Genomic DNA, 57,671 nt, shown 5'->3' with positions numbered 1-57,671 from the left:
ATAAAAAAGGCTATACCCGTGAGCAGCAGGATCAGTATGCCATTGGTTCTTTAAATAAAGCCGTTGCTGCGATTCAAGGTGGTTTCTTTAAAGATGAAATCGTGCCTGTGACGGTGAGTAGCCGTAAAGGCGATGTTGTGGTTGATCAAGATGAACAGCCGCTCAATGCCAAAGTGGATAAAATTCCAACTTTACGTCCGGCATTTAAAAAAGACGGCACGATTACCGCGGCAAATTCGAGTTCTATTTCGGATGGTGCTTCTGCATTGGTTGTAACTTCATCCGAAGTTGCTGACGCACGTGGTCTTAAGCCATTGGCAAAAGTTGTGGCTCATGCAAGTAATTCCCAGCATCCATCTGAGTTCACCATTGCTCCTGTAGGTGCTATTGAAAAAGTTTTAGTCAAAGCAGGTTGGTCTGCGAGTGATGTAGATCTGTGGGAAGTCAATGAAGCGTTTGCGATGGTCACAATGCTTGCAATTGATGGTTTTCATTTAGACCCTGCAAAAGTCAATGTGAATGGTGGCGCTTGTGCACTTGGTCATCCATTGGGTTCATCTGGTTCACGTATTATCGTGACTTTACTGCATGCTTTGAAACGTACTGGTGGGAAAAAGGGTGTAGCTGCTTTATGTATCGGTGGTGGTGAAGCGACTGCTATTGCTGTCGAGCTGCTGGACTAAAGCTATAATATCCTTAGCTGTACCTGTGAAGAAAATGATTTAAATAGCTATAATTCGGCATGGTTGATTTCATCAAAGGTTCGATTGATTCGGGCCTTTTTTGTTATGTAAAATACATCAAGATCATGCGACAGAATCTTTCAGGGAAAGCATCGATTGTCCAGTACAGCTAAAGGTATAATTAATGTGCTTTTATTGCTGAAATGTCTGATATTAGACCTAGATGCCTGTAAAAGTAAGTTTTGAGCATTGGATCATCGCTATAATGAGTAGATGATGGATCGTCTACCATCACATGCATATAAGGAACATTTTTTTCGTGTTTGAACTGGACTGTAAATTACTCAGTATCTTTTTTTACGTTTATAAGTTTAAAAGTGTGTCACTGGCGGCTGATCATTTAGAAATGAGTCAACCGACGGTGAGTAACATTCTGAATAAAATTCGCCAACATTATAATGATCCGCTGTTTTTGCGGATTGGCAATGAAATGGTGCCAACTGAGCTGTCGAAACAGCTGTTTCCGTTGGTCAGTGAGGCTTTAAACAAGGTTGAAATCATCAATAACTTTACGATTGATTTTGACCAAGCCACTTCGCAGCAACAGTTTAGTTTGGCCATGACCGATGTTTCGCACTTGGTGTTATTGCCGAAAATTTCACAATACTTAAAGAAACATGCGCCTCATATTCGTTTGAATATCCGTCCGATCACCTCTGAAACCAGTTATCAAATGGCAAATGGTGAGATTGATTTGGCGCTGGGGTTTTTACCTCAATTGGAAAATGGCTTTTATCAACAGCAATTGTTCGAGCAGTATTATGTGGTGATTGCCGCCAAAGATCATCCTCGCTTGACAGGTGACAGTATCAGCACAGCGCAGTACTTGGCTGAGTCACATATCGATATTGATGCAGGCATGGGACATTACCATATTGAAAACGAACTGCTCAATTTAGAACTAAAACGTGACATTTTAATGCGTTTACCGAGCTATTTAGGCGTAGGCTTGGTGGTACAAGAAACCGATGCGATTGCCACAGTGCCGTATTATTTGAGTGAAGTGCTGCTTTCACGTGGTAATTTAAAAATCTTTAATGCGCCAATTGCCTTCCCAAGTTATGGAGTGAAGCAGTATTGGCATATGTCTTGTCATCATAAAACCAGTCATCAGTGGCTGCGTCACATGTTCCATGAAATTTTAATGAAGTAATTCTTAAAATTTGATGCTTTTTAGTGCGCATAGCGAAAATATGCGTGCTTGAAATCTAAAGTGCCCATTTATTGCTCATAAATAGTATTACGAAGTTTAAAAATCGTAATACTAAATTGGCACAGCCTTTGCTTTATCTAATCTGAAAAAGTGATCTAGGGTTCCGATACATATCTATTTTATGTATGTCTGCGACCGAGAGTTCACGGTTCGAAAGAGCTACACGGAGGGATAAAAGCCCGGGAGGTAAACAGTTACGATTTAGGCAGAGGCGCATGAGCACAATAACTTATCACGACGATAACGCACTATGGACTGAACTTTTACCGGGTGGGCATCACTGGTCTGGGCGTATTCAACGCGGCACAGTGTTACAGTTCAAAGCATTGGGAACACAAGCCAACGTTTCACTTTTCTGTGTCAACAGCGAAGACAAGCTCGAACGCTTTAATATGCCCGATAGCTTAAAGGCACAGCATACGGCATTTCTAAGTACAGGACATGTGTTGTATTCGGACTTAGGTCGGGTTATGGCCTCAATTGTTCACGATGATCATGGTTGGAATGATGCCTTGTGTGGTCCAAGTCGCACAGAACAAATTCAAAAACAATTCGGCACTCAAACTTTTCAAGATTCACGAAATGAGATGTATCGGAGTGGACGCGACAGCCTGTTACTTGAAATGACCAAGTTCTCATTAGGTCAAGCCGACCTGTCAGCTACGGTCAACCTATTCTCTAAGGTTCGCCCTGATGATGCAGGCAACTTATCTTATATCGATACTGACAATACCCATCAAACTATTGAACTGCGTTTTGAGATGGACTGTCTGGTGTTCCTATCTGCCGCGCCACATGGTTTAAGTCAAGCAGCAAAGTATCAGCCAGCCGATATTCAAATGCGCTTATTCAAAGCCTCCGCTTTAGCAGTACACGATGTCTGTCGTGATTCATGCCCACAAAACCAACGCGGTTTTCAAAACAACGCACGTTATTACGCATTTGATGCTGCTTAACCCCGAGGAGAATACGCATGACCAGTTTACAAGCATTTGATAAAACCGTTTTAAATGAAGTCTGTCCAGCGGGTGAGGCATGGATGTGTGAAGTCCAGAAAGGGCAATATTTCCGTATTATTGACCTCGAAGGCAACCAAGCAGTCGATACTTTATTGATTTCTGCGAGCAATCCTGAAGAACGTTACAGCGCAACCGATACTCTAGCCATTAATCAGCAGATTTATCTAGAAAAAGGCACAGCTCTATATACCAACTATGGCAACAAAATCGCCACGATCCATGATGATAACTGTGGTCGCCATGACACCTTAGGCGGTGCTTGTTCATGTGAGAGTAACACCGTACGTTATGCACACGACACATTTCCGATGCACAGTTGCCGTAATAACTTTATGACAGCTTTAGCTTTGCACCCTATCGCAAAAAAGTATGGACTAAATGTTCGTCATATTGGGCCGAATATTAACTTCTTTATGAATGTACCCGTGAGTAGTGATGGGCATCTCAAGTTTGACGATGGAATATCGGCGCCGGGTAAATATGTTGAAATTCAAGCAGAGATGGATCTCATCGTGCTGATTTCAAACTGCCCACAGCTGAACAACCCATGTAATGCCTATAACCCGACCCAAATTCAACTGATTGTACGTGAAGGCAAGGAGTAAGCAGCATGTTTAAAAAAGTTCTCATCGCCAACCGTGGGGCAATTGCCTGCCGAGTAATTCGTACATTAAAGAATTTAGGCATTCAGTCTGTTGCGGTGTATTCAGAAGCAGACCGTGATTCCTTACATGTAACGTTAGCCGATGAAGCGGTATTTATTGGTGATAGTCCAGCCAGCCAAAGTTATCTAAATATTGAAAAAATTTTACAGGTCGCGAAAGAAACGGGTGCTGAAGCCATTCATCCAGGCTATGGTTTCTTGTCTGAAAATGTGGAGTTTTGTGATTTGTGTGAGTCACAGGGCATTGTGTTTCTAGGGCCGAATTCAGCGCAAATGCGGAGTTTTGGCTTAAAGCATACTGCGCGTGAACTAGCCATTCAGGCGAACGTGCCATTGTTACCGGGGAGCCAACTTTTAGCAGATGAAGCGGAAGCATTGGTAGAGGCGAATCGTATCGGTTATCCCATGATGCTGAAAAGTACCGCAGGTGGTGGCGGTATTGGTATGCGTTTGGTGTGGAATGAAGCGGAGCTGAAAGATGCTTATACAACTGTATCTTATTTGGCCCAAGCGAATTTTAAAGATGCAGGCTTGTATTTAGAAAAGTTTGTGGAAAATGCGCGTCATATTGAAGTCCAAATTTTTGGTGATGGCCGAGGTTTGGTTCTGGCTTTGGGAGAGCGGGACTGTTCAGTACAGCGCCGTAACCAGAAAGTAATTGAGGAGACTCCAGCACCACATTTAAATGCTGAACAACGTACTTATATTCAGGGTATTGCGGTTCAACTGATGCAGTCAGTGAATTACCGTTCGGCAGGTACGGTTGAATTTGTGATGGATACAGACACCCAGCAATTCTACTTCTTAGAGGTGAATACACGTCTACAAGTTGAACATGGCGTGACTGAACAAGTGTTTGGTGTAGACCTTGTGGAATGGATGGTCACTTTAGGTAGCGGTGACTGGACTGCACCAACAGAGGTGCTTGCACCTAAAGGCCATTCGATCCAAGTTCGTTTATATGCTGAAGATCCAATTAAAAACTTTCAACCCAGTGCTGGCTTATTGACTTATGTCGCGTTTGATCAGCAAGCGCGTAATGAAACATGGGTAGAAACAGGTTCAAACGTGTCTTCCTTTTATGATCCGATGATTGCCAAAATCATTGTGACTCACGAAAACCGAGAAAGTGCAATTCAAGCCATGAGCGATACTTTGGCAAAAACCTCAGTGGCAGGAATTGAAACCAATCTTGAGTATTTACAAAATATTATTGACTGTGAAGTGTTTAAAGCAGGGACACAGACTACGCGTTTCTTAAATACTTTTGAGTGGAAAACTCAAAAAATTGAGGTATTACAGTCTGGTATTCAAACGTCAATACAAGACGTCACAGGTCGTTTGGGTTATTGGGATGTTGGTGTTCCACCATCGGGTGCGATTGATCCACTATCGTTAAATGTTGCTAATCAACTATTGGGGAATCCATTTAATACCGCAGGGCTAGAATGTACATTACAAGGCCCAACTTTAAAATTCCATTGTGACAGCCAAATCGTGATTACGGGTGGCGACATGCTTGCGACATTAGATGGTGTCGACGTTGGCATGTGGCAGACCCTTAATGTTAAAAAAGGGCAAATTCTTAAAACAGGTAAAATCACCACAGGTTGTCGCAGTTATATTGGTATTAAAGGCGGATTCAATGTACCTGCCTACCTAGGCTCACAAGCGACTTTTACTTTAGGTCAGTTTGGTGGTCATGCAGGACGCAATTTACTCATTGGAGATATGTTGCCCATTACGGCTTACACCTCGGCAGAAACTGTTGCACTCAGTGCAGCACAGGTACCGAGCTTTAGCCAGACTTGGAACATTGCAGTGATGTATGGACCGCATGGTGCGCCAGACTTTTTCACCAAACGAGATATTGAGCGCTTCTTTGAGCAAGAATTTGAAATTCACTTTAACTCAAGTCGTACAGGCATTCGTTTGGTCGGTGAAAAACCTGAATGGGCGCGTACCGATGGTGGTGAAGCAGGACTACATCCTTCGAATATTCATGATAATGCTTATGCCATTGGCGCGATTGACTTCACTGGAGATATGCCAATTATTTTAGGACCCGATGGTCCAAGCTTGGGCGGTTTTGTTTGCCCAGCAGTGGTTGTTAGCTCGGAACTTTGGAAAATTGGTCAGCTTAAAGCGGGCGATAAAGTTAAATTTATCCCGATTTCTTATGATCAAGCTCAAGTATTGAATCAAAAATATAGCGCAGCGTTAACCGCAGATACGACTGAAAATGTAGATTTTGCCCCAAGTTTTCATGCTGAAATGGAGACCTTATCAGATGCCGTTTTAGCGACATTAAAAGGTGAGAACGCTAGACCTGATGTAAGCTATCGTCCCGCAGGTAATAGTTATCTGTTGGTTGAATATGGAGAGTTGGTTTTAGATCTCAATTTACGCTTCCGTATTCATGCTTTAATGCAATGGGTTAAAGACCAAAGTATCGAAGGGATTATAGACTTAACACCAGGTATTCGTTCGCTGCAAATTCATTTTGATTCATTGGTGCTAGATCAAAAACATTTATTATGCCTTTTACAGCAAGCAGAAAGTGAATTGCCTGATGTGACTGCAATGGAAGTTCCGTCGCGCACAGTCTATTTGCCTTTGGCTTGGGAGGACTCACAAACTCAGTTGGCGACTGAACGTTATATGCAAACAGTACGTCCAGATGCGCCGTGGTGTCCTGACAATGTTGAGTTTATTCGTCGTATCAATGGTCTAGACTCGAAGCAAGCAGTGAAGGATGTCGTATATAGTACCAATTATTTGGTGATGGGTTTGGGAGATGTGTACTTGGGTGCTCCTGTGGCAACGCCGCTGGACCCACGTCATCGTTTAGTAACTACCAAATATAATCCTGCACGCACTTGGACGCCTGAAAATGCAGTCGGCATCGGTGGTGCATATATGTGTGTCTATGGTATGGAAGGCCCGGGCGGTTATCAGTTTGTTGGACGTACAACACAAATGTGGAGTCGTTACCGCAGAAATCCAGATTTTGAACAAGGAAAACCATGGCTACTGCGCTTCTTTGATCAAATTAAATTTTATGAAGTGTCTGAAACAGAACTGATGCAAATGCGGGAAGACTTTAAAGCGGGGCGCTTAAAGCTTCGTGTAGAAGATGGGGTTTTAAATCTAAAAGAATACAATGACTTCCTCATTGAAAATGCAGCATCCATTTCAAGTTTTAAAGCGGTACAGCAAACGAACTTTGAAGAGGAACGCCGTCTCTGGCATGAGGCTGGTTTGGCTGAACATGTTTCTGAAAGTCTAGATGCGGTATTAGACGACAGTGAAATTCAAATTCCTGAAGGTGGTTGTGTAGTCGAGTCGCACATGCCGGGTTCTATTTGGAAAATCGAATGTACCTCTGGAGACATTGTGGAAGAAGGGGCAACTTTGGCCGTGATTGAAGCCATGAAAATTGAAATTCCTATTATTGCACCTGAGCGGATGAAGGTTGAAGCCATTACCATTGAAAAAGGGCAAACGGTAAAAACAGGTCAGGTGCTGTTTACACTGGCACCTGTAGCCTAAACTCAAATATCAAGAAATACAAAAAAGACTGCTTAAGCGGTCTTTTTTCGATTCTGAAAGGAGAATTTATCTAGTACTGACAATAAATCGTTTTGTTAAATTAAGATTGCAACCCATAACAAAAAATAGATTGTTATGAAATGGTTATAAAATGATGTTTTGAATCAAAATATGCTAATTTAGTGAGACGCTTAAAAACATTATGGCTTGTATGAAAAAAACATTACTCGGCATGTTATTCATGTTAACTTCATCAGTGCTTATGGCAAATACGCCAAGTCAGGCTGAGGATACTCAAGCATCAAATCAAAATAATATTCGTGTAACGACTCGCCCTGAAATTGTGGGCTTATGGGGAATGGAAATTCCAAATAATCGTAAATGCGTTGAATACTATAATTTTAAAAGTAATAGTGATGTTGTGATTAAAAGTGGGGAAGAATGGTCCACGGGAATTTATGATTACCAGCCATCTACCGATAAAAATGTACAACTGCCTGCTTTGATTTTACAGGTCAAATTTGACAATAACCAAGTGGATTGTTCTGGGTCACAAGAAGATCAGACTGGTGAAATGTCTCAGTATTTTGTGAAATGGCAAAGTCCATCGACCATTAATTTTTGTGCCAATGATAAAGCACAACAATGCTTTGCAACGCTACGTCGCGTATTGCCTTAATTAATTCTTTTACAAATAAAAAACCGCGATGAATCGCGGTTTTTTATTTGAGGAACAAAACAATTATTTATCTTGATGACCTTCAATTTGCTTTAACAAATGCTTTTCAAGGTAGTGAATATCCATTGCTTGTTCACAGAATTTTTCATCTTGAAGAATCAAATCTTTGTGTAATGGGATATTGGTTTTAATACCGGTCAAAATCATTTCATCAAGCGCTTGGCGCATGCGTGCAAGTGATGTTTTACGATCCTTACCGTGTGCAATCAGCTTTGCAATCATCGAGTCATAGTATGGTGGAATGCTATAGCCTTGATAGATATGTGAATCAAGACGAATACCTGCACCACCTGGCACATAAAAATTTTCAATTTTACCTGGTGAAGGCAAGAAGGTCGTTGGGTCTTCAGCATTGATACGACATTCAATCGCATGGCCTTTGACTTCAACTTGATTTTGTTCAATTTCAAGACCTAAGCCACCAGCAATGCGGAGCTGTTGTTCAATAATGTCGATACCTGTCACCATTTCAGTTACAGGGTGCTCAACTTGAACACGTGTATTCATCTCAATAAAGAAGAATTCACCATCTTCAAACAAGAACTCGAATGTACCTGCACCGCGGTATTGCATTAATTTACAAGCATTTACGCAAGCTTCTAAAATGTCAGCACGTGCTTGTTCAGGTAAATTTGGCGCTGGCGCTTCTTCTAACACTTTCTGATGGCGACGCTGTAAAGAGCAGTCACGGTCATAAAGGTGAATCGCATGGCCATTACCGTCAGCAAGAACTTGAACTTCAACGTGACGAGGTTTTTGTAGGAAACGCTCCATATACACTGTGTCATCGCCAAACCACATTTCAGCATCACGCTGTGCGGCTTGAACAGATTCAAGTAGGGTGTCGACACGTTCTACAATACGCATACCACGACCACCACCACCAGAAGCAGCTTTCACGATCAATGGAAAACCAATTTCTTTAGCTTCAGCCAGTGCATTTTGCGGTGTAACCGCATTTGCAGAACCCGGTACGGTTGGAACACCTGCTTTACGCATTGCAGTAATCGCAGAAACTTTGTTACCCATCAAACGAATATGTTCAGGGCGTGGTCCAATAAAAATAAAACCTGAGTTTTCTACAATTTCAGCAAATTCAGCATTTTCTGATAAGAAGCCATAACCTGGGTGAATGGCATCTGCACCTGAAATTTCAGCTGCTGTAATAATGGCAGGAATGTTCAAGTAGCTTTCACTGCTCGCACCCGGTCCAATACATACTGCTTCGTCTACAAAACGTAGGTGCATTAAGTCTTTGTCAGCATCTGAATAGATCCCTACAGTCTTAATCCCTAAAGTTTTGCAGGCACGGGTGATGCGCAGGGCAATTTCACCACGGTTTGCAATTAAAACTTTTTGCAACATTATAAGTCCCCGTCTATTACGCGCGGTAGCGGAATAATGGTTGACCGAATTGGATCACTTCGCCGTTTTTCACTAAAATTTCTTCAACTACACCGCTTTGCGTTGCTTCAATCGGGTTCATGATTTTCATTGCTTCGATAATACCAAGTGTTTCACCAGCAGTGATTGTTTGACCGACTTTAACAAATGGCGCTTCACCTGGGCTTGGAGCCGCGTAGAACACACCAACCATTGGAGAAGTTTCTACAGCACCACGTGGTGCTTTAGCCGCTGGAGCTTGAGCAACAGGAGCTGCCATAGCAACAGGAGCACCAGCTGCAACAACTGGACTACGACGAGTCAGTGCAATCGATTGATCGCCTTCTTTAACTTCAATCGCTTGTAAGTCAGATTCAATCATCAGGTCGATGAGTTTCTTGATTTTACGAATATCCATGTGACAGTATTCCTAATTATGATTGCGTAGAGGGTTGAATTTTAGTGAGAGCGTAATTGAGCGCAGCGCTATAACCTTGAGCACCTAAGCCACAAATAACGCCAACGGCTTTATCTGATAAATATGAATGATGTCTAAACGCTTCGCGCGCATGAACATTTGATAAATGAACTTCAATAAATGGGATGGCTACACCAAGCAGGGCATCACGTAGAGCAACAGAGGTATGCGTGAGTGCAGCAGGGTTAATAATAATAAATTGGACGCCATCCGCTTGGGCTTGATGAATACGGTCAACAATGGCACCTTCCCAATTACTTTGGAAAGTGTCGAGAGAAATTGAAGCATTTTCAGCTTGTGCAATGAGTTGCTGATTGATGTCGTTCAGCGTTAGAGAACCATATACTTCTGGTTCGCGCTTTCCTAGCAAATTTAGATTCGGTCCATGAATAACCAAAATGGTCGAACTCATTTAGCTTGCTCCATTTATAAATTGCAATATATCTTTGCAAGATGGCTGCAAAGTTTGCGTATTATGGCATAAAGTTCTACATTTTTTTTATAGTTTGTTTGAATTGACGTAGATGCTTAGTGCCAAACTTCGGCAATATAATGTAAATTTTGCAAGGAATTGGCAATGTTAAAAGATTACAAATTTTCGGATTATTACTCTTTTTTACATTGTAAGCCAAATTGACTAAAAGCAGCAGATTTGTTTTAGTTTTATGCCAGAGGTACAACTCAAGTCTTGAAAAGAGGGCAACTCAGACTTCTGAGTCGGTAGCTCACGCTACATCAGATCTAGATCGATTCTTGTATGGCTAAACTGTATATCAAAATAAAACTGAAGTCTGATATGGTTTGTATCTGTAGATGATCTGATCAATTTATTCTAGCTATTTTGACTGGCTGGACGACCATGATCAATACAGCTTCTCAGCTTTATTGGATCAATATTTAACTTGAGGAAATATCACTTTCATCAATTAAAACATCAACTTGTTACGTTGAAATGTATATAGACATTTTTGTCTGTTGTTAAGGTCTATTTAGCTGATGCCATGATCTTTTAGAAAAAAACTGAAAAACTTGAAACAGTAAAAGGAAAATTCAGGTTTCTAACGGTGTTTTTCAGCATCCTCTTCACTGAAAAATTTTGCCGTTAAATAAGCAAAAAACTGTAGAAAAATTGCTGAGTAGTGGAATGTACTGAAAAAATATCCTCTTGTTGAGTATTGGCTTTTGCTGTGCGAGAAAATTTATAAAACAAAACGATTGGCTATTTTGCTCATTTTAACTGGGTAGATGTGGCTATACATGATGGGATCTAGTGAGTTTAGGATTGGCAATAAGTGAAATTCCGAAGATATGATTTTGAAATCATAATAATTTCAGTTTGTTTTATATACAATTTTTTGAGTTTTGATGATTTTAAGAGGAGAAATAGAATGAGCGAAAGCCAACATCTTTATAATAACTATTTTTACGCACTCCTATCATTTTTTTTAATAGGAAAAAAACAGCCCATGTTGGGCTGTTTTGCGTTCAGATCTAGCGCATTAAGCAATAAAGTCTAAGATAGCCTGATTGAAGGCTTTGGGCTGTTCGATATTTGAAATATGAGAGGCATCGATTTCAAATAGGGCACTACTTCGGATGTGATTCACCATGTACTGTGCATCTGAGACTGTTGTTACGGGGTCTTTACGCCCTGCAATAACAAGTAAAGGCACGTAAATACTTTCGAGTTTTTCACGTAAATCCGCTTTAGCCAAAGCTTCACAACAACTCGCATAACCTTCTGGGCTGCCAGCACCTAAGTCGTTTGAAAGCGCTGCTACAGTTGCTGCGTTGCTTTGGATAAAGGGTTCGGTAAACCAACGGCTTGCAGCCGTCGATGCAATGGGTTCTAAACCTTGGGTGCGTACTAATGATGCGCGATCATTCCATGCTTGTTCATTGCCAATTTTGGCAGAGGTATTACATACAATGGCACGGTGAAAACGTTCAGGTTTATGAATGACTAACCACTGACCTGTAAGTCCGCCCATTGAGATACCGCAAAAAATGGCTTTCTCAATGTTTAAATGATCTAGTAAATGGATCAGGTCTAGACCAAGTTGTTCAATATCATAAGGCCCTTGAGGCGCAGAAGACCGGCCATGCCCGCGAGTGTCATAGCAAATCACAAAATAATTTTTCTGGAAAAAAGTAATTTGTGGTTTCCACATGTTGAAGTTCGTGCCTAGCGAGTTTGAAAAAACGATCGCGGGATTTTTTGGGTCACCAAAAGTTTGATAGTGAAGTTCGGCATTATTTGAAGTAAAACTTGGCATATGCTTTTCCTTAATTCATTAAAAATTTTGAGTGTTTCCACTGTTGTTATCAGCAAAAAGTGTTATGAGCAAAAACACCACGTCAGATCAGAAGAAGGGTTAAACCCGCTGAATAATCAGCGCAATGCCTTGACCGACACCAATACACATTGAACACAGGGCATAGGTGCCACCGGTTTGTTCCAATTGGTTTAAGGCCGTGGTCACCAAACGTGCACCTGATGCGCCGAGTGGATGACCAATCGCAATCGCACCACCATTCGGATTCACTTGTGTCGTATCGTCTGCTAGGCCAAGATCACGGGTCACTGCAAGCGCTTGTGCCGCAAAAGCTTCATTTAGCTCAATCACATCCATCTGCTCTAATGTCAGATTGGCTTGTTTGAGGAGCTTTTTGATGGCAGGTGCTGGTGCAAAGCCCATGATGCGCGGTTCTACACCCACTGCTGTTGAAGCAATGATTTTGGCACGCGGTTTAAGCTGGTACTCTTGAATCGCTTGTTCTGAAGCAATCAGTACAGCAGCCGCACCGTCATTGATGCCTGATGCATTCCCCGCAGTGACGGTGCCTTCTGCTGTCACAACTGGCTTCAGTTTTGCCAAACCTTCTAGTGTGGTCGATGCACGTGGATGTTCATCCGTGTCGATCACAATCGGATCACCCTTACGCTGTGCAATGCTCACCGGAATGATCTCGTGTTTAAAAAAGCCTTGAGCTTGCGCGGTTGCTGTGCGCTGTTGACTCGTCAAGGCAAACTGGTCTTGATCTGCACGATCAATATTAAATTGTTGTGCCACGTTCTCTGCGGTCTGTGGCATGGTTTCTACACCATACATGGCTTTCAGCTTCGGATTGATAAAACGCCAGCCCATGGTGGTGTCTTCAATCTTTTGACTACGGCCATAGGCGGTTTCCGATTTACCCATGACGAAGGGCGCACGCGACATGCTTTCCACACCACCCGCAATAATCAGATTGGCTTCACCCGCTTTAATGGCACGTGCTGCAATCGCAATCGCATCCAAAGATGAGCCACATAAACGGTTGATGGTGGTGGCTGGCACTTCTACTGGTAAACCCGCCAATAAGGCTGACATACGTCCGACATTACGGTTATCTTCGCCCGCTTGGTTGGCGCAGCCATAGATCACATCATCCACCTGTTTCCAATCTACACTTGGATTACGTTGCATCAAGGCTTGAATTGGGAATGCACCCAAGTCATCGGCACGGACTGGGGCTAACCCTCCAGCATAACGACCAAATGGGGTACGGATGGCATCGATAATATAAGCATCTTTCATGTTTAATCTTGTCCTTTGAAACGGAACTCTGCTGATAGATCAACTGTATCTAGTCACGACGGAGTCTTACCGTGTTCAGTCAAATAGAAGTAACTCGTTCTCGTCATTTTTTTAAAAAAGTGACCAAAAACGTTGTCATCAACAAAACCTGTTCACTCACAGCAATTTTCCACTACTGTTGCAAAAACAATACTTTTAAAGCGCTCGACAGGTTGTTGATGACTATAAGCTCTAGCAAATTTTTCTGAAATTTACTGTGTCGCATCCACTAAAGTTGCACCCGTCATCGCCTGTAATTCTGTAAAGCTTAGACCGTCGACTTTCTCAATCACTTTTAAACCGTCTGCGGTGACATCAATCACACACAGGTCAGTGTAAATACGATCGACACACTTCAAACCTGTCGCGGGGTAGCTCAGTTCAGCCACAATCTTCGGCTCACCTTGTTTGGTCACATGGTCAGTGGTAATAAAGACTTTTTTCGCACCAACAGCCAAATCCATCGCACCGCCCACAGCAGGAATCCCATCCGGCGCACCTGTATGCCAATTGGCCAAGTCACCATTGGCTGCCACTTGAAAGGCGCCAAGGACTGCGATATCTAAGTGACCACCCCGCATCATGGCAAAAGAATCCCCATGATGGAAAAAGCTACCACCTTGCAGCATGGTCACATATTCTTTACCTGCGTTGATCAGTTCAGGGTCTTCTTCACCTGCGGCTGGCGGTGGACCAAAAGCCAATAAGCCATTTTCAGAATGCAGGAATACATCTTTGTCGCTTGGTAGGTAACTAGCAATTTTGGTCGGTAAACCAATCCCAAGATTCACATAGGCACCATCGGGAATATCTTGTGCGACACGTTCTGCAATTTGGTTACGGCTGAGTTTTTGATAGCTCATGATGTTCTCCCGATTACACAGCAACAGGTTCAGGTTGAACCTGCACCACGTGTTGAACAAAAATACCTGCGGTAATGATGTGTTCAGGGTCTAAAGCACCCAAGTCCACCACTTCAGAGACTTGGGCAATGGTTACACCTGCCGCCATGGCCATAATCGGGCCGAAGTTACGTGCTGATTTGCGGTAGACCAAGTTACCCCAACGGTCGCCTTGTTGGGCTTTAATCAAAGCAAAGTCAGCTTTGATTGGATATTCCAGTACATAATCTTTACTGTCAATGTGACGGGTTTCTTTGCCTTCGGCCAATAAAGTGCCGTAGCCTGTTGGAGTGAAAACTGCACCGAGTCCCATACCTGCAGCTTGAATACGACAGGCCAAATTGCCTTGCGGCACCAGTTCTAATTCGATTTTGCCTGCACGATAGAGTTCATCGAAGACCCATGAGTCGGACTGACGCGGGAACGAACAGATGACTTTTTTGACTGCACCTGCTTTGAGGAGCTTGGCTAAACCATAGTCACCATTACCAGCATTGTTACTGACGATGGTGAGGTCTTTAATGCCGAGTTGAATTAGGCCATCGATCAGTTCAGCAGGCTGTCCTGCTGTACCAAAACCACCAATCATGATGGTGGAACCATCCTTTATTTGCGAAAGTGCTTCTGTTAAAGAAGCTGAACTTTTATCAATCATAATGTTGTCCTAGGCACAGCGTACCTATTAACTTTTAGAACTTGGATTGGAGCTTGGAGTTGAAGCTAAAGCTGAAACTTCAGGACTACGTTTGGTTAAAATCAGATGCGCAGTTAAACCAATGACGATGCCCCAAAAAACGGAACTTAGACCCAAAAAGTGCATACCTGAAGCTGTAGCTAAAAAAGTAATGAGGGCAGAATCTCGTTGAGATTCATCTTTCATGGCTACAGCGATATTGGTTGAAATTGCACCCAATAAGGCCAAGCCAGCCAAAGCGGCAACAAGCTCTTTCGGTAGCAAGCTGAAGAGCAGAACGATACTGCCTGCGAACAAACCACCTAAAATATAGAAAATGCCGTTGGCTACGCCTGCGATATAGCGTTTTTCTTTTAACTCATGCGCATCTTTGCCCATGCACAGTGCAGCCGTAATTGACGCTAAAACAATGGTGATACCACCGACACATGCAACAGCTAAAGAAGCAATACTGGTGGTGGTGATAATCGGCTTGGCAGGCATCTCATAACCGCTCAGTTTCATGATGGCCATGCCCGGTAAAAACTGTCCTGTCAGGCTGACTAAAATCAAAGGCAGGGCAAGGTTTAAGGTTGAGTGCCAAGTCCATTCAGGGCTGATGAACTGAGGAATAGCAAGTTGGAAATCTAAACTCACCGCATTCATTTCACCAAGCCCAAAGCTCAAGGCCACCCCTGAAAGCAGTACCCAAAGCATGCTATAACGTGGTGAAATTCGTTTTGCGACTAAAAAGACAAACAGCATGCTAAACACAATAATCGGCATACTGTTAGTTGCACTAAACAGACCTAAACCAAACTGAAATAGAATACCTGCCATCATCCCAGCAGCCACCGACTGTGGAATCCATTTCAACAATTTATCGAAGTAACCACTGATCCCGATCAGGAAAATCACCATGGCTGAGGTAATATAAGCGGCTACAGCTTCATTCAGGCTAATATTCGGGAACAGCGTGACCAACAAAGCCGTACCCGGCGCAGACCATGCGGTAATCACAGGGACTTTGAATTTAATGGAAAGAAAAATCCCTGCCACGGCTGCCCCAATAGAAATACCCCAAATCCATGAAATCATCATGGCCGGGGAAACCTGAGCTTGTTGCGCAGCCTGAAAGAAGATAATGAGTGGTCCTGAATAGGAAATCAGCACTGCCAAAAATCCTGCGACAGTAGCTGAAATAGACCAATCTTCTTTCAAAGTTTTAAACAGGGTAGCCATTCATTTGCCTCCATGCAGACATGATCCTGTATATAAAAGTAATGTAACGATCAATTAGCCTTGATCGCCACCACCGACAGGGACAACTGTACCTGTCATATATGACGAATCATCTGAAGCAAGGAATACAATCGCATTCACTTGTTCCTGAATCGTGCCATAACGGTTCATAAAACTACGATCAATGGTTTGATCGACCACTTGTTGCATCCACGACTTTTCATTTTCAGACAGTGGATTTGCATTACGTGGCACTTTACGCGGCGGTGCTTCGGTTCCACCCGTAGCAACCGCATTCACTCGGATCCCATCTTTAGCATGCTCAAAAGCAAGTGATGCAGTAAGGGCATTAACCCCACCTTTGGATGCCGAATAGGGCACACGGTTAATGCCACGAGTCGCAATAGAAGACACATTTACAATCGTACCTTTCTGATTTTTAATCATTTCAGGTAAAACAGCACGACAACACCACAGCGTTGGGAATAATGAGCGATTCACTTCTTTGATGATTTCTTCTTCAGAAAACTCTTCAAAAGGTTTCATCCAAATTGCACCGCCGACGTTGTTGATAAGCACATCGACACGGCCATAGATTTCAAGCGCTTTGTCTACAACACTTTGAGCACCTGCGAAGGTTTCAAGGTTTGCTTTGACTGTTATTGCATCACCTTGTTTTGCTTCAATTTCTGCTAATGTTTCATCGACATAGTCAGATAAGTCGGCTAAAACAACTTGCGCACCTTCATTAGCCACTTGGAGGGCAACACCGCGACCAATGCCTTGAGCGGCACCAGTCACAATCACGACTTTGTTTAAAAATCTTTGACGATCAGACATGATAAGTGGCCCCAATCAGTTTGCAGAGAATTTTTCAAACAGGAAGTTTGCAGGCTTTACACCTTCGCTATCTAACCAACCACGAACGGCATCGACCATAGGGACAGGACCACAGAGGTAGACATCAACATCACCGCCATTGAGCCATTCATTGTCGATATGCCCAGTCACATAACCTTTACGCTCATGTGCAGAGTCTGAACTTGCAACCACGGTACGGTATTCAAACCATGGACGTTTAGCTTGGAGGGCATCCAGTTGTTCTAAAGCAACTAAGTCGAAGTCATTGGTAACACCAAACACCAAACGAACAGGGTGTTCAGCCCCTTTTTCTTCTAATGTTTGTAACATAGACATAAAGGGTGCAATACCTGTACCGCCTGCAAGCATGACGACAGGACGAACCACATTACGCAGGTAGAAGCTACCAAATGGGCCTGTAAAAGTCATTTTATCGCCCGCTTTGGCAGTACTACTTAAAAAGCTACTCATTTTGCCATTCGGCACATTACGTACCACAAAGCCCGTTAAACGGTTGCCTGGTTTCGAGCTAAATGAATAGGAACGCGTTTCTGCTGTCTCTGGGATGCCGACGTTGACATATTGACCAGCAAGGAAGTGAATATCAGGTTGACCTTCATCCAACTGAATATCAAAAGTAATGGTCGATTCTGATAAGTTTTCAACAGCGACTAAAGTGCCTTGATACTGATGAATTTCGGTTTTGCAGACTTCAGATGAAGCTTGAATTTGGAATACGGCATCCGAGCTTGGACGGCATTGGCAAGCCAAAATATAGCCTTGTTCCGCTTCTTCTGGTGTTAACGCATCTTCAATATACGTCTCTTCAGGCATGTCATAACTACCAGATTCGCAAAAAGCGCGGCAAGTCCCACATGCACCATCACGGCAGTCTAGCGGAATGTTAATTTTTTGGCGGTAAGCGGCATCTGATAAAGACTCACCTTGAGTCACTGTAATAAAACGCGTTACGCCATCTTCAAATTGAAGTGCAACATTGTGGTTTGACATGGCTGAATATCCTTTAAAAACGTTGAAACTTGGAACTCTCAGCCAAAACTCCATTTGGCTGAAAGAATACTAAGGATGTGTGGCTAATTTAGAGGTGATAAACATCAATCACTTGGTTGATGTAATCGTTTTTCAGAACCACGTATTTACTTAAAATTTGTGGTTTTTCACCTGAAAAATCGATTTCATAACGCGACATACCAAAGTAGCTATAACTGGTTTTGTAGCGGAAGCTCAGCGTATTCCAGTTAAAACGGACGGTAACTTTATCGCCATCACGCTCAATCACTTCGATATTGTTCACATTGTGACAAGTACGCGTGTCTGGCATGGTGGCAGAAGAGCGTTCAGTTTTAATGCGGAACACACGGTCTTCTAAACCTTGGCGGTCTGGGTAGTAAATCAGTGAAATTTCAGACTGCGGATCTGTAGTCAAGGTATCGTCGTCATCCCATGCAGGCATCCAAAACGATGCTGAAGGGGCATAACATGCAAGCCAATCGTCCCATTGTTCATCATCTAAAAAACGCGCTTCTTGATATAGAAACTGACTGATTTGTTCGATGCTAACGGTATTAAGTGTTGTAGGAGCATTCATGCCACTTCTCCTTGTTCATTTGCAGTTTCAACAGCCAGTGCTTTTTCATTGGCAATTGCAATTTTCATCATGTCTAACCAGTGTTGGTGCTGTGCAAGATAGAGACCTTCATCTTCAGTTTTTACGCCTGAAAGTTTTGGTTTTAGACCAATTTCATTGGCAGCATCATCTGGGCCATGAATCCAATGTTTTGAACCGCGGCACATATCATTCCATTCCAGTTCAATGCCTGCGTAGCCTGCTTGGCATGCACGGAATTCTTCTAAATCATCCGGTGTTGCCATGCCTGAGGCATTGAAGAAGTCTTCGTACTGGCGAATACGACGCGTACGTGCTTCCGCGTTTTCACCTACAGGTGCGATACAGTAAATCGTGACTTCAGTTTTATTGACTGAAATTGGGCGAAGTACGCGAATTTGTGAACCGAACTGATCCATCAAATAGACGTTTGGATAAAGACAAAGGTTGCGTGAGCGCTCAATCATCCACTTCGACATTGCTTCGCCAAATTTTTCAGAGTATTCGTCGGCTTTCGGGAAGTTTGGACGGTCTTCTGGGTTAGCCCATTGTGTCCAAAGCAGCATGTGACCATTGTCAAAACCGTATGAACCACCGCCTTGTTTCCCCCAAGCGCCTGCGCTCATGGCACGGATGTTGTCACCCGCTTGTTTTTCTTTACGTTGTTGAGTGGTCGCTGCATAGTTCCAGTGCACCGCAGAAACGTGATAACCATCTGCACCATTTTCAGCAGTCAGTTTCCAGTTGCCTTCATAGGTGTAGGTAGACGCGCCACGTAAAACTTCAAGACCTTGCTCAGACTGATCCACAATCATGTCAATGATTTTGCTGGTTTCGCCTAAGTATTCCTCTAAAGAGGGAACATCTGGATTTAAGCTACCGAACAAGAAACCTTTATAGTTGCCAAAACGTGCAACTTTTTTCAGATCATGTGAACCTTCATGGTTAAAACAGTCTGAATAACCTGCATCTGCTGGATCTTTAACTTTTAAAAGTTTGCCAGAGTTGTTAAATGTCCAACCGTGGAAAGGGCATGTATAGGTTGCTTTATTGCCACGTTTATTACGACAAAGCTGTGCACCACGGTGTGAACAGGCATTGATCATGGCATTAAGTTCACCATTACGGTTACGTGCAATCAGAATAGGCTGACGGCCAATATACGTCGTGTAATAGTCGTTGTTATTTGGAATTTGGCTTTCGTGTGCTAAGTAAACCCAGTTACCCTCGAAGATATACTTCATTTCTAGGTCAAAAAGGGCTTGATCAGTAAACACTGAACGATGAAGTTTGAATTCGCCTGTTTCAAAGTTGTCGACAAGTAATTCGTCGATACGATCGAGATGGCTAGTATTAATAACTGGGATACGTGGCATGTCCGTTCTCCGACTTTCCAAAAGTGAGGAAGTCCCCGAAATGCGACTTTGCAGTGGCTATTTCGGTTCCAAGGGTAATTAAGCGCTAGCGCGACGACGTTCAACTTCAGTTGATGGTGCAGCCGCTTGGTCTTTCACCAGTTCAACATTGAATTGAATGTGTTTGAATGGACCTGTTAAACCGCGGCGTGCAATTTCAGCTTCATCGGTAATATCGACAGCGGTAGCCACTAAGCCTTCACGTGTTGCAAATGCAAAGTCATCCCATAGGTATTGGTCACCCTCAATGTTGAATTGGGTGGTTAACTTACGGTAGCCTGGCGCAGATACGAAGTAATGTACGTGCGAAGGGCGGTTACCGTGACGGCCTAACTTGTTCAATACAAATTGAGTTGTCCCTTCTGGTGGGCAACCATAACCAACAGGCATCGTGGTGAGAGCAACGTATTTACCATCTTGGTCGCTAATGATTGAACGACGTAGATTGAAGTCTGATTGTGACTTATCGAAGAAAGAGTAGTTGCCTAAGCTATTGGCATGCCACACTTCAACTTTTGCACCATCAATGATCTGACCATCGGTGTCCGTCACTGTCCCTTCAATAATCAGAGTCGGAATTTTGCCTTCTTCAGAACCATCGTCCATACGCGCAAAACCAACCGATTCAGGTGCGCCAGCCACGTATAAAGGACCTTCGATGGTACGTGGTGTTCCGCCTGTAATGCCTGCTTTGGCATCGGCTTCATCTGCACGTAAGTCGAGGTAATGCTCAAGACCAAGCCCTGCCGCAAGTAAACCAAGTTCATTGGCTTGGCCTGCATCCGTAAAGTATTCAAGACCTTTCCAAACTTCAGTTTGACTCAAATCTAAGTCTTCAATCGCTTGGAATAAGTCACCCAATAGGCGAACCACAATTTGTTGAGTACGCGCGTCTACAGAACCTGTTGCTGTATCCACATTCATTGTTTTGACTAATGCATCAATCTGTTGACGATTCATACTATTGCTCCTTAAGTATGTTTGCTATGTGGTGGCTAGCTTTATGAATAGGTTGAAAAGCTTAGCTGCCACGTTCCTTGTTAATTTCTTTCACTAGATCATTCATTACGTTCCAGTGATTAAACTGCATAAAATCTTTTTTCAATTAACGATCATCTTCGCGGATAGAAGAGGGATGTCGGTTCAAAGGCATCACTTCAATGTTCATATACGGGTACAGGGGTAAACCTTGCAAAATGTTGTGTAGCTCTTCATTGCTGTCTACATCAAAAATACTGATGTTTGAGTACTGACCTGTAATACGCCAAATATGTCGCCATTTGCCTTGAGCTTGTAGCTCTTGCGAATATGCTTTTTCGACTGATTTAATTTCACTGGCAGTTTCAGCAGGCATATCCAGTGGAATGTTTACATCCATACGTACGTGAAAAAGCATGTATAACTCCTAAACGGTTAAGACGTCGCTTAAGCGCGGCGTAGCTGATCAATCTTGCTTTCATCCAATTCAATACCGAGTCCTTTGCCTTGGGGTAAATGCAAAGCGAAGTCAGTGTATTGAAGTGGGGTTTTTAAAATATCTTGGGTTAACAGCAGTGGGCCGAATAGCTCGGTGCCATAAGCTAAATTTTCAAAGGTCGAGAACAAATGTGCCGAAGCAATTGTGCCGACGGCACCTTCAAGCATGGTTCCTCCATAGAGATCTATGCCTGCTAAATTGGCAATCTTCGCGACTTCATGACCTTCAATTAGTCCACCAGACTGAGCCACTTTGACTGCAAAAACAGAGGCCGCATTGGTTTTGGCTAAACGGTAGGCTGAGCTCGGCCCCATGAGCGATTCATCCGCCATGATGGCAAGATCAAAACGTCGAGTTAAACGCTGCATCGCATCAATGTTGTCGATCGCACAGGGCTGTTCAATCAGGTCAACACCACCATTTTGTAGGAGTTGAATGCCTTTAATCGCATCTAGCTCAGACCATGCACGGTTCACATCAACACGGATGGAAATGTCTGAACCCAGTGCTTGTTTAATCGCAAGAACATGTTCAACATCTTCTTCTACACGGCGTGAACCGATTTTAAGTTTGAAAATATTGTGGCGTCTTGCCTCAATCATTTTTCGGCCTTCAGCAATATCTTTTTCAGTATCACCAGATGCCAACACCCAAAGTACAGGTAAACTGTCACGTAAGCGGCCGCCTAACACTTCAGAAAGGGGTAAATCTAAACGTTGCGCTTGAATGTCGAGTAGAGCTGTTTGAATTGCACATTTGGCAAAACGGTTACCATTAATATTCTTTTTCAAAGCACGCATGGTTTGTGCGATGTTTTGAGCTTTAAGGGACTTCAATAAAGGTGCAAAATAAGTTTCAATATTGGTCTTAATACTTTCTGGGCTTTCTTCACCGTAGCCCAGTCCGCCAATTGTTGTCGCTTCACCCCAACCGACAAAGCCATCTTCAGTGCTGATTTTCACCAAGACAAGCGTTTGCGTTTGCATAGTCGCTACCGCCATTTTGTGTGGGCGAATAGTGGGGATTTCGACGAGTAAGGTTTCTATAGATTTATACATCTTAACTCTGCGCAGCCTTGCGTTGTGTACCTGATTTGATATACCTTAAAAGAATAAATATGAACTGTCGAAGATCAAATTAGCATTTTAATATATCTTAAAGGTATAAATAGTCATGGAATTGAGACACCTCCGCTACTATGTAGCTGTTGTAGAAGAGCAGAGTTTTACCAAAGCTGCTGAAAAATTATTCATTGCACAGCCTCCTTTAAGCCGCCAGATACAAAATCTAGAGGCTGAATTGGGGGTGCAATTATTTGAACGTGGTAGCCGTCCACTCAAGACCACGGAAGCAGGACAATTCTTCTATCAACACGCTGTTAAACTTTTGTCTAATGCCGAAGAAGTCAAAGCCATGACACAACGTGTAGGCTTGGTTGAAAAAACGGTGACTATGGGCTTTGTAGGTTCATTGTTATATGGTTTATTGCCTAAAATTGTGTATTTATTTCGCCAACAGCAGCCACATTTAAAAATCGAATTGATCGAAATGAGTACCAAAGACCAAATTCAAGCCTTAAAAGAAGGACGGATTGATGTTGGTTTTGGACGTTTACGCATTTCCGATCCTGCTGTGCGTCGGATTTTACTGCGTGAAGAGCCGTTGATGTTGGCGGCACATTCGAGTCATCCTTTGACGGCGCAAAAACAAGGTGTGTACCTGTCGGACTTGGTCGATCAGAACTTATTTCTTTATCCAAGTCACCCCAAGCCAAACTTTTCTACTCAAGTCCAAGGGCTGTTTTCAGAATATGGACTGGAACCCAAACATTTAAAAGAAGTTCGTGAAATACAGTTGGCACTGGGGTTGGTTGCCGCAGGGGAAGGAATTTGTGTGGTTCCAGAAAGTGCACGAACCATTCAACTGCCGCATTTGAACTATATTCCAATCTTAGATGATGCAGCGACCAGTCCCATTTTTCTGGCGATTCGTTCCATGGATGAAAGCGAAGATATTCGTTCATTATTTGATTGTATTTATCAGGTCTATGACCTTGAAGCGATCAAATATGACCGTGCATTTATCTAAACTTGGGGATTTAAATTCCACGATACTTTGAAAGTCTACATTTCAAAATGAGCCATTTCAGCCATCCTTGCGGATGGCTTTTTTTATAGTCATTTTCGCTTGGTTTTGCTTATTTTCTGTCTCTTACTGCAATCATGGCTTATATAAGCTATTTATTTAAAACAATAAAAACCTTAACCGACCTTAAAGGTATAAATATAGAGTTATTCGGTTTTGGACAAGAAAGCTACTTTTGCTGCAATGTGCACAGCAACAAACATTCGCAAGCAGGAGGCTTAAAGTGAATACAAATCCAGTTAACATCAACACGGTGGTCGATGAAGCCAAATTTACGCCCTTTCATTGGAGTGTACTCATTTGGTGTCTACTGATTATTATTTTTGACGGTTATGATTTAGTCATCTATGGCGTGGCGTTGCCACTTCTGATGCAAGAGTGGGGACTCAGTGCAGTACAAGCAGGCTTACTTGCAAGTACAGCCTTGTTTGGCATGATGTTCGGTGCGATGAGTTTTGGTACGTTGTCTGACAAATTGGGACGTAAAAAGACCATTATGATTTGTGTGGCTATTTTTAGTGGCTTCACCTTTCTAGGCGCATTTGCAAGCAATCCTATTGAGTTTGGTATTTTACGTTTTCTTGCGGGACTTGGCATTGGCGGGGTGATGCCAAACGTGGTCGCACTCATGACTGAATATGCTCCGAAGCGTATTCGTAGCACACTTGTTGCGGTTATGTTCAGTGGTTATGCTATTGGTGGCATGACATCAGCCTTACTGGGTGCATGGTTGGTAACAGACTATGGTTGGAAAATCATGTTCTATATCGCCATCATTCCATTTCTGGCTTTACCTATTCTTTGGAAGTTTTTACCTGAGTCTTTAATGTTCCTGACTAAAAAGGGTGAAACTGAAAAAGTCCGTGAAATTGTGCAAAAAATTGCACCTGAGCAAGCTATTCAGCCTGAAACGACATTTAAGCTCAACGAACCTGTTGCTGGTGATGACGCTCCATTAAAGGCATTGTTCCAACAAGGCCGTACCTTTAGCACCATGATGTTTTGGGTGGCATTCTTTATGTGCTTACTCATGGTCTATGCGCTTGGAAGCTGGTTACCAAAACTAATGATTCAAGCAGGTTATTCGCTTGGTGCAAGTATGATTTTCTTATTTGCTTTAAATATTGGCGGTATGGTTGGAGCGATTGGCGGTGGTGCGCTCGCAGACCGTTTCCACTTAAAACCAGTTTTAACAACGATGTTCACCGTGGGTGCTATTGCACTGATTTTACTTGGTTTCAACAGTCCACAAATGGTGCTGTACGGTTTAATTGCGATTGCAGGCGCAGCGACTATTGGCTCACAAATTCTACTGTATACCTTTGTTGCACAGTTCTATCCAACTGCGGTGCGCTCTACAGGTATGGGCTGGGCTTCAGGCATTGGACGCATTGGCGCAATTGTTGGACCTGTATTAACAGGTGCATTGTTAACTTTTGAGTTGCCACATCAAATGAATTTTCTCGTGATTGCTATACCTGGTGTGATTGCGGCTTTGGCAGTGTTTATGGTCAATTTAAAAGTATCTGTAGATGGTGAAAAAACCAAATCAAAACAAGTGTTTGATGCAGTCAAATCGACAGCCAATTAAATAATACTGAACCCATGAGTCTAGTGCATTAGTAGTAGGCTCATTTCAAAAATTGTATGAACTGTTAAAATCAATTTGCTTTTTATAAGTTGTTTTTTAACGCAATTTTTAATGCGATAAAAAGTTTCATTTTAAAGTATTAAAAGAAATGCATTGCGTTAGAAAACAGCGATGAAAAAGAGAGCTAAATATTAAAGAGTAAAAGTCAGGACAGACTTAAATACACAGGACCCGTGTTAAATGAAACAATTTAAGAAGAACGTTTTAGTTGTCACTTTATCCATGTTAAGTAGTGCAGCATTACATGCACAAACCAATACGACGGCAGAGATTGAGCAACTTAGAAATGAAATTAATGCGTTAAAACAAATACTTCAACAGAATACTCAGCAACAACAGCAGCAAGCTGTTCAATTGAGCGCTGTTGAACGCCAAGTGTTGACGACGCCAAAAATGGTTGAAAAAACGGGGTTAGGTTTGACCAAAGGTGGGGCAGAGTTCAACTTATACGGTAATGTCCGCGCGGATGCATCGTATCAGGCTGAAGGTGGTGCTCGTGATATGCCCTATAACCAAATCAATAGCGTACCTTTAGAAGGAAATGCTGAAAATAGCGATCGGTTAAGATCAACCCTTTCAGCAACGCGATTAGGTTTGGACTTTAAAGCGCCAGTAGCCGATCAGAACTTAAATGCAAAAATTGAGGTCGACTTTTTAGGCGGTGCAAACCTTGATAATTTACGTATTCGTCATGCGTATTTAAACTATGGTAACTGGTTAATTGGTCAAACGTGGTCAAACTTTGCGACTCCAGACTATATCCCTGAAACGATTGATGCTTTGGCTTATGTGGGTGCTTCAATTAAACGTACACCTCAAGTGCGTTATACCCATAAATTCACGCCAAATACTAACTTAGTCGCGGCAGTGGAAGACCCGAAAGATGCCAGCATGAGCCAACGTATGCCTGCATTTACAGGACGACTGAATCATAAGTTCAATGATGCACTTTCAGTCAGTGGACGTGCAATGGCGCATGAAAAACGTATTCAAAATCAAGAAGAGTGGGCGTATGGCGTAGGTGTTGGTGCCAAATTTGACATCACCCCAGTAACTTCTGTAAAAGCCGACTACTACCATGTCAAAGGTGATAGCAGCTTTGTATCCTTTACAAACCCTGGTGTAGTTGCAACAGGCACAAGTATTGAACAAAGTGAATTTGACTCAATTACTGTCGGTTTAACACAAAAGTTTAATGACAAATTACGTGGCACATTAGCTTATGGTTATATGACTTTTGATAAAAATCAGGACTACCTTGATGCTGTAGCTGATGATACCAAAATCAATAAAAACTTATGGCAGGCATGGGGTAATTTATTCTATAGCCCAGTTCAGCCTGTTAGCCTTGGGGTAGAGTATGTCTACGGTGAGCGTGAAGCGTTTGCACCTGCGGCAAATGGTAGTAAAAAAGGTGAAGACAACCGTGTGAACTTGGTTGCGATTTATAACTTCTAATACTTGAAGTGATAACCGGTTTTCACTTTGATATGTATAGAACGAAGTGAAATTTCACATAGAAGCCGAAGGATAAGCCCTTCGGTTTTTTATGTCTTGCTGTTTAATTTCCTTAATACTCAGTTTTGAGGAAATGTTGCGAAAGTCATGCAATAGTCGAATTTTCATCAGAACTTAAGTTATTTATCACATAAGAATAAGTCATGAAAATAAAGCACATGTATTGCCATCAACGGGTTACATTAGTGAGGTAAGTAACTGTATATAGAGTACTTGATGACAATAACATGGATTCTTTTTACGCTTATGGCCGCTTTCATGCAGGCTTGGCGCAACGCTTTTCAAAAGCAACTCAGTACTACTGTAGATGTTTATGGAGTGACTCTAGCGCGGTTCATCTTTGCTTTACCTTTAGCACTGCTTTACATCAGTTGTCTTTACCATTTCCAACCTGTAACAGATTCCGTCCATTTTAATCTCCGTTTTGCTATTTATGTGCTTATTGCGGCGTTGAGCCAAATTGCCGCAACAGCATTGATGGTTCAACTTTTTAAGCAAAAAAATTATGCGATTGGAGTGGGGCTTGCTAAAAGTGAGGCAGTACTTGCCGCGATTATCGCCGTGGTCTTTTTATCCGATCATTTAAGCCTTTTAGGCTGGTTCGGGGTTGCTGTCGGAGGCTTCGCAGTATTTTTAATGTCTAAAGGGCGGGACTTTTCTGATTTTTCCGTACCAACCTTATGTATAGGTATCGGTAGTGGTTTATGTTTTGCCATTACCTCGCTCTTGGTACGTGAGGCCAGTTTAGAACTAACAAATTTACCGTTTATTCACCGTGCAGCTTGGGTGCTTTTAATGGTGATTGGGACACAGTGTTGTTTACTTTTAATGTATTTGGGGATATTTCGCCGTGCAACATTATGGGCTATGTGGCAGCGTATTGGACTTACATTTCGTGTCAGCTTATGTAGTTTTCTGGCGTCACTGGGTTGGTTTAGTGCAATGAGTATGCAGTCCGTGCCCATTGTAAAAACTTTGGGGCAGGTTGAGATTATTTTTAGTATGTTGATTTCAGCCTACTTCTTTAAAGAAAAGCTGGCACGTGCTGAACATCTTGGTATTGTATTGGTGGTGATTGCTGCATTTTTGGTGATTTGGGCTTGAAGTCTGACCTTTACACAGCCCCTATCATTTATTTGTAATGACATTAACCATTCAAAATGTAATGTAACTGCCGTGTTACTAGTCTTCAACTCAAAAAAAATAGAGATTAAACCCATGTCAAGGTTTAATCTCCAAAGTGTGTTTTTTGTGGAGTTTAATTTTGAGGCTCGAATTTAGATGTTGATATTAGTGCAACAAGCTTCAGATTCTTACTGAAGAAGGTAATTTTGATCTGCACCGACAAAGAAAATAACACCTATACAAAAAAGTCCACAGTAAATCGCGAACCAGATAATCATGTTTTTAAATGCTTTATCTGAAATTGAACTATCTGCATATTTTGCTGGTTTTTTTGAGTCTAGATCTTTCATGGTTACTGCACTCAACTGAGGTGATGAGTACATTATGCAAAGCAAACAACTGATGAAACAGATACAAAAACAAGATTAAAAAAATATAACAGATGAAGTAGAATTGCTAAAGACTGTTATATTTTAAATCCTGTAGGGACAGTATGTAGATATCAGTAACTTGATTTCAGTTTTTAGAGCCCTATCACTTAAGAACAGAAACCAAATAAAAAATGATCTTATATTTAAAATACCACCCATGAATTTTATACATACTGAATCATTAGAAATGATCATTTTATTCATAGTTGTAATTTTTGTACATTAACTAAAATAGCACCTTGGCTGCGTAGAATTAGAGTACTTGAACCTTCAGCATGACGTTTAAGTGTAAAACGATATTTAGAACACTATATTTTAGAGAGCATTATGAAAAGTTTTGAAAATAAAGTGGCTGCGATCACAGGCGCAGGTTCAGGCATTGGGCAGCAGTTGGCGATTCAACTGGCTAAACAAGGTACACATTTGGCACTCAGTGATCTCAATGAACAAGGTTTGGCGGAAACATTAAACCACGTCAAAGATTATCCTGTTTCAGTCACGCTCACAAAACTAGATGTTTCAGACCGTAAGGCAGTAGAGAACTGGGCAAAGCAGTGTGAGCAGGATTTCGGACAGGTCAATTTAGTTTTTAACAATGCAGGAGTCGCGTTAGCGAGTACTGTTGAAGGCTTAAGCTATGAAGATGCCGAGTGGATTTTCAACATCAATTTTTGGGGTGTGGTGTATGGAACCAAAGCTTTTTTACCCTACTTGAAACAAAGTGGCTCTGGGCATATTGTGAATATTTCAAGTTTATTTGGGCTCACTGCTCAGCCTACCCAAAGTGCCTATAATGCGACAAAGTTTGCTGTCCGTGGTTTTACCGAGGCACTACGTCAAGAGTTAGATTTGCAAGACTGTGGCGTTAGTGCAACTTGTGTTCATCCCGGTGGTATACGTACCAATATCGCCAATAGTGCTCGAATGAGTGACAGTATTCGTGCGCTGGGTATGAACCCAGAGCGTGCCAGCCGTTCTTTCAATAAAATGCTTAAAACCCCGCCAGATGTAGCAGCACAGGCTATTTTAAAGGCTGTAAAAAAAGACGAGCGCCGTGTCTTAATTGGAACAGATGCCAAAATTATCGATCTGGTACAGCGTATTACACCAACAGGCTATACACAGGCCATGAACTTTTTGACAGGAAAAAAACGCCGTAAATAAAGACGTATTCACATGAAAGATGATTTTATTGTTTTAACCGAGTATGCTAAATCGAGTAATTTTTAAATTAAAAAAAGCTTCGATTTCAATGGTGAAGCATTCCGTTAAATAAAATGATAAGGAGTCCTACATGAGTGGTTCTCATAACCATGATCACAGTCATGTTGAAGTGACTGCAAAAAATGCCAAGAAATTAACCATTGCACTTGCCTTGACGTTCACCTTCTTAATTGTTGAAGTGGTTGCAGGATTTATCACGCAAAGCTTGGCCTTACTGTCCGATGCAGCGCATATGTTTACCGATGCCGCTGCTTTAGCCATTGCTTTAGCAGCCATCAAAATTGGGCAAAAGCCTGCCGATGATAAACGTACTTTTGGCTATCAACGGTTTGAAATATTGGCAGCTTTGTTTAATGCCATGATGTTGTTTGTAGTGGCGATTTACATTTTATATGAAGCCTACCAGCGTTTTAGTCAGCCACCCGAAATTCAAAGCTTGGGCATGCTGATTGTTGCGGCTTTGGGTTTAATCATCAATCTGATTTCAATGAAAATTTTGGTGTCGAGCAGCCAAGACAGCTTAAATGTGAAAGGGGCTTATCTTGAGGTGCTCAGCGATGCCTTAGGCTCTGTGGGTGTGATCATTGGCGCACTGGTGATTTATTTCACAGGTTGGATGTGGGTAGATACCGTTATTGCTGTGTTGATTGGCTTTTGGGTCTTACCTCGAACTTGGGTGTTACTAAAACAAAGTATCAATATTTTGCTCGAAGGTGTACCAAGTGAAATTGATATCGAATCTTTACGCAATGACTTGCTGGCTTTAGAGGGTGTACAAGGTATTCACCAGCTTAAAGTTTGGGCCATTACCTCTAAGAATGTGCATTTAACAGCGCATTTGATTGCACCTGATGTAGATCAGAGAGCTTTATACCACCAAGCTGTGGAGTTATTGGGGCATGAGCATGGGATTACGCAAGTGACTTTGCAGATTGAAGAAGATGAATGCCATCCACACCAACATGAACATAGTCATTAAAAAGACTTGACCTTAGACTTAGTCTAGGCTTTACAATAGCGTCACTTTATTTTAGTACGACATTATGCGTTCTACCATGTGGATTAGCGTCTTAGTTGCTTTATTCATGTTCCAAAGTCTTTGGAACGTGGCGGCAGCTTTTTGCGTCCATGAAGAACAAAAAGCTCAAGTCGTGACTCAACAAAGTTTTCATTTTGGCCACCATCAAACCACCTTGTGTGTGTCTGATGATAAGCCACACCAGCAAAGCAGTGTTGATGACCATACCCAAACGGCAAATGATCAGTTTGAATTGGGTGAAGACCATCAAGATCATTTGCCTTCAATGGCACATTTGATTATTCCGAAAGAAAAAAACTATCAACTGCCGCTCGCGTTTGAAGTTCGCGAACCTCCACAGTTTTTTTGGCACAATGCCTATCAAGCTCCTGATTTATTGGGGCAACATCCTCCTCCTGAACTTTCCCCGCTAATGGTGGGGTAGCCTAAAACATTTCCCACCACTTCTTCTAAAAATTAGTGGGAAAAAGCATGTCAAATCAATTTAAGGCGTTTATACGCCAAGCCCTTGCTGTGGGCATAACAACAGCCGCGATGCAATGGAGTTTTGCCGAACCGATCAAGACTTTGGATGAGGCTTTGGCAAACGTAGAGCGTTATCAAAACCAAAGTGACATTGGGCAACAGCGTCAAAGCATTACAGAGCTGAACATCAAAAACAGTGGTCTATGGCAAAATCCTAGCTTAAATATCAATCAAGATGGTTTTGGTTCAGATACTGATCGTGAGCTCAGTATTGCCATCAGTCAGCCCTTAGATGTTTTTGGACAGCGTAAGCTCAATCAAAAACTCGCAGAAACAGCGCACCAACAAGGGCAGTTACAGCAACAACTGTGGGCAGCACAAAGCCAATTGGTGGTGAAATTTGCATGGTCTCAGTTGGCTTTGGCACAAGTTGAAAAATCGCTGTACGCAGCACAACTCAAAGTGAGTCAAAACAATTTAGACAGTGCCAAAAAACGTTATCAGGCGGGCAGTATTGCTTTGGTTGACTATGAACGTGCGCAAATCGAAAGTTTGGATATGCAGCGCTTATACCAACAAGCGGTATTGGCAGAACAAGTAGCACAGCGTCAACTCTCAAACCTTTGGGGCGAAACCAAAGCCGATATTCAACTCAATGCGACCTCAATGCCATGGCCAGATCAAAGCGATGCCACAGTACAGCGCTATATTGCTGAAGGTTGGTTGGAAAAGCTGTATGCACTGAACATTCAACAGTCCAATTTAAACATTGAAAGTTTAAAAGTGCAGGCACGTCCCAATCCGACCTTAAATGTCGGCATGAAACGGAGCCAAGCACCGAATGAAAGTAGCGATACCACATTAGGTGTCGGCGTGGATATTCCACTGAATATTTTTAACCGTCAGCAATACAACATTCCGATGGCCCAGCGCCAGCAAAGCTTGTTGAGTCAGCAGCAACAGCGCGAGTTAAAACAGCAGATTTTAGATATCGCCAATGCCATGCATGAACTCAAAGGACTAAAACAGCAGTTCAGTTCGATGAGCCAACAAACCACTTTGGCAGAACAAGTTCAAGTACGTACGTTGCAAGGTTTTAAAGCGGGGAAGCTGTCCATTACCGACATCCAACAAGCTAACTCACAACTGCAAAGCATACGCCTTGGGCAGTTGCAGTTATTACGTCAAGCTTGGCAGACTGCATTGAGCGCAGAAGCCCTTAGCCTAGGTACTAGCTATGAACAGATCAGTAGTTCAGATGCTTATAGCCAAATCAGTAAAAATTCGATCGCACAAATACAAGACCTCATCCTTGGCGGAGCACAATAATATGCAACTAAAGAACCAACTTGGAAAAATATCACAGCCATTGATGATTGGGCTTTTGCTTCTAGTAACACTCCTTATTGCTATAGGGATTTGGTTTAGCTCAAAAGATACAACCACTGATGAACATGCGCATGCCGAACATGAAGAATCTGAACATGCGGATGAGCCCGAGGCTGAAAAAGGACATGCCGAGGAAGGTGAGATTCAACTGACAGCGCAGCAACTGACAGAGCAAGGCATTCAAATCGCTTCAGCTCAACAAGGTGTGGTGTCTCAAGTCACCGTTCTACCCGGAAAGCTTGTGGTTAATACCGATCAGCAAGCTCATATTTCGCCAAACTTTGGTGGGCATGTGGAACAGGTGAATGTTGAACTTGGTCAAAACGTACAAAAAGGACAAACCTTAGCTGTACTGTCTGTACCCGAGCTGATCGATCAACAGGCCAATTTGCGGATGGCTCAAGCCAGTTTGGATTTGGCACGTCAAGATTATCAACGTGAACAGCAGTTATGGTCACAGGGCATTTCTGCCAAGCAAGATTACCAACGAGCAGAAAATGCTTACCGACAAGCGCAGATTACTGTGCAGTCCGCGCAAAGCCGCTTAAACGCCCTAGGGGCAACAGGTGGAGGAAATGGTCGTTTTGCCATTAAAGCCCCCATTTCAGGTGTGATTAGCCAAAAAGATATCGTAGTGGGTGAAAACGTACAATTGGCCGATCAGCTTTTTGTGATTGAACAATTTAAAGAGTTATGGCTTGAGTTTAATCTGCCTGCTCAGTACTCAGGTCAGTTACAAGCCAATCAGAGTCTGACATTTAAGCCGAATGCTTCTGAGCAAAAATATGAAGCCGTCATCCAGAGCTTAACCTCTCAAGCCGATGCACAAACAGGACGCTTGGTGGTACGTGCTAAATTAAAAAGCCAAGCGGCGGAACTACGTCCAAATGTTTTAGTGAATATCTTTTTAGACAATACCAGTTCAAAAACAGCGCTTCGCGTCCATAAAAGTGCTATTCAAAACATTGAAGGTCAAGCTTCAGTATTTGTGGTCGACGCTGAACAAAAAGGACAAGTGCATTTGAAAGCGCAGCTCGTTCAACTTGGGCAAGCTTCAAATGACGCTCAATGGGTGGAAGTGATTTCAGGCCTAACAGCAGGACAACGCTATGTCAGTCAAGGCAGCTTTGTTCTTAAGTCTGAACTAGAAAAAGGCGAGGCTGATCATGCGCACTAATCATGATTTACCCAAGCCTGAGGGTTTGTTTGAACGAATTATTCAGTTCTCTATTCAAAATGCAATTTGGGTCATGCTCTTTGTCTGTACATGGATTGCGGTCGGAGTTTATAGCTATCAAAAACTGCCGATCGATGCAGTGCCCGATATTACCAATACGCAAGTACAAATTAATACCCAAGCCAATGGTTTTACCGCACTGGAGGTTGAGCAGCGGATTACCTATCCGATTGAAACTGCAATGGCTGGTATTCCAGATTTACAGCTGACTCGTTCTATTTCACGTTATGGTTTGTCCCAAGTCACTATTGTATTTGAGGATGGCACAAACATCTATTGGGCACGTCAGCAGATTAATCAGCGGGTACAAGAGGTCAAAGCAGATTTACCCAGTGATGTTTCCCCAACCATGTCACCAGTTTCGACGGGTTTAGGTGAAATTTATCAATGGGTCATTAAAGCCGAACCGAGTGCCAAAAAAGCCGATGGTACAACTTATAGCGCGATGGACTTGCGGGAGATCCAAGATTGGATCGTTCGTCCACAATTGCAACGTGTTGCGGGGGTGGCCGAGGTCAACAGTATTGGTGGGTTTAACAAAACCTATGTGGTTGCTCCCGACTTAAACCGTATGCAACAGTTAAATATTTCCTTAAGCCAACTGCAAACCGCTTTACAGGAAAATAATGAAAACCGTGGAGCGGGTTATATTGAGGAAAATGGTCAGCAACTCACAGTGCGTGTTCCGGGGACATTCAACAGTCTTGCAGACATTGAAAATACAACGGTTGCCAGCCCAAATGGGAACCCCATTCGTGTCGCGGATATTGCACAGGTTTCAATTGATCATGACCTCCGAACAGGAGGCGCAACCTATAACGGAGAAGAAACTGTACTCGGCATTGCTATGATGATGATGGGGGAAAACAGCCGAACGGTGTCTAAAGCTGTAGATGCCAAAATTCAAGAGGTGCAAAGCAGTTTACCGCAAGGTGTCAAAATAGAAACCGTTTATGACCGCACGACTTTGGTGGAAAAAGCCATTAAAACAGTGCAAAAGAACTTGGTTGAAGGCGCAATCTTGGTGATTGTGATCCTGTTTTTATTCTTAGGTAATATTCGTGCGGCGTTAATTACAGCCTGTGTGATTCCACTGTCTATGCTGTTTACTTTAACGGGTATGGCACAACAGAACATCAGTGCCAACCTGATGAGTTTGGGTGCATTGGATTTCGGTATTATTGTCGACGGTGCAGTGGTAATTGTTGAAAACTGTATTCGGCGTTTAGCCCATGCACAACAATTACTCAAACGACCGTTAACTCAGTCGGAACGCTTTAAAGAAGTGTTTTTGGCAGCGCGCCAAGCCCGCCGTCCACTTATTTTTGGTCAGCTGATTATTTTGGTGGTGTATTTACCGATTTTCGCACTGACTGGTGTAGAAGCAAAAATGTTCCACCCAATGGCTTTGACGGTTGTACTTGCACTCGTTGCAGCCATTATTTTATCAATCAGCTTTGTACCTGCGGCTGTCGCACTTTTTGTTAAAGGTGACATCAAAGAAACTGAAAGCCGTTGGATGCTGTGGCTAAAGGATCGTTATCAGCGGGTATTGGACTGTGCCTATCAGTATAAAGCGGTGGTTTTAACCTTTGCACTGTGCTTGTTGATGTTGACAGGATTACTTGCAACGCGTATCGGCAGTGAGTTTGCACCGCAACTGAGTGAAGGTGACTTTGCTGTACAGCAACTGCGCTCTCCAAGCACAGGCTTAGAAGAATCACTTCGTATTCAGGAAAATACGGAAAAGCTACTTCTGAAGAAATTCCCTGAAATACACGCTATTTTTGCGCGTACAGGCACGGCTGAAGTGGCGACCGATGTAATGCCTCCAAATATTTCAGATGGTTACGTCATGCTGAAACCCCGTGATGCATGGCCAAATCCAAAAGAAACACTCGATGAACTGCGTAGCCGTATGCAGGCCTATTTAGCAACGCTACCAGGTAACAACAGTGAGTTTTCTCAGCCAATTGAACTGCGTTTCAATGAGTTAATATCGGGTGTACGTAGCGATGTCGGTGTCAAAATCTTTGGCGATGACATGCAAGTATTAAATGCGGAAGCTGAAAAAATCAGTAAATTGATTCAGCAAGTTTCAGGCAGTACCGCCGTTAAAGTTGAACAAACGTCGGGTTTACCTTTGCTTAATGTGGAAATTGATAAAAGCTTGGCAGCGCAATATGGCCTAAGTGTCAAAACCGTACAAGACCATGTGTCAGCAAGCATTGGCGGACAAAATGTTGGTGAAATTTTACAGGGCGACCGCCGTTTTGACTTTGTCATTCGGCTCAGTGAGCAAGATCGTAGTGTCAATGGGATTGCGCAACTGCCAATACAGCTTCCAAATGGTGGCAGTATTTTACTCACCGATATTGCCACTGTAAAAATGATGGATGGCATTAACCAAGTCAGCCGCGAAAATGGCAAACGTCGTGTGATTGTCACGGCGAATGTGGAAGGGCGTGATTTGGGCTCTTTTGTCACAGAAGTACAAAGTCAGCTTAAGCAATATCCGTTACCAAGTGGCTACTGGATTGAGTATGGTGGTCAATTTGAAAACTTGGCTTCGGCACAGGCTCGAATGCAGATTGTGATTCCACTGGCGTTACTGACGATCTTTATTTTGTTGATGGCCGTTTTCCATAACATCAAAGAAAGCTTGCTTGTGTTCACTGGCGTTCCATTTGCCCTAACTGGTGGTGTGCTTTTCTTGTGGTTAAGAGACATTCCTTTGTCAATGTCGGCGGGCATTGGTTTCATTGCCTTGTCTGGGGTTGCCGTCTTAAATGGTTTGGTCATGCTGACCTTCATTAAAGAGCTAAGAGAGCAATACCGCTTACATGAAGCCGTTTGGCAGGGAGCGATTTTGCGATTAAGGCCTGTTTTAATGACCGCTTGTGTAGCGTCTTTAGGTTTTGTCCCAATGGCACTTGCCACAGGCACAGGGGCAGAGGTTCAACGTCCACTGGCGACCGTGGTGATTGGTGGAATTATTTCTTCGACGTTATTGACCTTGGTGCTATTGCCAGTGTTGTATCGTTGGATGAATGCAAAGAAAGAAACGAAAATTTAACCCTTTAATCAACTGAAGCATGAGGAGGCAAAATAGCCTCCCCATGCTTTTTTTATACTACTTGATGTCAGTCTGATCGCTTTTGGGAGTTAAAATGGCAAAACTGTTATAGTCTGTTATATTTTATTCACAAAGAACTGTATCTGTCCTTTTGTATAGGAAACCTTAGAATAATGAATATAGATAGAGCGTTGAGGTATTGGAAATGAACTTTTTACTGAAAAAAAATAGAGCTTGGTTTGTATTCTTTATCATTACTTTATATTCGTTTCTTGGATTTTTTCTTGGATTTATCATTTGGGAATACTTTTTGAAGTAAGTACATAGTAACGCTAAAGAAAACTATGGCGGCTAGCTAATACTTCAGAAACTAATCAGAATCTTATTTTTCTAACACCAGACTCGACTCATAACGAGACAAGTCTGGTTTTTATAACCTTAAAACTTCCATTGTACCGAAACAGATGCATTTAAAGGATCGCCCGGTTGAATCCACATATCGCTATAGCTTGCAACATAGTACGTTTCGTCTAAGAGATTGTGCACATTGAACTGATAGCGTAGCTGATCTGTTGGCGCATAATAAGCATTTAGATTCAACAACGTGTACTCAGGTAAGTTGAAGCCATTATCTGTACTGTGTCCACTACGTTTGCCCACATAGATTGCCGTTGCTCCGAGTCCAACTTTGTCTGCATTAGCAAGGTTCCATTCATAGTTGCTACTGATAGAGCCGCTGTGCTTCGGCACATTGCTGAGTCGTGAACCTTTAGCAAGACTTTGGTCTTTTTCCACTTGAGCGTCTGTGTAGCTATAATTGGCACGTATAGAGAATTGATCATTGAGCTGTGTCTCTAGATCCAACTCTAGCCCCTTACTTGAGACTTCTCCAGCGGTGATTTGATAGTTACTATCTGCTGGATCTGTGGTTAAGACATTCTCTTTATCCATTTTAAAGAGGGCTAAGCTCAACAAACTCTGTGGGTTAATCCGATATTTCCCACCAATCTCATAGCTTTTGCCTTTTTCAGGGTTAAACACATCGCCATTTCGGTCCATGCCACTGTTGAGCGCAAAGGATTCTCCATAGTTGGCATACCATGACCAACGATCATTCAGTCGGTAGTTTAAACCCAAGCGTGGACTGGTTTGTTGTAAATCCTTTTTATTGGATGTACCTGCAAGTTTATTTTGAAAGTCTTGGGTGACGTGATCAAAGCGCGCACCAAACAGCACTCTCCATTGATTATTGAGGAAAATTTGATCTTGTAGATTCAGTGCAAAATAGCGTTGCTGTTCTTCGGTGTTAATGAAAAGTGGCAGCTCGGGTAAGTATTGTCCATAAATAGGAGTATAGATATCAATGCTATTTGGCACGCTACTGCTGTGGTTTCGACGCAGTTGTAATTGACGATACTTCATCTGCCCAAGTTCAGTGCTCAACAGTACTTCATGACGGGCCCAGTCTTGTTGGATCGTCCCAAGAACTTCTGTTTGAAAGAGAATGTCATCACTTTTATTGTCACGGTAGCGACGCTGGCGCTCTAATGTCTGTCCATCACTTTGAATACGACGAGGTTCACTGGAAAAGCCTTTGAGCTGAGTATCTTTCACACTAAGAGCATTATTCATTTTCCAGTCATCATTAAACTGATGTGCAAGTCGAAGCTGATAGAAATGATCTTTTTGAATATGATCACCATCATCAGGTTCGCCTGTAAATGTTTTAGGGTCCATCACAAATTGTTTTTGATAACTACTTACACCACGGTCGAAGGTTCCATCTTGTCGGGTAAATTCACTGTCAAAATCTAACTGGGTTGAATCTGAAATTTTCCATGTGAGTTGAGGGGAGAAAAACCAACGCTCACTCTGCACATGATCACGAAAACTTTGATTATCTTCATGTGCGACCGCAATACGATAAGCCACAGCATCACTGATTGGCGCAGTATGTTCAAAACTAGCACGGTATTTTTCTAAACTATTGGCACGTAAATTCACTTCTGAAGAACTTTCCCATTCAGGCTTTTTAGTGTTGATATTCAGTAGACCGCCAGCTTCCCCACGGCCATAGAGCGCAGCCATTGGGCCTTTTAAAAAGTCGAGGGATTCAATATTCACCATATCTCGCGGAGCACTGAGTCCACGGTTAACACTCAGGCCATTTCTGATGATTTGTGCCCCAATATTGGGGTCTGTACTAAAACCTCTAAATGAAAAGTTATCCCAAAAGCCGCCACCATAATTGGTTTGATTATAGACACCGCTCACTTGTGTTAATGCATCGTCAATACGTTGCACATCTTGTTGCTGAATTAACGCTTTGGATAACACACTTCGACTAAATGGCACGTCTAAAATGTCATGTGAAAACTTAGTCATTGCGGTGCTTTGTTGAAGGTTTTCACCCTCAGTTTCGGCTTGCAATTGGATAGTCTGGAGTACTTCTGTTGAAGTTTCGGCCCAAGTGAAAGAACTCAGCAGACTTAAATATATGCTTGAGGAAAAAAGAGAGAATTTATTCATCATGAAGGAGAGTAGTTTAGATTTTGTATTGTTATGTTATAACATTTTAATGGTTTTGTAGTTAAAAAATCACTCTAAAGTTGAAAAAATGGTTTAAAACATTTAAATAAATCAACCTAAACTTTTAGGTTCCAATCCACAATACACTGTTTCAAGTCAGCTAAAGTCCCAATACCATATGCTGTATCAAATACGACTGAAGATATGGAACGCAGATCTAAGTTATAATTTAAAAGCATGTGGTCAAACTATAAACTCAATTTCTAAATCTTCACACTCAAAGCTATCTCCCAATAATTTAAAAAAAGCTGAGATATCTTGAATAATGTGCTTGTTCATTCTACAAAAATTGTGAATACTCATGCCGCAAAATTCAGGCTGTAAATTTATCTTTTGGGGTTAGCAACGACAGTGAAAACGTATCCATTTTCTCGTTTACAAAAAGCATTATTGGCGGTTGGTTCATTTTCATGTCTAGGGCTGAACTCGGTATGGGTACATGCGGCAGAAGAGAGTGATGTGGAGCAACTTGCAACCATTACAACCACTGCTCAGACTGAACAATTGGCTTATTATCAGCCCAAAGTTAATTTGTCTCGGTTTGGCCGGCAAAACCTTGCAGCCATTCCTGCATCTATTCACACCGTTACTGCTGAACTGATCGCAGATCAACATGCGAAAACACTGGGCGATGTGGTAAAGAACGATGCGTCCGTTGGGGATGGCTATGCACCCATTGGTTACTATGCCAACTTTGTGATGCGTGGATTTAGCTTAAATGCGGGATCAAGTTATTTACTGAACGGTAATTTGCTACGCGGTGAGCAAAATGTAGCGCTTGAAAACAAAGAGCAAGTTGAAATCCTAAAAGGCATGAGTGCGATTCAAAGTGGTATGTCAACGCCAGGCGGAGTCGTGAACTATGTGAGCAAACGCCCCAAAGATGTCCAGTCTTTAACCCTTGAGGCAGACAGTCATGGCGGCAGCCGTGTGGCAACCGACCTTGGTGGATGGCTTGGAGACAATCAACAATTTGGTTATCGCGTGAATGCAGCTCATGAAGACATTCACCCGTATGTTGAACATGCCGATGGAAAACGTTTGTTTGGTTCATTGGCATTAGACTGGAAAATTTCAGATCGTTCAAAACTTGAATTTGATCTTGAATCACAGCGTCAAAAACAGCGTTCGGTACCAGGTTATCAACTACTTGGTGGTGAAACTGTACCGACAGGAGTGGAATGGGATCGTTTGCTGGGTTATCAAAGCTGGAGCAAACCAATCACCAATGACAGTCTAAATACGAGTCTGAAATACAGCTATCAAATCAATGATAAATGGAGCAGTAATCTATCTGCTTCACAAAGTCGTGTGGTCGTAGATGATTACTCAGCATTTGCCTACACCTTTGACACTGATGGTAACTATGACATTTATGATTTCCGCAGCCCAGATGATAGCTATCTAACCAATCAATTTAAAACGGGCTTAAACGGAACATTCAGCACTGGAGCATGGCAACATAACCTGAGTTTAGAACTGTCACATGCCTACAAACGCCATACCCAGTATGATGCAATCAATGAATGGATAGGTTCAGGAAATATTTATAATGATCCTATTAGCTATACGCCTACGGATAAACCCTTAGGTAATCATTACAAATCTCTGGATAGTCAACAAACAGCCCTCAACCTGTTGGATCAAATCGAATTTAATGATACTTGGTCAGTTTTGCTAGGCGGTAAGCTTTTACATTTAAATGAAAGTGCCTATGCTGCGGATGGCAATAGTATTCGGGACACCGACTTCAATCGCTTCTTGCCACAGCTTGCGTTGATGTATCAGCCTTGGCAGAACACTCATCTGTATGCTTCTTATGCCAAAGGGATAAGTGACGGCAGTCAAGCGCCGTGGTCTGCCTATGGTAATGAGGATAAAGGCATCGTAGGAAATGCCTTTGAAACTTTAGCACCAAGACGTTCAACTCAATATGAGTTAGGTCTTAAACAACAATGGCAAGAGCTACTGTTTACTGCTGCTTTGTTTGACTTAACACAAGATCATCAATATACCAACTTAGACAATTACTATGTCACCGATGGTGAACAGCATAATCTAGGTTTGGAATTGGGCTTGCAAGGTCGCGTTGCTGAAAATCTAGATATGACATCGACTTTGGCACTGACCCGTTCACGTTTGGAAGATATACAGGTAGATGCTTATAAAGGGCATCAAACTCAAAACGTACCAACGGTTCGTTTTGCCAGTCATGTGTCTTATCATATGCCTCAAGTAGAAGGTTTACGTTTACTCGCAGGTATGCAATACAGCAGCAGTAAATATGCCAATAAAACGGGGACGGTTAAAGTTTCAGGCTATACCGTATTCGATGCGGGTGCAGCTTATAACTTCCGTGCTTATGGTTATGACAATATGCTTCGCCTGAATGTGGACAACCTGTTCAATAAAAAATACTGGCGAGATGCAGGAAGCTTTTTCGGGGATGATTATTTATTTCTGGGTACACCACGTACAGCACAATTTTCATGGACTGTGAACTTCTAATAAATAGTTTTAAATAAAAAAGGTATATTGAAGAATATGCCTTTTTTATTTTTACTAGCTTGTTATGAAAAATAGTGACGAAATAACGCAGCTGAAATAATACCAGCAGCAATTGCAACTAACGGCTTTTTCACAAGTAACATGACCAATAAAGTAGTCCCTAAAGCCAAACGTGCACCGTTATCTCCCTCAACTGCAATAGGTGCTAAAAGTGCAACCAATACGGAACCAGACATAGCGGTAATAAACCGTTGAACCGTATCACTGATAGGGACATACGACATAATAAACACGCCGCCCCAACGGGTCACAAGAGTGACTATGGTCATAATTAGAATAATGGTCAATGGGTATGCGGTACTTAGCTCGATATTCATATATTTTTCTCTTTCCAAAGTAGGCCAATCACGCCCCCAGCAAGTGCACCGATAACAACATGGCTATTTTTGGGTAGATACCAATACGCCAATAATGAAATACAGGCCGATGCGATCCAAATTAAAACAATACGAATATCCTTTTTCCCACCAATCACCATTGCTAATAAAAAGCAAGACATAACCATATCGAGACCAAAAGCATTTGGGTTCTGAATGGTATTGCCAAAATACAACCCAAGCCATGTGCCAATAATCCATGCCGCCCAAAGGGCCAAACCGCCGCCGAACAACAACCCAAAGCCAGATTGACCGCGGTTAAAGGCTTGCAAAGATAGCGCCCAGTTTGCATCGGAAATCACCAGCAGGATGCTATATCTTTTCATTGGAGAAAGATGGCGCAACCAAGGGTAAAGCGAAGCGCCCATTAATAAATGACGTGCATTAATAAAAAAGACGGTAATAATGAGAGGAAATAGAGAAATTTTCTCCCCCCATAACTCTAAAGTGGCAAACTGAGATGCTCCCGCAAAGACCAAAGTACTCATTAACAGACTAGAGTCATTACTTAGGCCTGTATGTGTCGAAGCAAGTCCAAAGGCAGCACCAAAAATAATAACGAAAAGTGAAATTGGTAGTAGGCTTTTAAAACCAGACCAAATATCTGAAGAATTGAGGCTATAAAGCGCTTGAGTTGTATTACTCAAAAGAATTTCCCTTTCATTATTGGTTGAGTATTCACACGAAATTATTATTTGCAAAGTGAAATAAATACGTTGCAGCATATGTAAGATATAAATTATGCGCTCAATAACGAAAAATGAAAAACGCATAAAACTCAAGTATACTATTCGAAAAACGAATACAAGTAGATTGACTTGAACTTAAAAGACCTCCAGATAGATTGGTTAAAATGTTTTGTAACTGTGGTAGACATGGGAACCCTGTCGCAGGCAGCCCCTGAACTTTATCGCTCACAGTCTGCGGTCAGCATGCAACTCAAAAAATTAGAAGAAGCCCTACAGTGCCAACTTTTAATTCGATCACATAGACAAATTGAGTTAACCGCAGAAGGACAACTTCTTTTAGGTTATGCCAGACAAATTTTAGATTTGCACCATGAAACGCAACAAGCTTTTCATAAAGATGAACTGGTGGGCCGAATTCGACTTGGTGTCCCCGATGAGTATGCCGCTCAATACCTCACACCAGTTTTGAAACGTTTCGCTCCACGCTATGGGGGCGTTGAAATTGAACTTTATTGCGAGCAATCTACGTCTTTGATTCCACGCATAGAAAGAGGTGACTTAGATTTAGCGCTTATTTCACGTGATGATTCACGGCAGGGCACATTATTGTTCCATGAACCAATGGTTTGGGTGGGTTCAGCCCAGTTTGATATTTGGAAAAATGACCCTTTGCCTGTAGCCGTCTATGAAAGTACCAGTTTGGCAAAACGTAGCGCGATTCACTCTCTAGCTTTACAAGGACGCCGTTACAAAGTTGTGTACCATAGTTCAAGTTTAGTCGGGCAAATTGCGGCTGTTGAAAGTGGCCTCGCTGTAGCTGTGTTGGCCAAATGTAGTGTACCTGCACATTTGGATATTTTAGGCGCTGAACATGGTTTGGGCCCTTTAGAACCAATGGAAGTTGCTATCTTTCGTAGTCGTGCCTCACAGGGTTCAAAGGCAGTCAATCATCTATATGAGTTATTAATCAAAACCTTAAGACAAGCAACGGTTTATTAAAATACAAAACCTCAAATTTTGTAGATTAAAGTCTGATTTTACTCAGCCGCCAATATCTCCAATAAACGCCAAGGGCTGTTCAAATCGCTTTAATATCAAGTTTTATATCACTCACAGTCAAAATATCAGCCATTCATAGCTGCTGAGTGATTGCATAGGTCAGATCATTCATGATGAACCTGATGGATCGCATTTAAGAAATGTGATCGACAAAAAACACAATTTCTACATCTATACAATCCTATCTTTTTCCAGTAATTTTACTATGGTATGAAAAATGCTAAGAATAAAATGACTCAAAAAGGATGACCTATGAAAAAAACGATTTCAGCTTTAACACTCAGTTTAAGCCTATTACTCCCATTTGCAGCATTTGCCAAAAATAATGTTGTTGTTGTCGCTACTGGCGGAACGATTGCAGGTGCTGGTGCAAGCTCTACCAATAGTGCAACTTATACTGCGGCAAAAGTTCCTGTAGATGCATTATTAAATGCGGTTCCCCAGATTCAAAACCTTGCCAATGTGACTGGTGTGCAGGCAATGCAAGTTGCATCAGAAAGTATTACGGATAAAGAATTATTATCCCTTGCACGTCAAGTCAATGACTTGCTTAAAAAGCCTGATGTGAATGGTGTCGTGATTACACATGGAACAGACACCCTAGAAGAAACAGCTTTCTTTTTAAATTTAGTGATTCATTCAGATAAGCCGATTGTATTGGTCGGGTCAATGCGTCCAAGTACTGCACTTTCTGCTGATGGCCCGTTGAACCTTTATAGTGCGGTTGCACTTGCTGCCGATGATAGTGCAAAAGGTAAAGGAACTTTTGTGCTCATGAATGACGACATTTTTGCAGCACGAGATGTTTCAAAAACAATTAATATCCATACCAATGCATTTATGAGCCAATGGGGTGCGCTCGGAACCTTAGTGGAAGGAAAACCATATTGGTTTAGAAATACAGCAAAACGTCATAATAAGAGCTCAGAATTTAATATTGAAAATATTAAAGGTGATAGCTTACCGCTGGTACAAATTGTTTATGGTTCAGGCAATATGTTGCCGGATGCATACACGGCTTATGCGAAAGCAGGGGCAAAAGCTATTATTCATGCAGGTACAGGGAATGGCTCGGTAGCCAATTATATTGTCCCAACATTAACTGACTTACAAAAACAAGGTGTGCAAATTATTCGTTCATCTCGCGTACCTCAAGGTTTTATTCTTAGAAATGCAGAACAACCAGATGACAAATATGGTTGGGTCGTCGCACATGATCTTAACCCGCAAAAAGCTAAATTACTTGCTGCACTTGCTTTAACAAAAACAAAAGATGCAAAGGAAATCCAACGCATTTTTTGGGATTACTAAACCCAATAACTGTGAACTCGCATAGTAATGCTTTTCAGCTAAGCACCTTAAAAATTTAAGGTGCTTTTTTAGCGTCTATAAATAGATTAAATTCATCGACTCTATATTGAATAAATATTTAACAAATCAATAGCAATCTATATTCACCATCCTTTTCAACAGGTGCTCTATGCACACAAGGTAAGACCTGTTGTGTTGGATGATCTACTGCAAGTCGCCAAAGATGTCCCAAGCCTAAATTCACAGGTTTTGCAATGGGTTTAGGCTTATAATGTAGATCAAAGAAATACTCTTCTAGGAAAGTTTCAAATTCAGCTTCTGGCCCATCATGTAGTTTTTTAAGCTTTTCTCTGAGTTCTGGAATCAAAATTTTTTGCTCGACCTGATCATTGGGCACGATATCACTTGCAGCGCCGTGGTAGGTACATAAGAAAGTATCTGTTTCTATGGGTGAACGATCTATATGAAACGAATATACATCTGTTGAAATAAAATCTAGCTCGTCATCTCGTTCATAACATTTTAGTAAATTAAGTGTAGGGGATGCACCGAAATCAGTTAATAGCTGTATATCTTTTAAAATGATTTCCCTTGCGAGATTCCCTTTTTCTGAAAGTTGTAAAGCTAAAAGATCGTCAACGGAAACTTCTGTAATATTCTCTTTTAACTCAAGTTTAGCCACAATTTCTTTAAAATCACCAATCAAATCCCTATGCCAGCAAAGTGCATTCATCTCTCCTTGAAATTTGGAATTGACAAGTTCAGAGAAAGTAGAAACTACACTAATTTGGGCGTTATTAGAAAACGGATTTTTCATAGCAGATGTAAATATTAAAGCATATCCAATATTATACGTTTAGTTTGATAATAAGAGTGATTAAGAGTGCAGATCATAGATAGAGTTTTAAAAATTTAAGGATTTTGATAAATAATATAAGTAATTTTTAGGTATCTTGTATCGACATATCTACTTATCTGATTCAAAATTATCAAAATTTAATTTGAAGAATTTTATGACAGAATCTAAAAGAATTTGTGGCATTGTAATGCCTATCTCTGCTATTGATGGATGTGATGAAGGACATTGGAATGATGTGTATGAGATATTAAAAGAAGCAGTGATATTAGCAGATTTTGAGGGTAATTTGGTCAGTTATGCTGATGATGTTGGTATTATCCAAAAGCGAATTATTCAAAACTTATATGATAATCCTATTGTTGTATGTGATGTAAGTGGAAAAAATCCTAATGTTATGTTTGAATTGGGTATGCGTTTAGCTTTTGATAAGCCTACAATTATAATTAAAGATGATCGCACTTCTTATTCTTTTGATACCTCCCCGATAGAACACTTAGAATATCCACGAGATTTAAGATTTTCAAAAATTGTTGAGTTTAAAGAAAAGTTAGCTCACAAAATTAGAATCATTTCCCAAAAATCGACTGAATCTGCTGCTTATAGTCCATTTTTACAACATTTTGGTGAGTTTAAAGTTGCCAAAATTGATCAAAAAGAAGTTTCTGGTCAAGAATATATTATTGATGAGCTAAAAAGTATTAAATTAGCTATGGCACGCTTAGATAGACGGAACATTATGTCTGATCCTCTTAGAAGACCAGCGAAAAGCCGAATTGAAGATCCTTCTGTGTCCACTGATATTTGTTTAGGAGGGAAAAACTCTTCGAATATAATTGAAGTGATCCAAAAGTTCTTAGTCGAGTCATCTGATATTATTAAAGAATTTGAATTTTATAGTAGAGGGGAGGAACACTCTCATCTTATTATTACTGTATATAATCCATCAGACTTATCAACAATTAAACAAAAAATTAGTAGTTTATTAGGAAGAAAACGTAGACCAATTAATTCTGAATCTGAAAATTGAAACCAATAAAAAAGAGTTCACACTATTTATTGCCATCGCGAATCTAGTTTTATTAGGATTCACTATAGCCTATATCAATATAAAGTAGCTGAACATGATCAATACAACTTCAGTTTGATCCTGTATCAGCTACTTATTTAAATAAATCTATTTCTTTTATGCATGCTCTTTACGAAGACTCAATGAAAGCTCATCCCAACGTTGTATTGCTGCGTCCATCGCTTGCATTTTGACATGACCAAAACCTCGTACATCTGCTGGTAATTGAGCGATTTGCTCAGCAACAGCTAAATCATAACTTTCAGGTGTAGAACTGATGGCTTTGACAAATGCGATATAACGATCACGCCAAGCCTGTTCTTTTTGGCGTTCTTGCTGTAAAGCAAATGGATCAAGGAATGTTTCTCTAAGCCACTGTAGACGAGCAAGAATCATCATCGGTATACGCATCCAATATCCAAAAGCACGTTTGCGTATGGTGCCATGAGCACCCAAAGCAGGAGGTGCTAAGTGATAGGTTAAACGTAAACCTTGACCAAAATGGGTTTCAATCGATTGTTTAAAGCTTTTTCCTGTGAGTAAACGTGCAATTTCATATTCATCTTTATACGCCATGACCCTATAGAGCTGTGTCGCAATGATTCCAGTTAATTCATCGGGTAATACTTTAGCGGCTTGTTCCACCAGAGTTCGATACTGCGTTGCATAATCTTGATTCCAATACTCGACCAGACGCGCAGAACGATCATCCACTAATTCTGCCAATGTAGTTGGTTTATTCGTTGTTGGTATCGTTGCAACAATTCGTTTGGCTAAGTCAGGATCACTCATCAGATGGCAACCGATGCGGAAAGCTTCAAGGTTTTTTTCAGTAGCCGTACCGTTGAGGTGAATTGCCTTTTCAATACTTTCGCGTTTAAGCGGAATCTGACCTGCTTGCCAAGCCATGCCAAGTAAGATCTGATTTGCAAAGATTGCATCACCTAAAACCTGTGTGGCAATACGTGTTACTGGTAAAGATGTGAGTTTTCCTTGTGTAGTTCGACCACGAAGTCGGTGAATCAAATCTGTAATTGGCGCATACCAATCACGAGATTGAAGGAAATCAGAAGTAGGGGAACTATCTTCATTGACGATGATAACTGCATCCGATTTTAAGCGGGAAAGTGCCACATTACTTCCTGCGACAATGGCATCTGCACCAATTAAAAGATCACATTGCCCCGCAGGGATTTTAGTTGCAGAGATTTGATCATCTTCTGTCGCAAGTTGTACGTACGAATAAACCGTACCGCCTTTTTGAGCCAGCCCCGCCATATCCATAATACGTGCAGCTTTACCTTCTAAATGGGCAGCCATTCCAAGTAAAGCGCCTGCGGTTACTACACCTGTACCGCCAACACCACCAACCATGATGCGAATGGGTTGTTGATCAAGTTCAGGAAGGATCGGTTTTTCTGGCCAGCCAGCTTCTATACCTTTGAATATTTCTGGGCGTTTCATATCGCGAGTATGGACTGTGACAAAACTTGGACAGAAACCTTCGACACAAGAAAAGTCTTTGTTACAACTGCTTTGATTAATTTGACGTTTGGTTCCTAATACTGTTTCAACAGGTTCGATCGATAAACAGTTCGATTGTTTAGAGCAGTCACCGCAACCTTCACAAATCTCACTATTGATAAAAACTCGTTCTGCTACATCTGGGTAAGCATTGCGTTTACGACGGCGACGTTTTTCACTGGCACAGGTTTGAACATAAATTAACGCCGTAACGCCAGAAATCTCACGTAATTTGCGTTGTACATCATCCAGCTCATTTCTGTGGTAAATCTCGACATGAGCAGCAATACCTTCTTCGGCATGAATCAACTCAGGTTCATCCGTGACGATGACTTGTTTTGTGATGCCTTCCGCATCAAGTTGTCGTGTTAACTGTGCCACACTCAGATGACCATCGACATGCTGTCCACCTGTCATTGCCACTGCATCGTTATAGAGAATTTTGTAGGTCATGTTGAGTTTTGCAGCGATCGCTTGGCGTATGGCAAGATAACCTGAATGGAAATAGGTTCCATCGCCAAGATTGGCAAAAATATGCTTTTCATTGGTGAAATGAGAAGCACCAGCCCAACTCACACCTTCACCACCCATTTGCGTGAACGTTTCTGTGTCATGATCTTGTAACACGGCAATATAATGACAACCGATCCCGCCCAGTGCACGACTGCCTTCGGGTAACTTAGTTGATGAGTTGTGAGGGCAGCCGCTACAAAAGAAAGGTTTACGTTCTGCAATATCTAAAACACGCCGTGACTCGTGCTCTGCTTTTTGTAACAGCTCAAGTCTATTTTGAATTTGCGTTTTTAAGCTTTCTGGAAGATCTAATTTTAAGAATCGAGCAGCCAACATTTTTGCAATCGGTTCAGGTTGGAACTCATAATGACCAATCAAAGGCGCTTCATCAATCGATGTACTCCATTCACCTTTTCCATCACTCGCCTTACCAATGATACGAGGTCGTTTGCCATCTGGAAGCGCATAGAGTTCATCTTTAATTTGAGCTTCAAGAATAGGGCGTTTTTCTTCTACAACAATCAGCTCTTCTAAACCTTCGGCAAATTCACGCAGACCTTGCGGTTCTAAAGGCCAAATTAAAGCAACTTGATATACTCTCAATCCGAGCTGTTGGGCCGTTTCACCTTCAATTCCGAGAATGCGTAAAGCCTCAATCGTATCTAAATAACCTTTACCACTTGCGGCAATACCAATACGCGCATCAGCACAATGCCATGTCACCTGATTCAGTTGATTTTCACGTGCATAAGCCAATACAGCGGGTAAGCGATATTGATAAAGACGCTCTTCTTGTTGAATGCCGTGATCTGGCCAACGAATGTTGACACCATCTACAGGCATTTGAACATTTTTGGGTAAAACAGGAATGACTCGATCTAAATCAACATGAACAGAAGCAGAGGTTTCGACAATTTCACTGACTAACTTCATCGAAGTCCATACACCAGCAAAGCGTGACATGGCGACTGCATGAACACCTAAATCAAGAATTTGTTGTATTGAGGTCGGGTAAAAAATTGGAATGCCACAACCGATCATGACGTGTTCTGACTGGTGTGGAATACTTGAAGATTTACAAGAGTGATCATCACCAAAGAAGGCAACCACGCCACCTCGTTCTGCTGTTCCTGCAAGATTGGCATGACGCAGAACATCTCCAGAACGATCCACACCAGGGCCTTTGCCATACCACCAAGACGTTACACCATCATATTTACCTTGACCTGCGAGATTGGCTTGTTGGGTACCCCAAATTGCTGTAGCAGCGAGATCTTCATTTACACCGGGTTGAAAAACAACATGATGGTCTTTGAGTATGCCTTCAACTTGCCAGAGAAAATTATCATAATTTCCTACAGGGGAACCACGATAACCTGAAATAAAACCAGCAGTATGATAACCGTTTATAGTATCGCGCCGTGTTTGTGCGAGGGGTAAACGCACCATGGCCTGAATACCTGTCATGTAAGCAGTACCGTCATCACTGAGATATTTATCTTCAAGTGACACATCCTTGGTTGGAATTTTATTTGGGGTAAATTTTGTCGCTATATTCATTTATATCTCCTTTGAATTTTGTAGATCGAGCTACTTTCTTTTCTCAACATCCCGTTGAATATTTGGAGTAAATGACATACTCGAAAAAAGATTGATCAGTTCAACTTAAGACAATGAAACTGTTCAATGTATGTACATTAATGTCATTGTGGGTGATCCAGACTGGTGCAACAATGCGTAATTAAGAAAAACATATTTACGTTATGCGCAAAAATCTTGAGGGTGGATTACTCCACGCAATGCATGCTTTCCTAAAAGTCATTGATAGTGGAAGCTTTACCGCTGCCGCAGAGCAGATGGAACTGACAACAGCGCAAGTGTCTCGACTCATTAGCGAGTTAGAAGGGCGTTTAGGTACAAAATTACTACAACGATCGACCAGACAGCATGCGTTGACCGATATTGGTGCAGCTTATGCAGAGCAATGTCGTCAAGTACTCGCAATGGTGGAAGAGGCTGAAGCTCAAGCCATGGGAATGGCAAGCAAACCGCAGGGCAAGTTACGTGTTTTGAGTATGGCCAGTTTTGGTCATCATTATGTATCTCCGATGCTAGCCGAGTTCTGTCAAACCTATCCCGAGCTCACGGTTGAGTACCGTACTTCGCAGAATGTACCAGACCTTTTAGCCAAAGGAATTGATGTCAGTTTATATCTCACTGAATCTTTGGCCGACTCAAGATTTGTTGCTCGCCGAATTGGAACAATATTTTCATTACTCTGCGCATCGCCAGCCTATTTAGAAAAATATGGCGAACCAAAATCATTAGATGATCTACAAAAACACGCATGTTTAAAATTGGTGAATCCATCTATTACACCGCAATGGCATCTAGTCAGTGAAAACAGTTGTTCATATCAAATCGATATTACAGGGCAGTTGATTGCTGACACACCAGAACTATTATTAGACATGGTGCAACAAGATATGGGTATCGCATTACTTCCAACTTTTGCTGTGATTGAGGCTATACGTACTGGGCGATTGCGCCGTGTTTTAGCAGATTGGAGATCACCTGATATTGGTGTTTATACTTTACTCCCATCACGTCATTTTATTGATGCTAAAACAAGAGCATGGTTAACCTGGGTTGAGCAGCATATTTCGCCTAAAATTCAGAGTGATACAGAGTATTTTTTATAATGCATGCAGTGTCCATAATCTTCAATTTATTCTTTTACTTCTTGTTGTATCCATCCAACAAATTTTTCAATAAGTGGTGAGTTTTCCTGACTGGAATGTATTAAATAATATGCTCGCTTTTTTTCTAGTTTTTTAGTCGAAACCATAACTAATTCCTTTTTTTGTAATTCTTTTTTGATAAGCATTTGTGGAATTAACGCCATTCCCATACCATGATTAGCAGCAACGGCTAACATTGAAAATAATTCATGACGTTGACCATGGTTAGGGTTAGGGTGCTTTATTGGATGGAGATTAAACCATTCCTCCCAAATATGAGGTCTTGTCGTTTGTTGTAACAACGGAAGTTCTATTAATTGTTGTGCACTTAAATCAAAGCTATTGATATTAATCATCGTAGCATCAGGAAAATAGTGTGTAATTAAGCTAGGTGCGCATACGGCAACCACATCTTCATGCATTAAAAAGTGGCTACATGTGCCAGGCCATTGTTCAACCTGTTGAGGTGTACCTGCATAAATAGCAGCATCTAGAATATGGTCATTAAATAAAAAAGGTCGTGTACTAGTTTCTAAATGGACAGTAATTTCAGGATAAAGTTGATTAAAGGTTTGTAACTTTGGCAACAACCAGCGTGTAGCAAATGTAGGTACTACCCCGAGTTTTAAAGTACCTCCTTGCCCTTTATGCGCAATAACATCTAGTGTGGTCTGTTCTAATCCCTTTAGATAGGGTGTAATACTTTTGAAATATTGCTGGCCGACATATGTTAGTTCTACTCCATGGCGTGTTCGAGTAAATAAAGGAACATCTAAATAGTTTTCTAGTTGTTGTATTTGTCTCGAAACAGCACTTTGAGTTAAAAATAGTTCTTGTGATGCATGCGTATAGCTAGCATGACGTGCTGCTGATTCAAAACATAAAAGTGCTTGCAAAGAAGGAATTTTGCGACGCATATATCATCCTTGAAAATATTAAGATATCAATAAATTACATATCATTATGTTATGACTATACAACTTAAGTATAAAAACCTTCAATCATCCTGATAATTTAAGTTTAAGAATTTTAAATTAAATAAAGTATGCGGAAAATGCATAACTGCATGCATATTTATTGTTTGAAAGAAAGACTATTCACGCATACAGTCAATCCAAGAATAATACAACACATGGACTTAAAGGTTGGTGAGGACACTATGAATCAAATGGTAAATTCTAAGAAAGTAAGTAAATCAAATTTTAACTGGCAAGACCCGTTCCTAATAGAACAGCAACTCAGTTCAGAAGAGCGCATGATTCGCGATGCAGCAGCTGCCTACTGTCAAGACAAGTTGATGCCACGGGTATTAGAGCAGTTCCGCCACGAAAAAACTGATCCTGCTATTTTTCGTGAAATGGGTGAATTAGGATTGCTGGGTCCAACCATTCCTGAACAGTACGGTGGTGCTGGTTTAAATTATGTCAGCTATGGTCTGATTGCACGTGAAGTCGAGCGAGTCGATTCAGGTTATCGTTCAATGGCCAGTGTACAAAGTTCACTAGTCATGGTGCCGATTCATGAATTTGGTTCTGAAGAACAAAAACAGAAGTATTTACCAAAATTAGCCACAGGAGAATATATTGGCTGTTTCGGCCTGACTGAACCTGATCATGGTTCGGATCCGGGTAGCATGATTACCCGTGCCAAAAAAGTCGATGGTGGCTACCGCTTAACTGGCGCAAAAATGTGGATTACCAATAGTCCGATAGCAGATGTATTCGTGGTCTGGGCCAAGGAAGTATCCGCTGAGGGGAAAGTCGGTGATATTCGCGGATTTATCTTGGAAAAAGGCTGGGAAGGACTTTCAGCACCTGCGATTCATGGCAAGGTCGGCTTACGCGCATCGATTACCGGTGAAATTGTGATGGATAACGTGTTTGTACCAGAAGAGAATGCATTTCCAGAAGTACGTGGCTTAAAAGGTCCATTTACCTGTCTGAACAGTGCGCGTTACGGGATTGCTTGGGGGGCCATGGGCGCAGCAGAGTTCTGCTGGCATACGGCACATCAATACACTATGGATCGTAAACAGTTTGGCCGACCACTTGCTGCTAATCAGTTGATCCAGAAAAAACTGGCCGATATGCAAACTGAAATTGCACTCGGCTTACAGGTGGCTTTACGCTTTGGTCGTATGAAAGATGAAGGCATTGCATCAGTCGAAGGTACATCTTTAATTAAGCGTAATAACTGTGGTAAAGCTCTAGATATTGCACGTCTGGCACGTGACATGATGGGCGGTAACGGGATCTCTGATGAATTTGGCGTAGCACGTCATCTGGTTAATCTGGAAGTAGTTAATACCTATGAAGGTACCCATGATGTGCACGCGTTAATTTTAGGACGCGCACAAACCGGAATTGCCGCTTTCGGTAACTAATTTAGTTCTTCAATTCAGGATGTTTATTTATAGGCATCCTTGAGACTTTTTTGTCTCAAAAAAATCAACAATTAACTTAAATTAAAGGATTCATCGTGAAACATTCTTGTAAATCTGTGCGTTTGCAAGCTTAAAGTTCAAATGGAACGATAGAAAAATAATAAAGAACCTAAGGCAAATGTAGAGAAATAATAGGACTGCCGATGACTCATTTGGGAAAATGAGGGATATGGAAATGAATAATGATATACAAGCCGAAGCAGGATCGCTCAGCAGAAAATTACCATCCAATATAGGTACAGTGCACCGTATTCATAAAAACACCTGGAAAATTGCATTTGTTTTTGCATTTATTTCTCTGGTAATTGATGGTGTCGATATCATGCTGTTGTCATTCAGTTTAACTAGTTTAAAGGCTGAGTTTGGTCTAACTTCATTTCAAGCCGGTATGCTGGGAAGTTCATCACTAGCAGGGATGGCGCTTGGTGGAATTACAGGTGGATGGGCATGTGACAAATTCGGTCGTGTCAAAACTATCGCCTGGTCTGTGGTTTTCTTTTCAATTATGACCTGTATTCTAGGCTTCACTCAAAGCTATGAGCAGTTCATGATTTTGCGGTTTATTGGTGCATTTGGATTAGGTTCGTTATACATGGCGTGTAATACGCTGATGGCTGAATATGTACCAACAAAATATCGCACCACCGTTTTAGGCACATTACAGACAGGTCAAACCATTGGTTATATTGTGGCGACGTTGTTGGCGGGCGCAATTATTCCTGATCATGGCTGGCGTATGTTGTTTTATGTCACGATTGTTCCAGCAGCATTTGCACTTATTTTCATGCGTTTTGTACCAGAACCTGCATCTTGGCAGGAAGCAAAAATAGAACAATTTAAACGTAAAGAATTAAAAATTGAGCCTACAGTTGAAGCAATAGCTTCAAAAACTCCCTCTGAAAGTGTGTATAAACGTATTTTTGGCCATACTCAGCACCGCAAAATGTTTTTGCTGTGGATGACCACAGCTGCCTTCTTACAGTTTGGCTACTACGGTGTCAATAACTGGATGCCAACTTATTTAGAAACAGAACTGAATATGAACTTCAAAGCTTTAACAGGCTATATGGTGGGTGCATATACAGCAATGATTCTAGGGAAAATTATTGCAGGCTATGCGGCAGATAAATTGGGTCGTCGGGTAACTTTTGTCTTTGGTACAGTTGCGACAGCCGCATTTTTACCAGTGATTATTTTCTATAATACACCAAGCAATATTGCTTATTTATTAATTACCTTTGGCTTCCTCTATGGAATTCCATACGGTGTAAATGCAACCTATATGGCGGAAACCTTCGCGACCGATGTTCGTGGTACAGCCATTGGCGGTGCGTATAACATGGGACGTTTAGGTGCTGCGATTGCACCTGCTACCATCGGGATTATTGCGGCAGGCGGTTCATTCACCATGGCATTTATTGTAATGGGTACAGCCTACTTTATTGCGGGTGTTATTCCAGGCTTCTTTATCCGTGAACGTCAGTATGATCCACAGCAATCTTCATTAGTGACGGCCACAAATACGGAAGAGAAAAAGCCGAGTAGTGTGGAAGTAATCAACAAAACAATTACCGCTAAATAATAAAAATGGCCAGCAGCTTCCTCTGCTGGCTTTTGGAGTAGAACATGGGTGCATTACAAGGAATACGGGTATTGGATTTAAGCCGCGTACTGGCAGGTCCATGGTGCGGACAGATTTTGGCAGATCTAGGTGCTGAAGTGATTAAAATTGAACGTCCAAAAGTGGGAGATGACACCCGTATGTGGGGACCACCGTGGATGCTGGATAATGAGGGTGCTGCCACCCGTGAATCGGGCTATTACCAGTGTACCAACCGCAACAAATATTCAGTTGCTATCGATATTGCAACTGAACAAGGGCAGGAACTGATTCGTGAAATTGCTAAAACTGCCGATGTAGTGATTGAAAACTATAAAGCAGGCTCATTGGAAAAATACGGTTTAGATTATGCATCTTTAAATCAGCTTAATCCAAACTTGGTCTATTGCTCAATTACTGGATTCGGCCAAACTGGACCGCGTGCAGAAGAGCCGGGGTATGACTTTATTATTCAAGGTATGTCCGGATTAATGAGTATTACAGGTGAAAAGGATGAATCACTCGGTGGCGGTGCACAAAAAGTCGGTGTAGCTGTAGTCGATATTCAAACGGGGCTGTATGCAACCGTTGCCATTCAGGCGGCTTTACTGGCTCGCCAACACACTGGTTGTGGGCAATATATCGATTTATCCTTATTAGACGTACAGGTGGCTACACTGGCCAATCAGGGTATGAATTATTTAACTTCTGGTGTTGCTCCAAAGCGTATGGGAAATAATCATCCGAATATTGTTCCTTATCAAACATTTAAAGCCAAAGATAAAGAGTTTATTATCGCCTGTGGCAATGATAAGCAATTTAAAGATTTATGCATTGCCATTGAGCTTCCTAAATTATTAGAAGATAAAAAGTTCCAACATAATCAGGATCGGGTTAAGCATCGTGATGAATTGATTCCATTGCTGTCAGAGTACTTTTTGACTAAAAATGCACAAGATTGGGTAGCGGCAATTCATGCTGTAAAAGTGCCAGTCGGGGTGATTAACTCGATAGAAGATGCACTGCATGAACCACAAATTCAGTCTCGGAATATGGTAGTGGATATTGCACATCCGTTGAATGATCAATTTAAAATGATTGGTTCACCGATAAAGTTATCCAATACACCGGTTGAATATAAGCATGCTGCGCCACAGTTGGGTGAACATACGCTAAAGATTTTATTACAGTTTAAAACCCGAGAAGAGCTTGCTTCTTTACAAGCTAAAGGTGTTATTGATAGTTCAATAAATATTTTACTTGATAATTCGGTTGCTTGAATGTGTACTCAATAGATAAATTGTACTAGTTCAAACCTAATCTGACAGTTACCGATATTTGCTTAAGACTGTCAGGTTAAATTTGAGCTAAATTCTTTTCAGCCCAAATACGTTTTCCATCGAGTAATGTTGCAAATGGCGTTC

Annotated in this window: 46 protein-coding genes and 1 riboswitch (1 of these 47 running past the window's edge); of the genes, 25 read left to right on the top strand and 21 right to left on the bottom strand. The window is 41.7% G+C overall.

Annotated elements, in window-relative coordinates; genetic code table 11:
• The 6 genes from KVY11_RS10255 to KVY11_RS10230 all read left to right on the top strand — a co-directional run.
• Positions 1-683 carry the 3' portion of a thiolase family protein gene (locus tag KVY11_RS10255; RefSeq protein WP_218288852.1) on the top strand. The gene continues 490 nt to the left of window position 1, outside the view, so 683 of the gene's 1,173 nt are visible here — the last part of the coding sequence; its start codon lies beyond the left edge, outside the window; its stop codon occupies positions 681-683.
• 319 nt (positions 684-1,002) lie between these two features.
• Positions 1,003-1,896, top strand: coding sequence for a LysR substrate-binding domain-containing protein (locus tag KVY11_RS10250; RefSeq protein ID WP_004979763.1), 894 nt, complete (start codon positions 1,003-1,005; stop codon positions 1,894-1,896).
• Between the two features lie 144 nt (positions 1,897-2,040).
• Positions 2,041-2,144, top strand: a riboswitch (guanidine-I (ykkC/yxkD leader).
• A gap of 27 nt (positions 2,145-2,171) precedes the next feature.
• Positions 2,172-2,912 (top strand): urea amidolyase associated protein UAAP1, encoded by a 741-nt coding sequence (locus KVY11_RS10245; protein ID WP_218288851.1) that lies wholly within the window; start codon positions 2,172-2,174, stop codon positions 2,910-2,912.
• Positions 2,913-2,929: 17 nt separating this feature from the next.
• Positions 2,930-3,580 carry an urea amidolyase associated protein UAAP2 gene (locus tag KVY11_RS10240; protein ID WP_218288850.1) on the top strand — a complete coding sequence of 217 codons (651 nt, stop codon included), beginning with the start codon at positions 2,930-2,932 and terminating at the stop codon, positions 3,578-3,580.
• A gap of 5 nt (positions 3,581-3,585) precedes the next feature.
• The gene (uca, locus tag KVY11_RS10235; RefSeq protein WP_218288849.1) at positions 3,586-7,191 is read left to right on the top strand and encodes an urea carboxylase; all 3,606 of its coding nucleotides are present in this window, start codon (positions 3,586-3,588) and stop codon (positions 7,189-7,191) included.
• A gap of 211 nt (positions 7,192-7,402) precedes the next feature.
• A complete protein-coding gene (locus tag KVY11_RS10230; protein ID WP_010326667.1) occupies positions 7,403-7,870 on the top strand; it encodes a hypothetical protein in 468 nt (155 codons plus the stop codon).
• A 63-nt stretch (positions 7,871-7,933) separates the two neighbouring features.
• Here the strand turns inward: KVY11_RS10230 and accC are convergent, their stop codons facing one another.
• The 15 genes from accC to KVY11_RS10155 all read right to left on the bottom strand — a co-directional run bounded on the left by accC (position 7,934) and on the right by KVY11_RS10155 (position 22,666).
• Entirely contained in the window at positions 7,934-9,295 is a 1,362-nt protein-coding gene (gene accC / locus KVY11_RS10225; protein WP_218288848.1) for an acetyl-CoA carboxylase biotin carboxylase subunit, read from the bottom strand.
• 16 nt (positions 9,296-9,311) lie between these two features.
• Positions 9,312-9,731: an acetyl-CoA carboxylase biotin carboxyl carrier protein gene (accB, locus tag KVY11_RS10220; protein ID WP_010326668.1), complete on the bottom strand. Its 420-nt coding sequence runs from the start codon at positions 9,729-9,731 to the stop codon at positions 9,312-9,314.
• Positions 9,732-9,747: 16 nt separating this feature from the next.
• Positions 9,748-10,203 carry a type II 3-dehydroquinate dehydratase gene (aroQ, locus tag KVY11_RS10215; protein ID WP_010326669.1) on the bottom strand — a complete coding sequence of 152 codons (456 nt, stop codon included), beginning with the start codon at positions 10,201-10,203 and terminating at the stop codon, positions 9,748-9,750.
• Positions 10,204-11,290: 1,087 nt separating this feature from the next.
• On the bottom strand, positions 11,291-12,067 hold the full coding sequence (gene pcaD / locus KVY11_RS10210; protein ID WP_218288847.1) for a 3-oxoadipate enol-lactonase: 777 nt from the start codon (positions 12,065-12,067) through the stop codon (positions 11,291-11,293).
• 99 nt (positions 12,068-12,166) lie between these two features.
• Positions 12,167-13,372: a 3-oxoadipyl-CoA thiolase gene (gene pcaF, locus KVY11_RS10205; RefSeq protein WP_218288846.1), complete on the bottom strand. Its 1,206-nt coding sequence runs from the start codon at positions 13,370-13,372 to the stop codon at positions 12,167-12,169.
• A gap of 251 nt (positions 13,373-13,623) precedes the next feature.
• Entirely contained in the window at positions 13,624-14,274 is a 651-nt protein-coding gene (locus KVY11_RS10200; protein WP_218288845.1) for a 3-oxoacid CoA-transferase subunit B, read from the bottom strand.
• Positions 14,275-14,287: 13 nt separating this feature from the next.
• Positions 14,288-14,968 (bottom strand): 3-oxoacid CoA-transferase subunit A, encoded by a 681-nt coding sequence (locus KVY11_RS10195; protein WP_218288844.1) that lies wholly within the window; start codon positions 14,966-14,968, stop codon positions 14,288-14,290.
• A gap of 27 nt (positions 14,969-14,995) precedes the next feature.
• Positions 14,996-16,228 carry a benzoate/H(+) symporter BenE gene (gene benE, locus KVY11_RS10190; protein ID WP_218288843.1) on the bottom strand — a complete coding sequence of 411 codons (1,233 nt, stop codon included), beginning with the start codon at positions 16,226-16,228 and terminating at the stop codon, positions 14,996-14,998.
• A gap of 54 nt (positions 16,229-16,282) precedes the next feature.
• The gene (gene benD, locus KVY11_RS10185) at positions 16,283-17,068 is read right to left on the bottom strand and encodes a benzoate diol dehydrogenase BenD (protein ID WP_218288842.1); all 786 of its coding nucleotides are present in this window, start codon (positions 17,066-17,068) and stop codon (positions 16,283-16,285) included.
• Positions 17,069-17,083: 15 nt separating this feature from the next.
• Positions 17,084-18,100: a benzoate 1,2-dioxygenase electron transfer component BenC gene (gene benC, locus KVY11_RS10180; protein WP_218288841.1), complete on the bottom strand. Its 1,017-nt coding sequence runs from the start codon at positions 18,098-18,100 to the stop codon at positions 17,084-17,086.
• Between the two features lie 88 nt (positions 18,101-18,188).
• Positions 18,189-18,698, bottom strand: a complete 510-nt coding sequence (gene benB, locus KVY11_RS10175) for a benzoate 1,2-dioxygenase small subunit (RefSeq protein WP_004979732.1) — start codon at positions 18,696-18,698, stop codon at positions 18,189-18,191.
• Positions 18,695-20,092, bottom strand: a complete 1,398-nt coding sequence (gene benA, locus KVY11_RS10170) for a benzoate 1,2-dioxygenase large subunit (protein WP_004693190.1) — start codon at positions 20,090-20,092, stop codon at positions 18,695-18,697. The genes benB and benA overlap by 4 nt, the downstream gene beginning before the upstream one ends.
• A 78-nt stretch (positions 20,093-20,170) precedes the next feature.
• Positions 20,171-21,091 carry a catechol 1,2-dioxygenase gene (gene catA / locus KVY11_RS10165; protein WP_218288840.1) on the bottom strand — a complete coding sequence of 307 codons (921 nt, stop codon included), beginning with the start codon at positions 21,089-21,091 and terminating at the stop codon, positions 20,171-20,173.
• A gap of 145 nt (positions 21,092-21,236) precedes the next feature.
• Entirely contained in the window at positions 21,237-21,527 is a 291-nt protein-coding gene (gene catC / locus KVY11_RS10160) for a muconolactone Delta-isomerase (protein WP_218288839.1), read from the bottom strand.
• A 29-nt stretch (positions 21,528-21,556) separates the two neighbouring features.
• A complete protein-coding gene (locus KVY11_RS10155) occupies positions 21,557-22,666 on the bottom strand; it encodes a muconate/chloromuconate family cycloisomerase (RefSeq protein ID WP_218288838.1) in 1,110 nt (369 codons plus the stop codon).
• Between the two features lie 115 nt (positions 22,667-22,781).
• Here KVY11_RS10155 and KVY11_RS10150 point away from each other — a divergent pair, with 115 nt between their 5' ends.
• The 11 genes from KVY11_RS10150 to KVY11_RS10100 all read left to right on the top strand — a co-directional run bounded on the left by KVY11_RS10150 (position 22,782) and on the right by KVY11_RS10100 (position 37,227).
• The gene (locus KVY11_RS10150; protein WP_058869585.1) at positions 22,782-23,696 is read left to right on the top strand and encodes a LysR family transcriptional regulator; all 915 of its coding nucleotides are present in this window, start codon (positions 22,782-22,784) and stop codon (positions 23,694-23,696) included.
• 280 nt (positions 23,697-23,976) lie between these two features.
• Positions 23,977-25,344 carry an MFS transporter gene (locus KVY11_RS10145; protein ID WP_058869586.1) on the top strand — a complete coding sequence of 456 codons (1,368 nt, stop codon included), beginning with the start codon at positions 23,977-23,979 and terminating at the stop codon, positions 25,342-25,344.
• A 240-nt stretch (positions 25,345-25,584) separates the two neighbouring features.
• The gene (locus KVY11_RS10140; RefSeq protein ID WP_218288837.1) at positions 25,585-26,862 is read left to right on the top strand and encodes a DcaP family trimeric outer membrane transporter; all 1,278 of its coding nucleotides are present in this window, start codon (positions 25,585-25,587) and stop codon (positions 26,860-26,862) included.
• Positions 26,863-27,138: 276 nt separating this feature from the next.
• Positions 27,139-28,026: a DMT family transporter gene (locus KVY11_RS10135; protein ID WP_218288836.1), complete on the top strand. Its 888-nt coding sequence runs from the start codon at positions 27,139-27,141 to the stop codon at positions 28,024-28,026.
• Between the two features lie 779 nt (positions 28,027-28,805).
• Positions 28,806-29,642, top strand: a complete 837-nt coding sequence (locus KVY11_RS10130; protein WP_218288835.1) for an SDR family oxidoreductase — start codon at positions 28,806-28,808, stop codon at positions 29,640-29,642.
• 130 nt (positions 29,643-29,772) lie between these two features.
• Positions 29,773-30,681: a cation diffusion facilitator family transporter gene (locus KVY11_RS10125; RefSeq protein ID WP_136143601.1), complete on the top strand. Its 909-nt coding sequence runs from the start codon at positions 29,773-29,775 to the stop codon at positions 30,679-30,681.
• Positions 30,682-30,745: 64 nt separating this feature from the next.
• Positions 30,746-31,165: a cation efflux protein, CzcI-like gene (locus KVY11_RS10120; RefSeq protein ID WP_218288834.1), complete on the top strand. Its 420-nt coding sequence runs from the start codon at positions 30,746-30,748 to the stop codon at positions 31,163-31,165.
• Between the two features lie 47 nt (positions 31,166-31,212).
• A complete protein-coding gene (locus KVY11_RS10115) occupies positions 31,213-32,535 on the top strand; it encodes a TolC family protein (RefSeq protein WP_218288833.1) in 1,323 nt (440 codons plus the stop codon).
• Position 32,536: 1 nt separating this feature from the next.
• A complete protein-coding gene (locus tag KVY11_RS10110; RefSeq protein ID WP_218288832.1) occupies positions 32,537-33,772 on the top strand; it encodes an efflux RND transporter periplasmic adaptor subunit in 1,236 nt (411 codons plus the stop codon).
• Positions 33,762-36,908 (top strand): efflux RND transporter permease subunit, encoded by a 3,147-nt coding sequence (locus KVY11_RS10105; protein ID WP_218288831.1) that lies wholly within the window; start codon positions 33,762-33,764, stop codon positions 36,906-36,908. The genes KVY11_RS10110 and KVY11_RS10105 overlap by 11 nt, the downstream gene beginning before the upstream one ends.
• A gap of 205 nt (positions 36,909-37,113) precedes the next feature.
• A complete protein-coding gene (locus KVY11_RS10100) occupies positions 37,114-37,227 on the top strand; it encodes a hypothetical protein (protein WP_010326689.1) in 114 nt (37 codons plus the stop codon).
• Between the two features lie 119 nt (positions 37,228-37,346).
• Here KVY11_RS10100 and KVY11_RS10095 read toward each other — a convergent pair whose 3' ends face one another.
• Complete coding sequence (locus tag KVY11_RS10095) at positions 37,347-39,440, bottom strand: TonB-dependent siderophore receptor (protein ID WP_218288830.1); 2,094 nt, start codon at positions 39,438-39,440, stop codon at positions 37,347-37,349.
• Between the two features lie 408 nt (positions 39,441-39,848).
• Between KVY11_RS10095 and KVY11_RS10090 the strand changes: the two genes are divergently transcribed.
• On the top strand, positions 39,849-42,005 hold the full coding sequence (locus tag KVY11_RS10090) for a TonB-dependent siderophore receptor (protein ID WP_218288829.1): 2,157 nt from the start codon (positions 39,849-39,851) through the stop codon (positions 42,003-42,005).
• A gap of 62 nt (positions 42,006-42,067) precedes the next feature.
• Here the strand turns inward: KVY11_RS10090 and KVY11_RS10085 are convergent, their stop codons facing one another.
• Positions 42,068-42,382 (bottom strand): AzlD family protein, encoded by a 315-nt coding sequence (locus KVY11_RS10085; RefSeq protein WP_218288828.1) that lies wholly within the window; start codon positions 42,380-42,382, stop codon positions 42,068-42,070.
• Positions 42,379-43,089: an AzlC family ABC transporter permease gene (locus KVY11_RS10080; RefSeq protein ID WP_218288827.1), complete on the bottom strand. Its 711-nt coding sequence runs from the start codon at positions 43,087-43,089 to the stop codon at positions 42,379-42,381. Before KVY11_RS10080 ends, KVY11_RS10085 begins: the two co-directional genes overlap by 4 nt.
• Before the next feature lie 171 nt (positions 43,090-43,260).
• Here KVY11_RS10080 and KVY11_RS10075 point away from each other — a divergent pair, with 171 nt between their 5' ends.
• Both KVY11_RS10075 and KVY11_RS10070 read left to right on the top strand, forming a co-directional pair.
• Complete coding sequence (locus KVY11_RS10075; protein WP_218288826.1) at positions 43,261-44,130, top strand: LysR family transcriptional regulator; 870 nt, start codon at positions 43,261-43,263, stop codon at positions 44,128-44,130.
• A gap of 312 nt (positions 44,131-44,442) precedes the next feature.
• Positions 44,443-45,501, top strand: a complete 1,059-nt coding sequence (locus KVY11_RS10070; protein WP_218288825.1) for an asparaginase — start codon at positions 44,443-44,445, stop codon at positions 45,499-45,501.
• Between the two features lie 118 nt (positions 45,502-45,619).
• Here the strand turns inward: KVY11_RS10070 and KVY11_RS10065 are convergent, their stop codons facing one another.
• Positions 45,620-46,318: a DUF1826 domain-containing protein gene (locus KVY11_RS10065; protein WP_218288824.1), complete on the bottom strand. Its 699-nt coding sequence runs from the start codon at positions 46,316-46,318 to the stop codon at positions 45,620-45,622.
• Positions 46,319-46,514: 196 nt separating this feature from the next.
• On the opposite strand from KVY11_RS10065, the gene KVY11_RS10060 reads away from it, so the two are divergent.
• Positions 46,515-47,387, top strand: a complete 873-nt coding sequence (locus tag KVY11_RS10060; protein ID WP_218288823.1) for a hypothetical protein — start codon at positions 46,515-46,517, stop codon at positions 47,385-47,387.
• 156 nt (positions 47,388-47,543) lie between these two features.
• Here KVY11_RS10060 and KVY11_RS10055 read toward each other — a convergent pair whose 3' ends face one another.
• Entirely contained in the window at positions 47,544-51,023 is a 3,480-nt protein-coding gene (locus KVY11_RS10055) for an indolepyruvate ferredoxin oxidoreductase family protein (RefSeq protein WP_218288822.1), read from the bottom strand.
• A 203-nt stretch (positions 51,024-51,226) separates the two neighbouring features.
• Between KVY11_RS10055 and KVY11_RS10050 the strand changes: the two genes are divergently transcribed.
• Entirely contained in the window at positions 51,227-52,165 is a 939-nt protein-coding gene (locus KVY11_RS10050) for a LysR family transcriptional regulator (RefSeq protein WP_004979669.1), read from the top strand.
• A 26-nt stretch (positions 52,166-52,191) separates the two neighbouring features.
• On the opposite strand, the gene KVY11_RS10045 is transcribed toward KVY11_RS10050, so the two are convergent.
• Positions 52,192-53,121: a LysR substrate-binding domain-containing protein gene (locus KVY11_RS10045; RefSeq protein ID WP_168159821.1), complete on the bottom strand. Its 930-nt coding sequence runs from the start codon at positions 53,119-53,121 to the stop codon at positions 52,192-52,194.
• A 242-nt stretch (positions 53,122-53,363) separates the two neighbouring features.
• Between KVY11_RS10045 and KVY11_RS10040 the strand changes: the two genes are divergently transcribed.
• From KVY11_RS10040 to KVY11_RS10030, 3 genes are all read left to right on the top strand, one after another.
• Positions 53,364-54,587, top strand: coding sequence for an acyl-CoA dehydrogenase (locus tag KVY11_RS10040; protein ID WP_168159820.1), 1,224 nt, complete (start codon positions 53,364-53,366; stop codon positions 54,585-54,587).
• 235 nt (positions 54,588-54,822) lie between these two features.
• Positions 54,823-56,229, top strand: coding sequence for an MFS transporter (locus KVY11_RS10035; protein WP_218288821.1), 1,407 nt, complete (start codon positions 54,823-54,825; stop codon positions 56,227-56,229).
• A gap of 44 nt (positions 56,230-56,273) precedes the next feature.
• Positions 56,274-57,527 (top strand): CaiB/BaiF CoA-transferase family protein, encoded by a 1,254-nt coding sequence (locus KVY11_RS10030; protein ID WP_218288820.1) that lies wholly within the window; start codon positions 56,274-56,276, stop codon positions 57,525-57,527.
• The last annotated feature ends 144 nt before the right edge of the window (positions 57,528-57,671 follow it).

Origin of the sequence: Acinetobacter sp. CWB-G5 (assembly GCF_019209785.1) — a bacterium.
Lineage (GTDB): Bacteria > Pseudomonadota > Gammaproteobacteria > Pseudomonadales > Moraxellaceae > Acinetobacter > Acinetobacter johnsonii.
This window is presented reverse-complemented; position numbering and strand designations above follow the sequence as displayed.

Coding starts and splice junctions, on each gene's coding strand:
- KVY11_RS10085 (WP_218288828.1), bottom strand. CDS start 42,382: ATGAATATCGAGCTAAGTACCGCATACCCATTGACCATTATTCTAATT.
- benD (WP_218288842.1), bottom strand. CDS start 17,068: ATGTCTGATCGTCAAAGATTTTTAAACAAAGTCGTGATTGTGACTGGT.
- KVY11_RS10095 (WP_218288830.1), bottom strand. CDS start 39,440: ATGATGAATAAATTCTCTCTTTTTTCCTCAAGCATATATTTAAGTCTG.
- KVY11_RS10100 (WP_010326689.1), top strand. CDS start 37,114: ATGAACTTTTTACTGAAAAAAAATAGAGCTTGGTTTGTATTCTTTATC.
- KVY11_RS10065 (WP_218288824.1), bottom strand. CDS start 46,318: ATGAAAAATCCGTTTTCTAATAACGCCCAAATTAGTGTAGTTTCTACT.
- KVY11_RS10055 (WP_218288822.1), bottom strand. CDS start 51,023: ATGAATATAGCGACAAAATTTACCCCAAATAAAATTCCAACCAAGGAT.
- KVY11_RS10245 (WP_218288851.1), top strand. CDS start 2,172: ATGAGCACAATAACTTATCACGACGATAACGCACTATGGACTGAACTT.
- KVY11_RS10030 (WP_218288820.1), top strand. CDS start 56,274: ATGGGTGCATTACAAGGAATACGGGTATTGGATTTAAGCCGCGTACTG.
- KVY11_RS10240 (WP_218288850.1), top strand. CDS start 2,930: ATGACCAGTTTACAAGCATTTGATAAAACCGTTTTAAATGAAGTCTGT.
- KVY11_RS10230 (WP_010326667.1), top strand. CDS start 7,403: ATGAAAAAAACATTACTCGGCATGTTATTCATGTTAACTTCATCAGTG.
- KVY11_RS10125 (WP_136143601.1), top strand. CDS start 29,773: ATGAGTGGTTCTCATAACCATGATCACAGTCATGTTGAAGTGACTGCA.
- KVY11_RS10140 (WP_218288837.1), top strand. CDS start 25,585: ATGAAACAATTTAAGAAGAACGTTTTAGTTGTCACTTTATCCATGTTA.
- KVY11_RS10195 (WP_218288844.1), bottom strand. CDS start 14,968: ATGATTGATAAAAGTTCAGCTTCTTTAACAGAAGCACTTTCGCAAATA.
- KVY11_RS10070 (WP_218288825.1), top strand. CDS start 44,443: ATGAAAAAAACGATTTCAGCTTTAACACTCAGTTTAAGCCTATTACTC.
- benA (WP_004693190.1), bottom strand. CDS start 20,092: ATGCCACGTATCCCAGTTATTAATACTAGCCATCTCGATCGTATCGAC.
- KVY11_RS10105 (WP_218288831.1), top strand. CDS start 33,762: ATGCGCACTAATCATGATTTACCCAAGCCTGAGGGTTTGTTTGAACGA.
- KVY11_RS10155 (WP_218288838.1), bottom strand. CDS start 22,666: ATGTATAAATCTATAGAAACCTTACTCGTCGAAATCCCCACTATTCGC.
- KVY11_RS10040 (WP_168159820.1), top strand. CDS start 53,364: ATGAATCAAATGGTAAATTCTAAGAAAGTAAGTAAATCAAATTTTAAC.
- KVY11_RS10120 (WP_218288834.1), top strand. CDS start 30,746: ATGCGTTCTACCATGTGGATTAGCGTCTTAGTTGCTTTATTCATGTTC.
- KVY11_RS10035 (WP_218288821.1), top strand. CDS start 54,823: ATGAATAATGATATACAAGCCGAAGCAGGATCGCTCAGCAGAAAATTA.
- accB (WP_010326668.1), bottom strand. CDS start 9,731: ATGGATATTCGTAAAATCAAGAAACTCATCGACCTGATGATTGAATCT.
- benE (WP_218288843.1), bottom strand. CDS start 16,228: ATGGCTACCCTGTTTAAAACTTTGAAAGAAGATTGGTCTATTTCAGCT.
- aroQ (WP_010326669.1), bottom strand. CDS start 10,203: ATGAGTTCGACCATTTTGGTTATTCATGGACCGAATCTAAATTTGCTA.
- pcaF (WP_218288846.1), bottom strand. CDS start 13,372: ATGAAAGATGCTTATATTATCGATGCCATCCGTACCCCATTTGGTCGT.
- KVY11_RS10200 (WP_218288845.1), bottom strand. CDS start 14,274: ATGAGCTATCAAAAACTCAGCCGTAACCAAATTGCAGAACGTGTCGCA.
- uca (WP_218288849.1), top strand. CDS start 3,586: ATGTTTAAAAAAGTTCTCATCGCCAACCGTGGGGCAATTGCCTGCCGA.
- KVY11_RS10130 (WP_218288835.1), top strand. CDS start 28,806: ATGAAAAGTTTTGAAAATAAAGTGGCTGCGATCACAGGCGCAGGTTCA.
- KVY11_RS10110 (WP_218288832.1), top strand. CDS start 32,537: ATGCAACTAAAGAACCAACTTGGAAAAATATCACAGCCATTGATGATT.
- benB (WP_004979732.1), bottom strand. CDS start 18,698: ATGAATGCTCCTACAACACTTAATACCGTTAGCATCGAACAAATCAGT.
- KVY11_RS10060 (WP_218288823.1), top strand. CDS start 46,515: ATGACAGAATCTAAAAGAATTTGTGGCATTGTAATGCCTATCTCTGCT.
- KVY11_RS10050 (WP_004979669.1), top strand. CDS start 51,227: ATGCGCAAAAATCTTGAGGGTGGATTACTCCACGCAATGCATGCTTTC.
- benC (WP_218288841.1), bottom strand. CDS start 18,100: ATGTCAAACCACAATGTTGCACTTCAATTTGAAGATGGCGTAACGCGT.
- KVY11_RS10135 (WP_218288836.1), top strand. CDS start 27,139: ATGACAATAACATGGATTCTTTTTACGCTTATGGCCGCTTTCATGCAG.
- KVY11_RS10150 (WP_058869585.1), top strand. CDS start 22,782: ATGGAATTGAGACACCTCCGCTACTATGTAGCTGTTGTAGAAGAGCAG.
- KVY11_RS10115 (WP_218288833.1), top strand. CDS start 31,213: ATGTCAAATCAATTTAAGGCGTTTATACGCCAAGCCCTTGCTGTGGGC.
- catA (WP_218288840.1), bottom strand. CDS start 21,091: ATGAATCGTCAACAGATTGATGCATTAGTCAAAACAATGAATGTGGAT.
- KVY11_RS10045 (WP_168159821.1), bottom strand. CDS start 53,121: ATGCGTCGCAAAATTCCTTCTTTGCAAGCACTTTTATGTTTTGAATCA.
- catC (WP_218288839.1), bottom strand. CDS start 21,527: ATGCTTTTTCACGTACGTATGGATGTAAACATTCCACTGGATATGCCT.
- pcaD (WP_218288847.1), bottom strand. CDS start 12,067: ATGCCAAGTTTTACTTCAAATAATGCCGAACTTCACTATCAAACTTTT.
- accC (WP_218288848.1), bottom strand. CDS start 9,295: ATGTTGCAAAAAGTTTTAATTGCAAACCGTGGTGAAATTGCCCTGCGC.